This is a genomic window from Hydrogenoanaerobacterium saccharovorans (assembly GCF_016901815.1).
Taxonomy (GTDB): domain Bacteria; phylum Bacillota; class Clostridia; order Oscillospirales; family Ruminococcaceae; genus Avimicrobium; species Avimicrobium caecorum.
This window is the reverse complement of sequence record NZ_JACSNR010000001.1, coordinates 170,446-227,528: the sequence shown is the minus strand read 5'-3', so window position 1 is coordinate 227,528 and position 57,083 is coordinate 170,446. Positions and strand designations below refer to the sequence as shown.

Genomic DNA, 57,083 nt, shown 5'->3' with positions numbered 1-57,083 from the left:
CAGAAGGGCAGCTCGCCGACCTTGATGTAATCCTCTTCGGCCTTGCGCTCCTCCTCAGTCATATCCTCAGGGTAGTTGGTGTCGATGTCAGCGTTCACCAGATAGAGGTCGCCGCAGAGCTTTTCCAGCTTGTTCACCGCCCAGGGCAGGGTGAAGGCCGGTTCAGTCTTGCCGGTGTCCATCTCCAGGTACTCATAGTCGGTGGTGCCGAGCTTTTTGCCGGGCTTCTGACAGAGCAGAGTGCCTGCCTTTTCAAAGAGGAAGGCGCCGGCCTTGCCATGGCTGGTGAGCTTTTCGGTCTTGCCGGTGAAGGGGTCCACCTGCCACAGATTCTTCTTATAGCCGTTGGAGCGGGCGTCCTGGACCGCAACCGTAAAGACAGCCCGGTTTTCAAACGGGGAAACAGTGATTCCCGACAGGAACCGGTACCCCAGCAGATCTTCCATAAGGATCGGATTCATACTTTTCCCTCCATTGTATATTCATTAGGTTTATACATTCGCCTATGCATACTGTGAAAATCCGCAGGATTTTTTGCATAATCCATACACATATGCACAGGCGGCTGCTCCAGCCGGTCTTTTACGGGAAAATACCGGCACTTACAGCGGTTTACAATGGGGATTGTACCACGAAGCCCAAAAAAAAGCAAGCAGAAAGTACATGATTTGTTGAATATTTATTCAAAAAATTCTTGACAAACCGCCCTTGCCGGTATATTATATATAACATACATTCCAAACCGATTTGCATAATTATTCAAACTGGAGGTAGTTCAGTGCTTCGTTATACACTCAAGCGCTTGGCGGTGGGAATTCTCACCCTGGCGGCACTCGCAACCATTACATTCTTCCTGATGAAGATCATACCCGGTTCCCCCTTCGGCGGTGAACTGGCCCAGCTCTCCCCGGAGGTGCGGGAGATGCTCTATGCCCAGTACAATCTGGATAAGTCCATCCCGGAGCAGTTCCTGATCTACCTGCAGAACGCCGTCACCGGTGACTTCGGCGATTCCATGACCCGGAAGGGCACAGCCGTTACCACCATCATCGCCCGGTGCCTGCCGGCAACCATGAAGCTGGGTCTGGTGGCCTTCATCATCGCCATCACCGTCGGCGTCACCCTGGGCATTGTCGCTGCCTTCACCAAGCGCAAGTGGGTGGAAAACCTGGTGATGTTCGTTGCCACCATCGGCATCAGCGTTCCCAGCTTCCTGTACGCCATGCTTCTGATGATCGTCTTCGGCGTCATCCTTGGCTGGCTGCCCATCATCGGCCTCAAGACTCCGCTGCACTACATCATGCCGGCCTTCTCGCTGGCGCTCTATCCCATCTCGATGATCACCCGTCTGGTGCGCAGCAGCATGAAGGAAGTCATGAAGCAGGATTACATCGTCCTGGCCCGGTCCAAGGGTACCCCGATGATCAAGGTGATCCTGGGCCACGCCCTCAAGAACTGCCTGATCCCGGTTGTAACCTATGCTGGTCCGCTGCTGGCCTTCCTGATCACCGGTTCCTTCGTGATCGAGAGCCTGTTCTCCATTCCCGGTATCGGTTCGGAGTTTGTCAACAGTGTTACCAACCGTGACTACACCATGATCATGGCACTGACCATCCTGTTTGGTTCATTCATTATTATTGTCAATATCCTCACTGACCTTCTGGTGGCCTTTATCGACCCGAGAGTCAAGCTGGAAAAGAAAGCCTCGTAAGAAGGGAGCCTGGAGAGAAAAATGGAAACTATGGAAACAATGGAACTCACTCCCGACCTGTTCGAACCACTGGACAGTGCGGAAAAGAACAGCGAATTCATCGCGGCAGAACCCCGTACCTATCTCAGTGATGCCTGGCACCGGTTCCGGAAGAACAAACTCGCCCTGTGCGGTCTGGTCTTTCTGGTGATTATGGTGATCCTGGCCATCGTGGTACCGATGGTTTCGCCCTATACATACGACGGCATGGATTACAGCTCGGTGAACCTGCTGCCCTGCCTGGAACACCCCATGGGTACCGACAAGTTCGGGCGTGACATTCTGGTGCGTGTCATGTACGGCGCCCGGATCTCGCTGATGATCGGTTTCTCCTCGGCGCTGATCTGTCTGGTGATCGGCGTGGTGTACGGCGGATTCTCCGGCTACATCGGCGGCAAGACCGATATGATCCTCATGCGGATCGTGGATATCCTCTATGCCATTCCCAACCTGCTGCTGGTAATCCTCATCATGCTGGTGTTCGGCTCGAATGTCACCTCCATTATGATCGGTATCTGCCTGACCTCCTGGATCGGCATGGCGCGTATGGTCCGGGCCCAGGTCATGAGCCTCAAGGAACAGGAATTCGCCCTGGCTGCCTATGTGCTGGGCGCTTCCAAGAGCCGGATTCTCTTCAAGCATCTGGTAATCAACTGCATGGGTTCCATCATCGTCAATGTCACCCTGCTGGTACCGTCCGCCATCTTCACCGAGGCTTTCCTGAGCTTCGTGGGTATCGGTATTTCGGCACCGGCTGCCAGCTGGGGCACCCTGGCAAATGAAGCCCGCAGCCTCATCGAAAGTTCCAATCCCATTCAGATCATCTGGCCGATCCTGGCGATCTGTCTGACCATGCTGTCGCTCAACTTCATCGGCGACGGTGTCAGCGATGCCTTTGACCCCAAGAAGAAGTAGGAGTAGCGTGTTATGAGTTTGTTGGAAATCAAAAATCTCACCACCAGCTTTGCCACTGAACAGGGCAAGGTCCAGGCGGTACGGGGCATCAGCCTGTCGGTGGAACAGGGAGAGATCGTCGGAATCGTCGGCGAATCCGGCTCGGGCAAGAGCCAGTCGATGTACTCGGTGATGGGTCTCCTGAGTGAAAACGGCACCATCGAGAGCGGCTCCATTCTATTCGACGGACAGGAGATCAGCCCGGTGCAGTTTGACGGAAATGCCGCTGCCTATGAAAAGCTCATGGAGGGCATCCGCGGCAACAGCATGTCGATGATCTTCCAGGACCCCATGTCCTTCCTGAACCCGGTGCTCACCATTGAAAAGCAGCTGGTGGAACCGCTCAAGAACCACAAGAAGATGTCGGCGGCGGAACTGCACCAGAAGGCAGTGGAACTGCTCACCCAGGTGGGCATTCCCTCTCCGGAGGAACGTCTCAAGCAGTATCCGCATCAGCTGTCCGGCGGTATGCGCCAGCGTGTGATCATCGCCATCGCCCTGGCCTGCAACCCCAAGCTCATCATTGCCGATGAGCCCACCACCGCTCTGGACGTGACCATCCAGGCCAAGATCATCGAGCTCATCAAGGAGCTCAAGGAAAAGACCGGTTCGGGTGTTATCCTGATCACCCATGACCTGGGCGTTGTAGCCAGCGCCTGCAGCCGGGTGTACATCATGTACGGCGGCAAGATCGTGGAAACCGGCCTGGCAGATGAGATCTACTACCAGCCCCAGCACCCCTATACCAGCGGTCTGCTGGCCTGTGTGAACAACCCCGAAGAGGATACCGAGCTGCGGCCCATTCCCGGTTCGCCGCCGGACCTCATCAAGCCGCCGGCTGGCTGTCCGTTTGTGGACCGCTGCGACAAGGCGATGAAGATCTGCAAGATGAAGATGCCGCCCGAGCGGAAGCTGAGCGATACCCATGCGGTATGCTGCTGGCTCACCGAGAAGCCGGCATCCGGAAAGGAGGGGGAGTAAATGGAAGAAACACCGATTCTGAAAGTGGAAGGCCTCAAGACCTACTTTCCGGTAGGCGGCGGTCTGTTTGGCAAGAAGCAGGTCGTCAAGGCGGTCAACGATGTATCCTTCGAAGTGATGGAGCATGAGACCTTCGGCCTGGTAGGCGAGTCGGGCTGCGGCAAGAGTACCCTGGGCCGGACCCTGGTGAAGATCTATGAGCCCACTGAGGGCAAGATCGAATTCATGGGCAAGGACATCACCAAGCTAAGCGGCAGCGAGATGCAGGACTTCCGACGAAATGTGCAGATGATCTTCCAGGACCCCTACGCCTCCCTGAACCCCCGTATGACGGTGGGTGAGATCATCCGGGAGCCCATGGAGATCCACAACATCGGTACCCCAAAGGAGCGGGACGAGAAGGTGGCCTCCCTGCTGGAGACCGTCGGCCTGAAGCCCGATCATGTACGCCGGTATCCTCACGAGTTCTCCGGCGGACAGCGCCAGCGTATCTCCATTGCCCGTACCCTGGCCCTTGACCCCAAGTTCATCGTCTGCGATGAGCCGATCTCAGCGCTGGATGTATCCATCCAGGCACAGATCATCAACCTGCTGGAGCGCATCCAGCGGGAACGGGGCATCTCCTATCTGTTCATCGCCCATGACCTGGGTGCTGTCAAGCACATTTCCAACCGCATCGGCGCCATGTATCTGGGCAGTCTGGTGGAGATCGGCAGCAGTGATGACCTCTATCATCATCCGCTGCACCCCTACACCCAGGCACTGCTGGCCTCCATTCCGATCCCCGATCCCAAGCGGATGCGGGAGCGCAAGAAAGAGGAGATCAACGGCGAGATCCCTTCACCGCTGGATATTCCGTCCGGCTGTCCGTTCCGGACCCGATGCCCCTATGCCACCGAACGGTGCGCACAGGAAAAACCCCAGTTAAGGCAGGTGGGCAATTCCAAGGTTGCCTGTCACCTTTATGATAAGTAAGTCCATTCACCCTGATAACCGATCTATAAGGAGAGTTTAACGATGAAAAAGTTTGCATCACTGCTCCTGGCCTTCGCGATGACAGTCGGCATGCTGACCGGCTGCGGCGGAGATAGCGGGACAAGCAGCACCGGTGAAGCACCGGCTCAGGAAGTAACTGTGGCGATTTCGTCCACCTTTGCCACTCTGGACCCGGCACTGATTTCCACCACTCACATGGCACATGTCTATGGCAATATGGGTTCCAACTTCTACCGCACCGACGCGAATGGCGTCCTGCAGTATGATCTGGGCGAGAGCATGGAAAAGAGTGAGGACGGTCTGACCTACACCTTCACCATCAAGGAAGGCCTCAAGTGGTCGGATGGGGAACCGCTCACTGCTGAACACTTTGTATATGGTATCAAGCGTGCCATCGGCTACGGCCCGGATAACGCCTATACCAAGAAGAACCTGGTGAACTTCATCGCCGGCGCTGAGGAAGCTGCCAATGCGGCCATGGATGTTGCGGACATGACCAATGTAGGCGTTACAGCTCTGGACGACACCACCTTCCAGGTAACTCTGAGCACTCCCTGCCCGTACTTTGAGCGCATCTTCTCGGGCAATGTGACTTCTCCCATGCGTCCCGACTTCGCTCTGGAGCATGACAGCTCCTGGTCGGTAAACGGCACCTATCCTTCCAGCGGCCCGATGGCACTGGAATCCATCAGCCCCGAAGAGGAAGCTGTTCTGGTCAAGAACGAGAACTACTGGGATGCTGAGAATGTAACCCTGGAGAAGGCTACCTTCGTAGTTATGACCGACTCCACTGCTCAGGTGAACGCATTCCGCACCGGTGACATCGACATCGCTATGAGCGTTCCGTCGGAAGTTGCCACCAATGCTGAGTATGAATCCAACATTGTAATGCCTGAAAAGTATGTATCCAACTACTTTGTTCTGATCAACTCCGGCCCGAAGGCTCAGGTTGAGGCTCTCAAGGACGAAAATGTCCGCAAGGCTCTGGCTCTGGCAATCGATAAGGACACCATGCTGAACATTCTGGGCGGCAAGGCCAATGTACGGCTGGATGGCTATATCCCCTACGGCTTCGAGGGTGTTGACGGCAACGACTTCCGTGATGAAAAGAGCTACGGCGAATTCAACCTGGAAGAGGCCAAGTCCCTGATGGAAGCTGCCGGCTACAATGAGAACAACCACCTGAAGTTCGAGTATCTCTACTCCAACAGCCAGTTCCATGCAGATGTAGCACAGATCCTGCAGCAGATGTGGTCGCAGATCTATGTGGATGTGGAACTGAAGTCCATTGAAATGGGCGTATTCTACGACTATATAGACAACGGCGACTTCACCACCTGCCGGTACGCCAACAACGATTCCACCGACCCGCTGAGCTACTTCCAGCTGTTCACCACCGATTCCCAGATCGATGGCTGCCAGGCTATCACCGATCCGGTTCTGGATCAGATGGTAGAAGAGGCTTATCAGATCATCGATCATGATGAGTACATTGCCAAGCTGCATGAGATCGAGGATTACTTCGTGGAAGAAAAGCAGTATGTAATCCCGCTGCTCACCCAGAACTCGGTTGTACTGGTTCAGGATGGCATCGAGGGCCTGTGGCTGACCGTCGGCGGTTCGCCCATCGTTTACAACATTTCTGTTAAGTAAACCACCGATTTCCCCTTTCCAAAAAACACCCGGAGCATCTGCCCCGGGTGTTTTTGCGTCAGAAGATCTGCCGGCAAAAGAAAAATCCCTGCCCATATCATACGGGCAGGGATTTTTTTATGTATGGGAGAAACGAGGATTATTCACCCAGGAACTTGACAGCACAGCCGGTCAGGAACTCTACGCCCAGACGGAAGGCCTTCTCGTCCAGAGTGAATCTGGGATGGTGGTTGGGCAGGCTGCCGTCAGGGCCGTCAAAGCCAGCGCCCATGAAGCAGTAGAAGCCGGGGAAGGCATGGACAAAGTCAGCGAAGTTGTCCGAACCCATCAGCTTGGGAGCCTGGATGGCAGTCAGGCCATCGATGTTCTCAACCACTTCCCGGGCAGCTGCGATGCTGGCAGCATCATTGTCCACCGGAATGGTCTTGCCGCGGGAGTAGGTCAGGGTTGCGGTGGCATCATAGGAAGCCGCAATATCCCGGGAGATCTGCTCTACCAGCTCCAGGGTACGGTCCAGAGCCTCTTCCTTGAAGTACCGGATGGTACCGCGCATCTCAGCTGTTTCGGGAATGATGTTGTCCGCGGTGCCGGCATGGAAGTAGCAGGGGCTTACCACGATGGGCTCAAGGGTATCCATGCGGTTGACCATCAGAGAGGTAACACGCAGCAGGATCTCAGCCAGCGGCTTGATGGGATCAATGGAGGCATAGGGCATGGAACCATGACCGCCCTTGCCCTTGACTACAACCTGCCAGTTGCAGGCGCCAGCCATAGACGGGCCTTCGGTCAGGCTGATGAAGCCGGTGGGAAGGTTGGCAGCGATGTGCAGGCCGAATGCCTTATCCACGCCGCCCTGTTCCTTCAGGTACTCCACGATGTCCCGGGCGCCGATGCCCACTTCCTCACCCTTCTGGAAGCAGACATAGATCTTGCCGGACAGCTCATCCTTGTGGTCGTTGAGGATGCGGGCAGCACCCAGTACCATGGCAGCATGGGAGTCATGACCGCAGGCGTGCATCAGACCGTCGATCTCCGACTTGAAGGGAACATTGGCTTCCTCATGGACCGGCAGGGCATCGATATCACCACGGAAGGCGATGGTCTTGCCGGGACGGCCGGTGTCGATCAGGCCAACCACATTGGTGCCAGCCACACGGGTATAGGGAATGCCCATCTTATCCAGCTCTTCGCAGATGCGTCCGCTGGTCCAGACTTCCTGGTCGGACAGTTCCGGATGCCGGTGGAATTCCTGGCGCAGGCCGATGACATATTCCTCATATTTCTTTGCGTCCTCATGGATATTGAACATATTTCGATCCATCCTTTGCGGTAAATTAAAGTGGTGACAAGAAACCCTGCTCCGCTTTGGTTATATTCTACAACGGAAACAGTTGTATGTCAATCACTGACACCTGCTTCCCGGAATGCCAGCTTCAGCTTGGAAATCGCCTTCTTCTCAATGCGGGATACATAGCTCCGGGAGATCCCCAGCCGGTCTGCCACCTCCTTCTGGGTATGGGGGCGCTGTCCGCCCAGCCCATACCGCAGGCTGAGCAGTTCCCGTTCCCGCTGGTTCAGCCGCTTGGCAATCATCTCCCGCAGCTGTTCCGACCGGATGGACAGGTCGATCTCATCGAGGATATTGTGCTCATCCGCCATGATGTCCACGATGGTCAGGGCATTTCCGTCCTTATCGGTATCAATGGGGTCGTAGAGGTAGACATCCTGGGCTGTCTTTTTCCGGGCCCGGAAGTACATCAGGATCTCGTTCTCAATGCACCGGGACGCATAGGTGGCAAACCGGGCGCCCTTTTCCGCGTTGAAGGTGGTGACCGCCTTGATGAGTCCGATGGTGCCGATGGAGATCAGGTCGTCCTGGTCACTGGAAACCGCGTAATACTTTTTTATAATGTGGGCCACCAGGCGCAGGTTGTGTTCGATGAGTTTGTTTTTGGCAGCGGTATCGCCCTGCTGGATCTTTTGCAGGCATTCCTGTTCTTCCCGGGCTGAGAGCGGACGGGGAAAGGAACCGCTTCCGGTTATATGCAGCGCCAGAAACAGCAGATTGCCCAGTGCGGGCAGCAGCAGTGTGTACATACAGATCACCTCTGGCAATCTATATGTTTTTTAGCGGGCTTTACTGCCTGACCACAGGGAATTTTTTCAAAGGGCACAGCTGGTAAAAATTCCTTTTTTCAAAGTTTTTCCTGTCCGGCTGCTTTTCTTTATTGGGATGGTGCCGATAAATAAGGTAGAATTCTTGTAAAGATTGTTGTAACCCACACGCAAATAGGGTATGATAAATCTGCTCGTGCAGGTCAGAACGGAGGCAAAACAATAAATGGATAGACAGTCTGACATTCTCCTGGAATCAGGTACCAATGAACTGGGTGTCATGGAATTTACCATTGGCGGTGAAGTATTCGGCATCAATGTGGCAAAGGTACTGGAAATTATGATGGCATGTCCGGTTGTTCCGATGCAGAAGGCTCAGAAGGACATTGAAGGTATCTTCAAATCCCGGGATATGCTGCTGACCGTCATTGATCTGGCCAGTTATCTGGGACTTCCACCATCCCAGAATCCCGGGCGGGATATCTTTATCATCACCCGGTTCAATAACGCGAACTTTGCATTCCATGTCCATACAGTTGTGGGAATCGACCGCATCTCCTGGACGGAAATCAAAAAGCCTGACCGTATCATCTATGGCGGTCAGGATGGCGTAGCCACTGGTATCGCAGAATACAATGGCCGTCTGATCACCATCCTGGACTTTGAAAAAATCGTATCGGAGATCAGCCCTGAAATGGGCATCCGGTATGAAGATCTGGATCAGCTGGGTGTCCGTCACCGGTCGGATAAACCACTGCTCATTGCGGAGGATTCGATGCTTCTCTCCAAGATGATCGTGGAATCCCTCCGGCGTGCCGGCTATGAAAACCTGACCAAAGTGGACAATGGTCAGGAGGCATGGGATTTCCTGCAGGAAGTGAAGAATTCTCAGGACCCGCTGGAAAACCATGTATGCTGCGTGGTAACCGACATTGAAATGCCGCAGATGGATGGACACCATCTCACCAAACTGATCAAGGAGGACCCGGTTCTGAAAAAACTGCCGGTGATCCTGTTCTCCTCGCTGATCACCGAGGAGATGAAGATCAAGGGCCGGCAGCTGGGTGCGGATGCCCAGATCTCCAAGCCGGAAATTGCCAGTCTGGTATCCATTATTGATGGTTTTGTTCTCGGACAAAAATGACATACTAATAGTAAAACAGATAAGCGGCGGCCAAACAGGGGCAAACTGTTTTCCGTCGTTTTTTATTGGGAGTTGAAACAATGGAAAACAGAAACCGTGTGATCAAGGATTATATCGCAGATATTCTGGAGCAGGTGAGCTCTCTCATGGAGAAGTGGGAGCCCTATGAAAAGACCCGGGAAAGTCTATGGGAAATGCTGGAAGACAGCAGCCGGCATAGCGGGACCCCGGAGGAAAAACAGACCCTGCTGATGGATTATGAGATGTCGCTGATTCTGGCGTCTTATCTCATGGGAATGCATGAGAGCCGGGTCACGGACTGCTATATCAAGAATCCGGAGAAGATCCTGGAGATCCTCGATGATTTTTCTCCGCTGGCAGAACAGAAGCAGACCCGCTAAACTGCGATAAACAATAAAAAAACAGGCTCTCGTGCTGTGTGAGAGCCTGTTTTTTATTGCTTGGCAGACCATGGTTTCTTTAGAACTTGTATTTTTCCCGCAGATATTTTACAAAGCTCTGCAGCTCCTTGTAGGCATCCGGCGGGAGGTTTTCATATAAGAGCAGAGAAGGCCTGGGCTGAGTCTTGTGCAAAGGGGTCTCCTGACTGCTGGTTCCCATGAGATAGTCCATCGATACATCAAAAAGTTCCGCAATTTTGATTTTTGTATCATCATCCGGGGTACTCAGGTTCCGTTCGTACAGGGAAACAGAATTAAGTGACACCGAAAGATAGTCCGCAAGCTGTCTTTGTGTCATTTTCCGTCTTCTGCGCAGTTCACTGATGCGTTCACCTAACATACAGTTCCTCCTTTCAACATAAAGCGCTTACAAACTTTTATACCATATTTCTACAAGCAGTTTGAAAAACTGACAATAAAATATTAAAAATAGTTTTCGCTAACACAAAATATCTGTGAATTTTAACAAATGTTCGAATCGTACCAAAGACACAAGGAAATTAGTGGTTGATTTAGGCTTTGTAACGATTTTGTGTCGAAACTCATAATAAACCTGTATTTTACGCCTTTACAACCATAATCATATTGTGTATAATCTTTACGTTAAAACGGGTCTGTATATATTGGATAAAATTGAATGTTAAAACTTTACCAGCATAGCAGAACCGTAAAATATTACAAAGAAGTTGAATAAAAGAATGCATATCTTTTTATTTAACTTGCCATACTTGAATCTCACATGATAGGGGTAATCGAAATGTATATTGTACCGCTCAGCAATTTGCCGACTGTCCAGAGTGGTTCGGCGGGAGAAACTTCCGCTCAGTCCGGCGGACTTCCGTTTCGGGAAGTCATGCAGCAGGCTGTACAGTCTCTGCAGGAGAGCCAGCAGGCTGCCGCTCAGGATACATACGACCTGGCCTATGGCAATTCGGCTGACCTTCATACTATTATGATCCACTCTGCTATGGAAACCACAGCAGTAGAAACCGTTGTCCAGCTCACCTCCCGGGCCGTCAGTGCCTATAAGGAAATTATGCAGATGCAGATCTGACGCGTAAGGCAATGAAATTCGGGATTAAGTTGGGGTTGTTTGATGAAATTCGATAAATTTGGCAAACTCGGGCAGTTGAAGATGCCGGATCTGAAAAATTCCGTCGGTAAATTGAAGGAGCGATGGAAGAGTCAGCCCGGCAAGACAAAGAAACTGGTAGCTGCCATTGGCGGAGGTATTCTGTGTACCGCTGTACTGATGGCAGTAGTAGTGGGAAATTCCACAGGAAAATACAAGGTTCTGTTCCCGGGTATGAGCGATACAGAAAGTGTAGAGGTTTACGCGGCCCTGCAGGATATGGGCGTGGATTCCAGGATCGATTCCGGCGGACAGGTGCTGGTTCCCACTGATCAATGGGAACAGCTGGTCTTTGAACTGAATGGACAGGGATACCCGCAGACAGCGCCCAGTTATGATACGTTTACAAGTCTATCGGGATTCACTTCCACAGAATTTGAAAAGAAGGCTGGCCTGATCTTCCAGGCTCAGGACCGGATGCAGGAAACACTGGTGCGCCAAGAGGGAATCAAGGCTGCAACGGTGACTTTTTCTGTGCCCGAAAGCAGCAGCTATATCTGGGACGAATCCAATCAGCAGAAGAGTACCGGCAATGTAACCGTCCAGATGAAGCCTGGTTATGAACTCACTCCCGAGCGTGTATCGGCGATCAAGCACCTGGCGTCCACTTCCATTCCCAAGCTGGACCCGGAAGATGTCGTGGTCATCGATGCTGCCACTGGCGTGGAGATGCCCGGTGTGGACGATGCCGGCAGTGAGGGCTATTACAGCGTCCGCCGGCTGGAATATGAGCGTGCCATCAGCAAGCAGATCGAGGACAATGTCAAGCGGCTGCTCTCCGGCAAGTATGGTGCCGATGGCGTCACTGCCGTGGCAACCGTCAGCCTGAACTACGATAAGATGGTATCCGAAACCAAGCAGTTCCAGGCCCAGGACGGCACCAACAGCGGTGTGATCAGCCATTTCGACGAGAGCTATACATTAAATGGTGAAGTGGCGTCAGAAGGGATTGTAGGCGAGGAGAACAACACTGATACTCCGCCGACCTATCCCACTGTGGATGGCACCGGCGATGCCACTGCCACCGATTACCAGAAGAATATTGATTATGAAGTAGGCTATATCCTGACGCAGATCGAGAAGGGCGAACCGATCATTGATGAGGCTTCGGTAGCAGTTGTAGTCAATGACCCCGCCTTTGATGCACAGGTGGAGGAAACACTGGTGCAGCTCATATCCAAAGCAGTCAATATCAGTCCGGACAATATTTCCGTTTCCAATCTCCAGTATACCACACAGGAAGTTTCGTCGCCGCTCGGCACCTTTGGTCTGAGCCAGCGTCAGCTGCTGCTGATCGGAATCGGCGCCGTAATCCTGATCCTGCTGATCGTCCTGATCATTGTGCTGTCGGCGCGCTCCCGCAAGCGCAAGAAGCTCGCCGCGGAAGCCCAGGCTGCCGCAGAGGCCCAGGCCGCTGCTGAAGCAGAACGCCAGAAGGAGCTGGATGCCCAGCGTGAGATCGAAGAGCATAAGAAGATGCTCCGGGACGAGGCGGAAGCCAATGTCAATGCCAAGGAGAATGCCATTACCAATGAGATCCGGGAATTCGCCAAGGAGAATCCGGAGATCACTGCGGCTCTGCTCCGTTCGCTGATGAGGGAGGAGAAGTAATCAATGGCTGCTGCAACAACCAAACAGAAACAGCTGACCCCGGTTCAGCGGGCCGCGGCTGTGGTGATTGCCCTGGGAGCGGACCGGGCCTCGGAGGTCTACCGCTATCTCAAGGACGACGAGGTGGAACAGATCTCCCTGGAGATCGCCAAGCTCAACCGGCTCTCGCCGGAGGATATGCAGAGCACCATCGAGGATTTCTATGGACTCTGCGTCACCCAGAAGGTCATCACCGAAGGCGGTGTCCTCTATGCCAAGGACGTCCTGGAAAAGGCTTTTGGCCCGGAACAGGCCTCCTCGTATATGGACCGCCTGTCCAAATCCCTGCGTACCCGTTCCTTTGAATCCATCCGCAAGGCGGATTACAAGAACCTCTGGATGATCCTCCAGAATGAGCATCCCCAGACCATTGCCCTGGTGCTCAGCTATGCCCGTTCGGATCAGGCGGCACAGATCATTGCCGAACTGCCCCGGGCTGTCCAGCTGGACGTGGTGGAGCGCATCGCCGGTCTGGACCGGGTATCCCCTGAGATGATCAAACTGGTGGAGGATTCCCTGGAAGCCCGCTTCACCAATATCACCTCTGCCGATCAGGTGGAAGTGGGCGGTGTACCGTATGTGGCAGAGATCATGAACCGTGTGGACCGTTCCACCGAGAAATACATCTTCGACGAACTGGGCGGACGCAATGCCGCTCTCGCCGACGAGATCCACAAGCTCATGTTCACCTTCGAGGACATTGTCAATCTGGACAGCATGGCTATCCAGCGGTTTATCCGGGAAGTGGATACCAAGGATCTGGCTGTGGCCCTCAAGAGCGCAAACGAAGAAGTCAAGCGTGTTATCTTCCAGAACATGTCCTCCCGTATGCGGGAGAATATCGAGCAGGATATCCAGTTCCTGCACAACATCCGGATGCGCGATGTGGAAGAGGCCCAGCAGAAGATTGTCGGCGTAATCCGGCAGCTTGAGGAGGCCGGAGAGATCGTCATCGCCAAGGGAGAGGAGGACGAGATCCTTGCCTAAGGTGATCCGCACCCGGAATCTGATCTCCGCCGGTGAAGTGGAGATCCCGGATCAGGTTCTGCCGGTGCCGATGGAGATCCCTGCCGACCCGGAAGAGGGAGCAGAGGCTCCGGAAGCCCAGGCAGCACCCCAGCCCGATCCGGAACAGACCCGCCGTGCAGCGGAAGAACTGTTCCGCAGCCGGCTGGAACAGATGCAGACCCAGGCGGAGGAAACCTCCGGCAAAATTCTCCGGCATGCCGGGGAAGAGCGGGAGCGCATCCTGCAGGAGGCCAGAACCGAAGCGGAGGAGATCCGCCGGCAGGCCCGGGAGGAAGCATACCAGGCCGCCGTGGAGGAAAAACGCCAGCGGATTGAAAATCTGCTGGGAGCCACCGAAGGGCTGCTCAACCAGCTGGCACAGCAGCAGCGGCAATATTTTATACGATATGAAAAAGCACTTCCCGACCTGGCGCTGGAAATCGCCGGCAAGGTGATGGAACATGCCATCCAGACCGATCCCCTGGTTCTGGAACCGCTGGTACAGCGGGCGGTGGCACAGGTCAAGAATGCAGAGTGGCTGGAAGTTCAGGTTTCCCAGCAGCTGCCGGAACTGGCACAGGAACTCCGCAAGGAGCTGCAGGAATGGACCGATGCCCGGCATGTGGAAGTGACAACTGATCAGAATGAACTGGGCGCCTGTGTCGTCCATACACCGCAGGGGATTATAGACGCGTCGGTTTCCACCCAGCTGGACAATCTGAACAAACGGCTGCATACACCCGCACGGAACTGACGGAAAGGACCATCCATCATGGCAGAACGCGAACTGCTTGACATCACATCATTACAGCGGACAATCCGGCTGGGGGATCTCTACACCCGCAAGGGCAAGATCAGCAAGATCATGGGGCTGATGGTAGAGGCCACCGGCCTGGAATGCAATATGGGAGATATCTGCCGTATCCAGCTGAGCGAGGAGCGCTACGCCCTGGCAGAGGTGGTGGGAATCCTGGAGGATACCGTTCAGCTGATGCCCTATCAGGAACTGGACGGCATCGGTTCCGGCAGCGTGGTGATCAACACCGGACGGAAGCTGGAAGTGGGAATCATCCCCAAGATGCTGGGCCGTGCGGTGGATGCCCTGGGCAGTCCCATTGACGGCCGGGACCCGTTCCCCGAGGAGGAGAAGGTCTGGTACCCCATCAACGGACAGCCCTCCAACCCCATGGAGCGCCCTCCCATCACTGAGGTAATGGAGCTGGGTGTCCGGGCCATCGATGGCCTGCTCACCATGGGCAAGGGCCAGAGAATGGGTATCTTCGCCGGCAGCGGCGTGGGCAAGAGTACGCTTATGGGTATGATTGCCCGGAATGTCAAAGCCGATGTGAATGTGATCGCCCTGGTGGGTGAACGAGGCCGTGAGGTGGTGGAGTTCATCGACCGGGACCTGGGACCCGAGGGCATGGCCCGGACCGTCCTGGTGGTCGCCACTTCGGACCAGCCGGCGATGATGCGTTCCAAATGCGCCCTCACCGCCACCGCGATTGCCGAGTATTTCCGGGATCAGGGCATGGATGTGCTGCTGATGATGGACTCCCTCACCCGATTCTGTATGGCACAGCGGGAGATCGGCCTGGCGGCAGGAGAGCCGCCGGTGGCCCGTGGTTATACCCCGTCCATCTATGCCGCCCTCCCCAAGCTGCTCGAGCGTTCGGGCAACTTCGGGCATGGCTCCATCACCGGAATCTACACCGTCCTGGTGGAAGGTGATGATACCAATGAACCCATTTCCGATACAGTGCGCGGTATCGTGGACGGACACATCGTCCTCTCCCGTAAGGTGGCGATGCGAAACCACTATCCCGCCATTGATATTCTGGCAAGCATCAGCCGTCTGATGAGCAGTATTGTGGAACCGGCCCACCGGCTGGCGGCAGGCAAGGTCCGCAATATGATGTCGGTGTACCAGCAGAACCAGGACCTGCTGCTCATCGGTGCTTACAAGAGCGGCAGCAACCCCGAGCTGGATCAGGCGATCCGGCACATGGACGCCATCAACCGCCTGCTTCAGCAGAGTGTGGATACCAAGGTAAGTTTCCAGGAAACCGTAGAACAGCTTGAAAAAATTGTAGAATAGACCCGATGAAAAATTTGGAGGATTTTGATGAAAAAGTTTCAGTTTTCGTTGGATCATGTACGCGATTACCGGGATCGGCTGTTGGATGAGGAAACCGGAAAGCTCCAGCGTCTTCAGGCGGAGCGGGACCGGCTGGAACAGCAGATCAACCAGCTGAAAACCGATTTCGCGCAGGTTTCGGAAGAGATGCGGAAGGCTCAGGCTGAGGGGATCACCGCCCTGGAACTGCGGGGATTCAGTATGCAGCTGGAGAGCATCCGCATGCAGGTCCGGGAGCTGACCGAACAGCTGGAAGCTGCCAAAGCCCGGGTGGAACAGCAGACCCGGGTGGTTGTGGCAGCCAATCAGGAGGTCTCCAAGCTGGATAAGCTCCGGGACCGCCAGTATGAGGACTGGCAGGCCGGTGTGCGGAAAGCCGAGGAGGAACGGATCGAGGAACTGGTTTCCCAGAGCCATATCCGCAAGACCGCCGGCTGATCCGGAACCGGCAGGGATTCCACTTGAAAGGAGGTGATAACAATGCAGCAGATCGCAGTCAATCAGATGAACGGCACTTCCGGCGGGAGCCTGCGGCAGAAACTGGATCTATCCGATGCCTGTCAGGCCACCGACGCTTTTGCCATGCTCTTCATGCAGCTGATGGGACAGACCATCCAGCCGGAGGCACTGCTCCAGATGCAGGGGGAACAGCCGCTTGCACAGACTGATGCAGTGCTTCCGGCAGCCGCCGGGACAGTGGGTTCGATGGCATCGGGCAATGAGATGCAGGCCATGCTTGCAGACCTGATCCAGAACGCCGGCAGCACTCCGGCAGAGGGCGCGTTCCTGCAGACCTTTGCCATGCAGTCGATGGACACTGTTCCCGGCACCGCAGCCGCTGAGGGCGCCGTCCAGGGCGCTGAGCTCCTGGATGGAGAGGCAGAGGACATGCAGCAGCTCTACACAGTGCTGAAGGCAGCCTGGGGCGGCGAGGAGAGCAGCAGCCTGATGGAGAACGGATTTTCCACTCTCCAGGCAGGAAACGCCTTCCGTACCGCCCGGCAGCTCCTGGAACAGCAGGAGAAGGAAACCGTCGTTCCGGTGGATGTGGAAAGCCTTCAGGCCGATGTGAACGCCGGACGCTTCCTCACAGCCCAGCCGGAAGCCGCACAGCTCCCGCTCCCCTCGGCAGAGGAGATCGGCAAGCAGCTCAAAACCGGCATCCTGCACCAGACAGCCCAGGGCAAGAGCGAATTCATCGTCCGGCTGGAGCCCGAGGGAATCGGTGAGATCGTTGTGAAGATCTCGGACGACCGGGAACACATGGCGCTGAGCATCTTTACAGCCAGCACTCAGGCAGCCCGGCTGATCTCCAATGAGGTCGCCACCCTGCAGGAAGCCCTGCGGCCCCTTCAGGTCCAGGTGCAGCAGGTGACTCTGCTCCCCACTGAACAGGCGGTGTCCTACGCTTCCCAGAGCGCACTCACCGACCAGGGACAGCAGCAGTCCTTTGCCCAGCAGTATTTTGAACAGCGTCAGCAGCACCGCGGCGGACACTGGCAGCAGGAGGACGACAGCTTTGAAGCTGTTATCGGACAGACCCAGGCACCGGACAGTGAACTGGATGCCTATATTTAAGGAAAGGAGGAACAGAAGATGATAAGCGGAGTAGATGGCGTACGAGTTCACATCGGAGCTTGAAACCGGAAACGAGCTGATCGACAGCGAACACAAAGAGCTGATTGACGCAATCAACAATCTGCTGCTGGCCTGTGGAGAAGGCAAGGGCCGTGGAGAGATCCGCAAGACTCTGGAATTCCTCAACGACTACATTGCCTATCACTTCAGTGATGAGGAAAAGATCCAGCGTCAGTATGGCTATCCGGATTATGAGAATCATAAGCGGTACCATGAGGAATACAAGCGGATCGTTGCTGGTATCCTCAATGAGTTCGAGCAGGGCGGTGCGACAGTGGCTCTGGTTTCCAAGACCAATCAGGCCATTGCCGGCTGGCTGCTCAACCACATCAAAAAAGAAGATGTCAAGGTCGCTGCGCATATCCGTTCCAAGCGCCAAGACTGATACTATGCTGAAAACAGGAGGAGACCGTCCGATACTGACGGACCTCCTGTTTTTTATGAAAGGGGGAGAGGGGAATATGAAAGGATGGATCGCCTTGCTGCTGACAGCGGCGCTGCTCTGTCAGCTGGAGCCGGTTTATGCCGTGCTGCACCAGAACCTCCCCTGGCTCCCCGAAACCCCGCCCATCGAACTGCCCCGGTTCTATCTGACCTGGGAGGACGCAGTCCGGTCCCGGGAGGAAAACGATGGCAATTCCGGGCCGGAGGAGGATCAGCCGGTGATGGCAGAGCCCTCTCCGGAGGACGAATGGGCCCTGCTGCTGGTCAATGCGGACCATCCCATTGAACGGGAGTTCTGTCCGGAACTGGAGGTGATCCAGCCGGGTGAACCCTATCAGGCCGATGCCCGGATTGTGGACGACCTCCGGGCCATGATGGAAGCGGCCCGGCAGGACGGTGTCGATCTGCTGATCTGCTCGGCCTATCGTTCCTATGACCAGCAGGCGTACAATCTGCAGCGGAGCAAGGAGGGCTATCTGCAGGCCGGATACAGCCCGGAACAGGCAGCTGTGATTGCCGGACGCTACATTGCCTCCGCCGGCGGAAGCGAACACCAGACCGGTCTGGCTGTGGACATCGTCACGCCGTCCTATCAGATTCTGGACGATGGCTATGCCAACACCGCAGCGGCACAGTGGCTGCTGGAAAACGCCGCGGACTATGGCTTTATCCTGCGGTATCCCCGGGATAAGGCTGAGATCACCGGGATCTGGTTCGAGCCCTGGCATTACCGGTATGTGGGCAGGGAAGCCGCCGGGACAATCATGGAGCGGGGCCTCTGCCTGGAGGAATACCTTGAGGAAACCGGAGCTCCGGCGGCGGATCTCACCTGAGGTGAAGGGATTCACAGCGGGAAATCGTTGCGGAACCAGCCCCGGGTGTAGTATAATGTCATTCGGTAGAAATTGATTCAGTGCATAGGAGAGGAGTTGTTCCAGTGACTAAGACAATCAAGGCCCGGTATGGGATTCTGGCAGTTTCCCTGCTGCTGATCCTCGGCTTCGGATTCCTGCCCGCTCCGGCTGGCATGACCCAGTCCGCCATGCGGGTGATCGGCATTTTCCTGGGAACTTTGCTGCTGTGGCTCACAGTTTCCATCGACTGGCCCAGCCTGCTCTGTATGGCGGCTCTGGCAGCGGTCCCGGAACTGGGAGTAAACGCAGTGCTGTCTGCCTCCTTTGGCAATTCCACCTTTGCATTCCTTATGTTCACCTTCCTGTGTACCTATGCGCTCTCCCAGACCCCCTTTGTACGGCGCTGCGCAGTCTGGTTCGTATCCAGCCGCATGGCACAGAAAGGCCCCTGGCAGCTCACCTGGCTGTTCTTCCTCTCGGTGATCTTCCTGGGACTGTTCATCTCGCCCACAGTGCTGTTTGTGATCTATCTCCCCATCATTGAGGAGATCTATGCGGTGCTGGGCATCCAGAAGGGGGACAAGGCTGCCTCCATGCTGATGATGGGCCTGGTCTTCTGCTGCGGCATCTCCTCCGGCATGACCCCCATTGCCCATGTGTTCCCGCTGATGGCGATGGAATTCTATCACACCGCCACCGGCCTTGCCATTGACTATGCCGGTTATATGGCCTTCGCTGTGCCGGTGGGAATCCTCTCTGTGCTGGCGATGATGCTCCTGTTCCGCTTTGTACTGCGCCCGGATCTGACATCGCTGGATACCTCCCGGGCCGGGGAACTCCGGGCCGGATTGGAGAAAATGCAGTCCAGAGAGTTGTATACACTTGGAATATTCCTGTTTGTAGTGGCTCTGTGGGTGGTTCCCAGCATGATCGAGCCCTGGGCACCGGAGGTCTATGCCTATATCAACAGCTTCGGCACGGCCTATCCGCCGCTGCTGGGTGCGGTAGCTCTCTCGCTGATTGCGCCGGAGGGCAAGCCTCTGCTGCCCTTCGGAGAGGCCATGTCCAAGGGCGTGCCGTGGGGCAGCCTGATCATGTGCGCCGGTACGCTGGCGGTGGGCTCTGCCATGACCAACGGCTCCATCGGCCTGACTGGCTGGATCTCCGAGCGGATCGCTCCGGTGGCGTCCTCGCTGGCACCGCTGGCTGTGGTGGCACTGTTCTGCTTCTGGGCTGCCGTCCAGACCAACCTCTCCTCCAACATGGTGACCGTGTCGGTGGTGACCGCCATTGCGGTGCCGGTCTGCCTGGGTACCGGCGGCAGTGTCAATGCGGCGGCAGTCTGCTCGCTCATCGGCCTGCTGGCCTCCTATGCCTTTGCCACCCCGCCTGCCATGCCCTGTGTAGCCATCGCGGGCAGCAGCGGCTGGACCACTGCCGGCGCTCTGGTGCGGTATGGTTTCCTGCTGATGCTCGCCTCGGTGCTGATCTGTGTGTTCCTGGGGTATCCGGCGGCCTGCATGGTGCTCTGATACGACAATACAAAAAACAGCGATGAGATCCGAAAATCCCATCGCTGTTTTTTTATTGGTATTGCGTTTGCTGTTACTTCAGGTCAACAGTGATGTAGGTCAGGCCGTTGGCGGTCTCGGACTTTACATCGCAAACCTTCTCCAGGAAGGTATCAGACAGCGGAATATCGAAGTCAACGCTGTAAGTCATACCGTTGTACTTGGAAGTACCCTCAACACGGATAACATTGTTCTCCAGCGCAACATGCATGTCCTCAGGATTGATGCCGATGGTCTTTACCATAGTGGCATAGGTATTGCCATTCTTGATCCACGGAGCGTAACCAGGAGCATTCAGCTTCAGATTGGAAAATCCGTCAAAGTTGTCCATGATTTCTTCAAAAACCTTAAACATGATAGAACACCTCTCCTTAATTTTGTGCATGATATGTGTAGGAATCTTCTTCCTGCTACAACTATAATTTAATACAACGCTGTGGATTTGTCAAGAAACAGAATGTGAAAAATGATGTGACTTTGTCACAAAATATCGAACATCAACCTGTTAAAAACACACAAAACACAGCGGGAACGCTTTTCAGTGTGAAAGGGGAGGGATCAGACGCCTGTCCAGCCGACGCTTCCCAGGAAGTACAGAATAATCCAGGAAACGACCAGCATGAGCAGAGTGATGGGAAGGGCCCATTTCAGCCACTTGCTCAGCGGGACACCGGCGATTGCCAGCGAACCGGCAGTAGCGCCCAGGGCGGGGGTTACCAGGTTGGTGAAGCCGTCGCCGAACTGGAATGCGGAAACAGCCAGGTTGCCGGACATGCCCAGGCTTTCTGCCATCGGCTTGATGATGGGGATCAGGATTGCCATCTTTGCCGAAGCGGACGGAACGAACAGGTTCAGGAAGGCGACGATTGCCGACATACCCACCGAGGCCAGACCGAGGGAGAGTTCCCGCAGGGGCAGGCAGGCGTAGTAAACGATGGTGTGCAGGATATTGCCGTTTTCCATAACGAGCGACATGGTGCCGGCCAGACCGATCACAGCCGCAACGAAGGCCATGCCGGAGGTGCCCTTGGCAAAGGCAGCGCCGATCTTATCCAGGTTCTGTCCGTAGATCAGGCCGCAGAGGATTGCCACGGGGATCTGGACAGCGGGCATGATGGTATTTGCCATGCCCAGTACGGTCATCATGTAGACGATCACGAAGTACTGCGCGAAGAACAGGACAGTTACCAGGGCGGCCCGGGGATTGAAGGCTACAACTTCCATCTCATCGCCGGTTTCCGCATGGTAAGTTTCCATCCAGTCGGTATTTCCCATGGCCGACTTGGTGGGGTCCTTGGCAATTTTGCGGGCATAGTGCAGGGTATAGAGCATACCGATTGTAATAATAACGAGCAATATTACGGTTCGTTCTACAAAACCGGAATACATGGGGACATCCATCATCAGCTGTGCGGTGGAGATCCGGCGGGGACCCACTGCAAAGCCGGTAAAGGAGGCAAAGAAAGTGAGGGCAACCGCCATGATGGGGTCCAGGCGGAGCTTTTTCGCCATCATCACGCCCAGCGGAACCAGAGCGATCATCGAGTCACCGCCGCCGAAGCCGCCATGGATGGCAATTACCATGAACACGATGGGAACCAGGACCGATACGCCCTTGTCCTGGAGCTTGTAGAGGGCCCAGTTGACCATCTCGTCGAAGGCGCCGGTACCCATGATGACACCCACACAGCCGCCGCTGATCAGCAGCAGGGAGATGACATAGCTGGAGTTCATGAAGCCGGGCAGGATGTAGTTGAGGGCCTGCCAGATGTTGACGGGGGTCTGGTGACCCAGCAGGTGGAACTCATCGCCGATGAGGGCGCCGGTTTCCGGATCGGTGGCAAACTGACCAGCGGGAACAATGTAGGTCAGCAGGCTCATCAGCAGGATCAGACCCAGCATCAGGAAGAGCAGATGGGGCATTTTCAGCTTTGACTTTTTCTTGGCAGGGGCAGCAGTCGGTGCAGACATAGTAGTCGCCTCCTTCAGGTTCAGACTGAGGCCTATTCCGCCGCAGCAGTTGCAGGCGGAAGCGTAAGTGCAAAATATATAATTATTTTTAACAATTTGTAAAATAATTATATACTTTACTGATTTAAGCGTATCTTAATTTGCCGCGAATGTCAATTGAAAAGTTGTTGTGATTATATACATAAATAGTAGTAAAAATCGACAGATTCATACAATTCACCCCAAGTGCATTGCGGTGATACCGAAAGTGTGCTACTATTATACCAGAACGGTAGAGTGATAAAGCGTTTTTGGATTTTTGATTGAACCGGTGCGCTTTCGTCCCTGCTGCCGAGTTTTTATGCTGAAGCATTACTGTAAGGAGGAATGTATGATGAAGGTTTATGAGCTGGCAAAGGCCGTAGATCCTTATGTAGTATCCATGCGCCGGTATTTCCACGAAAATCCCGAGCTGTCCAACCAGGAGGACAAGACCATCGAGCGGATCGGTCAGGAACTGGATGCCATGGGCATTCGGTATGAAGTTGTTCCCAAGGGTGGTATCATTGGTTATATTGAGGGCACCAAGCCCGGCAAGGGCAAGACTGTCCTGCTGCGTGCCGACTGCGATGCGCTGCCTGTTCTGGAAAAGAAGGACAACCTGGCAGGTCCCCGTGTCTGCTGCTCCAAGGTAGACGGTGTAATGCATGCCTGCGGTCATGACGGTCATACAGCCATCCTGCTGGGCGCTGCCAAGATCCTCAATGAGCACAAGGACGAGATCGCTGGTAAGATCATCCTGTTCTTCGAGCGTGCTGAGGAAAACGGCGGCGGTATGCCCCAGATGCTCGCCTACATGGACAAGCACGGCATCACTGCTGATACCTGCTATGGTACTCACCTGTTCGCTATGCTGGAGTCCGGCAAGATTGGTCTGATCACCGGCGGTACCATGTCCACCGCTATGGGCTTCAATATCACCATCCATGGCAAGGGCGGTCACGGTTCCCGTCCCGACCAGGCCAACAGCCCCATCGACTGCTTCGTAGCCATCTACAATGCGCTGCAGGCAGCCCGTCTGACCAAGATCACCCCCTTCAAGCCTCTGACTCTGTCGGTAGGTCTGCTGCAGGCCGGTGCAGTCAGCAATGTTATCCCCAACGACCTGACCTTCGCTGGTACAGCCCGTCTGTTCGACCGTGAAGAGGTTGGTTATCCCTTCAAGGAAACCCTCATCAAGATCGTTGACGGTATCTGCGCTGCCTATGGCTGCACTGCTACTTACAACCAGCTCAGCGATCCCGCTTACCCGGTTTACAACGATCCGGAGTGCGTAGAGTTCGCCCGCAAGGTTGTAGGCGCTGAGCTGGGTGAAGATGTAATTGCTCAGCCCGAGCCCTGGATGGCTTCCGAGAGCTTCTCCAGACTGCAGAAGCTGATGCCCGGCGTATTCGCTCTGGTAGGCGTGAACAACCCCGAAAAGGGTACTGGCGCTGCTCACCACAACGAGTACTTCGACATCGATGAGGATACCTTCAAGCTCGCTGTTACCGGTACAGTCAGCTATGCGCTGAACTTCCTGGAGAGCGATATTGATACCTCCGCCCGCAAGTGGAAGGGCACCATGCATGACTTCTTCAAGGATATGGGCTACACCGATGAAATGATCGAGGCAGTCTACAAGAAGATCGAGGCATAACTCTCAGAAATAAGGATCATTCCTGAAAAAGAGCCGGTTTTTATACCGGCTCTTTTTTGCGGCATAAAATTGTGATATGACGGGGAATAGTTATAAAGTATAAATATTCTTGTTGCAATATTGTTAAAAGTATAATTTATCGCTTGCATTTTTTCGTCAATAATAGTAAGATACTGGTTAGTGAAATGTCAAAATCTCCACTTTGTGCAGATCACGGAATGTTTTGCCTGTTTTGTTCCTTTGGGACGGAATGGGTACGGAGGTGTTTCAAATTGAAAATTTATGAACTCGCAAAGGAAGTCAATCCCTATGTGGTAGAAATGCGCCGGTATTTCCATGAGCATCCGGAGCTGTCCAACCAGGAGGACAAGACCATTGAACGCATTGGTCAGGAACTGGCTGGCATGGGCATTGAGTATGAAGTTGTGCCCCATGGCGGTATTGTAGCCATTCTGGAAGGCAAGACTCCCGGCAAGGGTAAGACTGTCCTGCTGCGTGCCGACTGCGATGCGCTGCCGGTTCAGGAGACCAAGGAGAACCTGGCTGGTCCCCGTGTCTGCTGCTCCAAGGTGGATGGCGTGATGCACGCCTGCGGTCATGATGGTCATACTGCTATGCTGCTGGGCGCTGCCAAGATCCTCAAGGAACATCTGGACGAAGTACATGGACGGATTATCCTGTTCTTCGAGCGTGCTGAGGAAAACGGCGGCGGTATCCCGCAGATGCTGGCTTATATGGACGAGAAGGGCCTCAAGCCGGACACTGTCTGGGGCATCCATCTGTATGCCGGTCTGGAATCGGGCAAGATGGGTCTGCTGGATGGCGGTACCATGGCTTCGGTATTCGGCTTCAATGTCACCATCCATGGCAAGGGCGGTCATGGTTCCCGTCCTGACCAGGCCAACAGCCCCATCGACTGCTTCGTTGCCATCTACAATGCTCTGGAAGCAGCCCGTCTGACCAAGATCACTCCCTTCCAGCCTCTGACTGTATCGGTAGGTCTGCTGCAGGCCGGTGCTGTGGGCAATGTAATCCCCAACGACCTGACCTTCGCCGGTACTGCCCGGTTCTATGACCGGGATCTGGTGGGCATGCCCTTCCGCAACTACTTCTTCCAGATGGTAGAGGGCATTGCTGCTGCCTATGGCTGCACTGTTTCCTACAACAGCATCACCGAGCCGGCCTTCGCCGTTTCCAATGACCCCGAGTGCGCAGCCTTCGCGCGCAAGGTCATCGGTGAGGAGCTGGGCAATGATGTCATTGCCTTCCCCGAGCCCTGGATGGCTTCCGAGAGCTTCTCGCAGCTGCAGAAGCTGTGGCCCGGCGTTTTTGCTCTGCTGGGTATCAACAACCCCGAAAAGGGTACCGGTGCTGCTCACCACAATGAGTACTTCGACCTGGATGAAGATGTATTCAAGCTGGGCGTAGCGGGTGCTGTTACATACGCACTGCGCTTCCTGGACGGCGATGTGGACACCTCTTCCCGTCAGTGGAAGGGCAGTGTCCGCGATCTGTTCACCGAGCTTGGCGTCAAGCCCGAAGTGATCGACAGTTACTACAAGGCAATCCACGAATAAGAGTTCTGTCCCGAAAACAGCAGGCAGTTTTGCCTGCTGTTTTTGTATTTTGTGCAGAGTGCTTAAAAACTGTCCCGAAGATTTCCAGGGCAGTTGTGCGGCTTTGATTGAATCATCCGGCAGATTATGGTATCCTGTAACTAACAGAATTTCGAAATCCTGCAGATGATCCGGGGGTAACGGCTCACCTGCCTGTCCAGAAAAGGAGTTGTGTTTCATGTCTTACAGTCCCAAGCTCGGTTCCGCTTTCAATAAGACCCGTCTGCGTGACCCGGAGCATCCCACCACCTGTTCGGGTATGTGTTCGGTCTGCGGCGAATGCCCCGGCCTGTGTGAGATCGGTCTGGCTGCGGTGCGCGGCGCGGATACGGTCTATCCCACTGCCGGCGGTATCTATCAGTATGGCTCGGAAAAGGATTATCCGGTGGATCTGTCCCACTTCAACATCAACGGACGGGTATTCGGCGCTGTGGGCGCGCCTGAGTGCTCGGCGGAGGCCACTGTGTTCCATGTGAAGATGGAAACCGAGATCGGTCGCCGCAATCCCATCAAGCTCAAGCTGCCGGTGGTACTGCCCGCAATGGCAAAGCTGGCCTGGCCGGAGTACTTCGGCGGCGCTGCCATGGCAGGTGTGCTGGCTGTGATCGGTGAGGGCGCCATTGACAAGGACCCGAATCTGGTATGCGAAAATGCCAGGGTCAAGGAGTGCCAGCTGCTCAAGGATATGATCGGCGCCTTCCGCAAGTACGACCACGGCTATGGTCAGATCATCCTGCAGGTGAACTGCGATGACGATATCCGCGGTGTGGCAGAATACGGCCTGACCGAGTGCGGCGCCACCGCCATCGAGTTCAAGTTCGGACAGTCCGCCAAGGGCATCCAGGCCATGGGCATTGTGGAGGGTCTGGACAAGGCGCTCAAGATGAAGAAGAACGGCAACCTGATCCTGCCCGATCCCGAGGACCCCGAGGTGCAGAAGGAATACCTGGCAGGCCGCGGCCCGCACTTCCGGGATTACAACCGTCTGCCCATGTGGACCGAGGAATATCTCTGCGGACGCATTGAGGAGCTGCGCAAGCTGGGCGCCAAGAATATCTTCTTCAAGATGGCGGGCTATGATCCCCAGGATATGGAGAAGGTACTGCGCATTGCCTGCAAGGCCGAAGTGGACATGGTCACCTTTGACGGCGCCGGCGGCGGCAGCGGCAACAGCCCGGTGAAGATGATGAACGAGTGGTGCTATCCCACCATCCAGATGGAGAGCGAGCTCTACACCATCTGCCAGCGGCTGGAGAAGGAAGGCCTGGAACTGCCGGATATCGCCATCACCGGCGGCATTGCTAGTGAGGATCAGGTGTTCAAGACCCTGGCCTTCGGCGCTCCCTATGTGACTATGGTGGGCATCGGGCGGGCAGCCATGGCAGCAGCCATGAGTGCCAAGAAGGTGGGCGAGCTCATCGCAGAGGGCAATGTGCCCAAGGAATATGCCAAGTTCGGCAGCACGGTTCCGGAGATCTTCGCCGACCTGCGGGAGCTGCGGAGCATCTACGGCGATGAGGCGGACAGCTTCCCCACCGGCGCCATCGGTGTATTCTCCTACCTCAACAAGATCCATCTGGGCGTGCGTCAGTTCCTGGCACTCAACCGGAAGTTTGATGTGGCCTATACCGACCGCACCGACCTGATCCCGCTGACCTATGAGGCACTGGATCTTCTGAACGGCACCTATCTGAAGTAAATCTGTATTCCCGAAGTCCCCCTTTGGAATGTGTAGCCAGAGGGGGGCTTTTTGTGCGCCAGGGGAGGAATCTCCAGGGGAAATTTGGGGACAGAATAGGACGAAAATTTTACGAAAATTTGATGGTGAGCAGTCCCAAAAACTGATACAATGGCAAAGTAGGCAGAATTGGCGTTGTCATGCGGATTTTTTGTTAAATTGATAACGATATTCGAATTTATTCGTTGGTTTTTTGCACAGAAACAGATATAAAGTTTTGTGAAATACCAATAAAAAATTCGTCGAAAATAGCGATGGAAACGCTTGATTCTTGACTTTGGATACAAGACCTATTAAAATAGTAGATTGACATGGCGCGGGTATTTGTTCACAATTTGTTCGCTTTGCGGAAACAATGCAAACCCATGTCATTCAGGGATTCCCCAAGGGAGAGGAACGGTATTTTGAGCAGAAAAGTTGTCTGGATCGGCTGCGCTGTCATTGCGCTGAGCATCGTACTGTATCTGGCGGGCTTCGCCCCGGAAAGCCGGGAAGAACCCGAGGATTACGGCGGGTTCCGGTCGGGCATCACCTATGCCATGAATACGGTCATTGAACAGAAATGGTACGGGGAATCGGCGGATACCGTCTACACCGGCATGGAAACCAAGATCCGGGAGATTGAATCGGTGCTTTCCATGCACCTGTCCCAGTCGGAGACCGCCGCGATCAACGAAAATGCCGGCGTTCAGCCCGTTGAGGTTTCCCAGCCCACCTTTGACCTGCTCCAGCGGGCCAAGGAGCTGTCCGAGCAGTCGGACGGCGCATTCGACATCACCATCGCACCGGTGGTGGAGCTCTGGGGCATCACTTCGGATCACCCCCATGTGCCCACCGATGAGGAACTGGCCCAGGCCATGGCCCTCATGGGGCTGGAGGATCTGGTGCTGGACGAGGAAGCCTGTACGGCCTACCTCACCCGGCCCGGCATGGCAATCGACCTGGGCGGCATCGCCAAGGGCTGGACTGCCGATCAGCTCCGGGAGTATGCCCGGGAGCTGGGAGCGGAGCGGGGGTATGTATCTCTGGGCGGCAACCTGATGATCATCGGGGAGCGTCCGGACGGCGACCCGTTCAAGTTCGGACTGCGGGACCCGCAGGGAGATGCCAGCACCTACCTTGGCACTGTAACGCTGGAGGACGGCTGCACCATGGCGACCACCGGCGGATATGAGCGCTACTTTGAGGAGGACGGCATCCGGTACCATCATGTACTGGACCCCAGGACCGGTTATCCGGCGGACAGCGATCTTCTGAGCGTGGCGGTCATCAGCAAGGACGGCACCCTGGCGGACTATCTTTCCACCACGCTGTTTGTCCAGGGGCTGGAGGCAGCCAAGGCGGCAGCGGGTTCGGAGGATTACGCCCTGGTAATGGTGGATCAGGAGAACAATGTCTGGATCTCCGGTTCACTGCGTGGGAATTTTGAACCCCACGAAACAGACGCGGATTACACCTATATTTATATAGACTGACAATAACAGGAAAACCGGGAGAGAAAACGATGGGATATGGCACGACAAACCGCAGCGCCCGTGTGCGGCAGACCGTCCTGATGGGACTGATGTTCGCACTGGCAATGGTGCTGAGCTATGTGGAGTCGATGATCACCGTCCCGGGACTCCCGCCCGGCGTCAAGCTGGGGCTTTCCAATATTGTCACCATGTACTGTGTATTCTTCCTGGGATGGCGGCAGGCCTATACACTGGCTGTGCTCAAGGGCAGTTTTGCCCTGCTCACCCGGGGATTTACCGCTGCCTGCATGAGTACCGCAGGCGGTCTTGTATCGGTTACGGTGATGCTTCTGCTGATCCTGCCGAAAAAACTCAACCTCAGCTATACACTCATCAGTGTGCTGGGTTCCCTGGGCCATAATTTCGGACAGCTGCTTATGGCGTCTGTGATTATGAAATCCGGGTTTGTCATTTATTATCTGCCTATAATGGCAGTATCAGGCGTGGGAATGGGCGTTGCCACCGGCGTTCTCCTGCGTGTGATGCTCCCTTATATGAATAAACTGCAGCTGGTCAAGCACTGACTGCAGGCCGTAAGGCTATCACTATGACGAAGTAAAACCCCCGGGTAATTTATTTGGGGGTTCTGGTTCGTTTTTTAGGGGTAAATATGGTAAAAAACTTCTTTAACAGGAGGAAACTATCGTGTCAAAGCTTTTTTCAAAATCTTTGAATGGCGTCAAGGTCCCGCACAGCAAGAATACTGCTGAGATGGAAACCGTCAAGATGCCTGTGCCCGACAAGGTAGTGATCCCGATGAAGCAGCACATGGGCCGGGAGTGTACTCCCACCGTGAAGCTGACCGACCTGGTCAAAGTAGGTCAGATCATCGGCGATACTGACGCCTTTATCGGCGCGCCGATCCATTCCAGTGTTTCCGGTAAGGTCACCAAGATCGACGAGATCATCGGCACAGACGGCAATCCCATCAAGGCCGTGGAGATCACCACCGACAAACTGCAGGAGATCGATGAATCGGTCAAGGTTCCGGAGGTTACTGACCTTCAGAGCTTTGCCGCGGCAATCCGTGCTTCCGGGCTGGTGGGCCTGGGCGGTGCCGGCTTCCCGACCCATGTCAAGCTGATGCCCAAGAATCTGGATGAGGTCACCACTCTGCTGGTAAATGGCGCTGAGTGTGAGCCCTACATCACCGCTGACAACCGTGCCATGCTGGAAGATACCGACGACATCGTCGAGGGTATCAAGCTGGTGAAAAAGTACATGAACCTGTCCACTGTCATCATCGGCATTGAGGACAACAAGCCCCAGGCTATTGCCAAGCTCCAGGCAGCTGTTGCTGACATCGAAGGCGCTTCGGTCAAGGCTCTGAAGGCTCAGTATCCCCAGGGCGGTGAGAAGGTGCTGATCTACGAGTGCACCGGCAAGATCGTTCCTGAGGGCAAGCTCCCCAGCGATGTGGGCTGCGTTGTCATGAATGTTTCCTCCATTGCATTTGTAGCCAAGTACATGCGTACCGGCATGCCGCTGATCACCAAGCGTCTGACTGTGGACGGCGATGCCATTGCTGAGCCCAAGAATGTGGAAGTTGCCATTGGTACTTCCTTCAGCGATGTGATCGACTTCTGCGGCGGTTTCAAGACCGAGCCCAAGAAGATCATCATGGGCGGACCGATGATGGGCTTTGCAGTTCCCACCATCAACTATCCTGTTCTCAAGAACAACAATGCAATCCTGGCATTCAGCGCTGCCAAGACTGCTGAGGCTGAAAAGCCGGAAACCCCCTGCATCCGCTGCGCCCGCTGCGTGAATGCATGTCCCTTCAGCCTGATGCCTGCTGCCATTGAAAAGGCTTACAAGGCCGGCAATGTGGATGCCCTGAAGGCTCTGAAGGTAAACCTGTGCATGGAATGCGGCTGCTGTGCCTATGTCTGCCCGGCCAAGAGAAATCTTGTATCGGTCAACCGGCTGGCCAAGAAAATGATTGTTGAAAGGAGCAAGTAAGGGTGAGTACCATTACAAATAAGCTGACTGTGTCTCCTTCTCCTCATATCAAGGATAAGGTGACAACTTCCTCTCTGATGCTCAATGTGATCATTGCTCTGGTTCCCGCTGCGGTGGCTTCGGTTGTGATCTTCGGCATCAGCTCGCTGATCCTCATTGCCACCTGTGTAATTACCTGCGTGGTTGGTGAGTACCTGTTCAATGTCGTATGCAAGAAGCCCCAGACCATCGGGGATCTGAGTGCGGTTGTGACCGGCATCCTGCTGGCCTTCAACCTGCCCTCCACCTTCCCGATCTGGATGGCTGTGGTTGGTTCTCTGTTTGCCATCGTGATGGTCAAGAACCTGTTCGGCGGTATCGGTCAGAACTTTGCCAACCCCGCCATTGCCGGTCGTGTAATCCTGCTGATCTCCTTCTCCGGTCCCATGACCAGCTGGATGATTCCTGAAAAGGCTGTGGGCGGCTTCCGTCTGGTATCGGGTGCTACCCCCCTGGCTGTAAATGCTCTGGGCAATACCGCAGACCTTCCTTCCTATGCCGATATGTTCCTGGGTCTGCGCGGCGGTTCTCTGGGTGAGACCTGCATCCTGGCTCTGCTCATCGGCGGTATCTTCCTGATTGTCCGCGGTGTCATCAAGCCCATTATCCCGGTTGCCTTCCTGGGCACCATCGCAGTATTCGCTCTGCTGGTTGGTCAGGACCCGCTGTTCCATCTGATGGCTGGCGGTGCTGTTCTGGGTGCCTTCTTCATGGCTACTGACTATGTTACTTCTCCGGTTACCGATATGGGCAAGCTCATCTTTGGTATCGGCTGTGGTCTGATCACCATGGTGATCCGTGTATACGGCAACTATCCCGAGGGTGTATCCTTCGCGATCCTGCTGATGAATGTAATTGCTCCGCATATTGATAGCCTTACAAAGTCCAAGCCCTTTGGAGGTGTAGTTGCAAAATGAGTATGTTCAAGGAATTTGCCATGCCGCCTCTGGTCCTGACAGTCATTGCAGCTGTTGTGACCGGCGCGCTGGTTGCCACTGAAAGTGTTACAACTCCTATTATTGAGCAGCAGGCTGCTGCGGCTGCGGATGCAGCCCGTGCAGTAGTGCTTCCGTCGGCAGATAGCTTCACCCAGGTTACTGTGGATGAAATGCCTGAAGGCGGCGTAGATATCTACGAAGCCAACAACGGTACAGGTTATGTAGTAACCGCTCAGGCAAAGGGCTATGGCGGTATGCTCAAGGTTATGGTCGGCATCGATTCCAATGGCCTGATTTCTGGTACCGAGGTACTGGAGAACAACGAAACCCAGGGTCTGGGTTCCAAGGTATCGGAACATGCCTTCATGGACCAGTATATCGGCAAGGATTCCACTCTGGAGGGAATTGAAACCATCAGCGGTACCACCATTTCTTCCAATGCCTTCAGCAAGGCAGTACAGAATGCTTACCAGGTATACGGTGTAGCTGCTGGCGTCGAAGTAGCCGGTACCCAGCGTGATCCGATTACAGATGAAGTAAAGGCTGAGCTGTTCCCGAATGTGACCAGCTTCCAGAAGTACGCTGTGGAAGGCGAGGCTTACAAGGCTGGCGATGAGGGTTACATCGTTGTAACCAGCAACGCCGGATTTGCCGGAGATGTAACCACTGCCATTGGTTTCGATCTGAACGGCGCCATTACCGGCGTGGTATTCACCGAGACCAGCGAAACCCAGGATTACGGCGAACAGTATACCCGTGCTTCCTGGAAGGATGCTCAGGTGGGCAAGACTTCGGCAGATGAACTGGATCTGATTTCCGGCGCGACTGTCACCTATGACGCCCTGAAGCTGAACTTCACTGAGGCCTTTGAGATGCTGCCCACACTGGCAGATGCTTCTCTGGAATATGAGGGTACTGCTGAGGGCTACAACGGCACCATGACTGTTGCCGTAGGCATTGATTCCACCGGTGCCATTACCAGTGTCCGTCTGGTGGACAGCGCAGATGATTTTGCCAGCAAGGTAAGTGATGAAGCCTTCACTTCCCAGTTTGTAGGCAAGACTTCCACCGATGGTATTTCCACCATTTCGGGCGCAACGGTTTCTTCCACAGCCTTCATTGAGGCCGTAAACAATGCACTGGCTGCACAGAAGGGAGCATAAGAGATCGTGAAAAAGAATAAGCTTTCGATACTCACAAATGGTATCATCAAAGAAAACCCTGTCCTGGTTCTGGTGCTGGGTACCTGTCCCACACTGGCAACCACTACCTCGGCGATCAATGGTCTGGGTATGGGTGTTGCCGCTACTGCTGTACTGGTATTCTCCAACCTGCTCATTTCGCTGCTCAAGTCGGTTATTCCGGACAAGGTGCGTATTCCCTGCTATATCGTAGTAATCGCCGGTCTGGTAACTGTTGTACAGATGCTGGTTCAGGCTTATGCCATTGACCTGTATAACGCTCTGGGTGTATTCCTGCCCCTGATCGTTGTAAACTGCATCATTCTCGGCCGTGCTGAGATGTTCGCCAGTAAGAACAGCCCTCTCGACTCGGCCCTGGACGGCTTGGGCATGGGTATGGGCTTCACACTGACCCTGTTCATGATGGGTTCGATCCGTGAACTGCTTGGTTCCGGCTCCATCTTTGGCGTATCGGTTCTGTCCACTCCCATTGCCATCTTTGGCGTGGCTCCCGGCGGCTTTATTGTATTTGGCTGCCTGGTTGCCCTGGTTAACAAGATTACCGAGGGCAAGGCCATCAAGAAGAAGGAATTCAGCTGCGCTGACTGCCCGGTTGCTTCGGTATGCGGTCAGTCCAAGCTGGCTTGCGAGAAGGGAGAGTGCTAACTGATGAAAGAACTGATGATTATTCTGTTCAGCGCGATCCTGGTTAACAACTATCCGCTGTCCAAGTTCCTGGGTATCTGCCCCTTCCTGGGCGTATCCAAGAAACTGGATTCCGCGGTGGGCATGAGCGCTGCTGTTATCTTTGTAATGCTGATGGCAACCGCCGCTACCTGGCCCATCTATGATATGCTGCTGGAGCCCAATGGTCTGGCCTACCTGCAGACTATCGTATTCATTCTGGTTATCGCCGCGCTGGTACAGCTGGTAGAGACCATCCTCAAGAAGTATGTTCCTGCTCTGTACAAGGCACTGGGCGTATATCTGCCGCTGATCACCACCAACTGTGCTGTTCTGGGTGTAACCGTACTGAACATCACTGAGAACTACAACTTCGTAGAGTCGATGGTGAACTCTCTGGGTGCTGGTCTGGGCTTCATGCTGGCAATGGTACTGTTTGCCGGTGTCCGTACCCGTCTGGAGAACATCGACGCTCCCAAGTATTTCCAGGGCCTGCCCATCACTCTGCTTGCCGCTTCGCTGGTATCTGCTTCGTTCATCGGATTTTCCGGTGTAGTTGACGGCCTGTTCATGTGATTTTGGTAGAGAGGAGTTTGGAACCATGGGTATTTATACATTTCCTGTAATGCTGGTAGGCGGTATTGGTCTGCTGGCTGGTGTGATCCTGGCTGCTGCTTCCAAGTTCTTTGCGGTGGAAGTAGATGAGCGGGCCACCAAGATCCGTGAGTGCCTGCCCGGTGCAAACTGCGGCGGCTGCGGCTTTGCCGGTTGTGACGACTATGCCGCAAACCTGATCGCCAATCCGGATCTTCCCACCAACCTCTGCCCGGTCGGCGGTGCAGCGGTTGCCCAGAAGATCAGTGAGATCATGGGTGTATCCTTTGAAGCTGCTACTCCCAAGCATGCGGTAGTACACTGCAATGGTACCTGCCAGAACACCAAGTATGCCATTGATTACGAAGGACCCCAGACCTGCGCTGCCTGCAACACCATGTTCGGCGGCCGCGGTACCTGCAACTTCGGCTGCATCGGTTTTGGTGACTGTGTAGCTGCCTGTCAGTATGACGCCATCCACATTGTGGACGGTGTGGCTGTGGTAGATCCTGAGAACTGCATCGCCTGCGGTGCATGTGCCAGAGCCTGCCCCAAGGGTCTGATCACCATGATCCCCGAGACCAGCCAGATCTATGTAAGCTGCTCTTCCAAGGCCAAGGGTGCTGTAACCCGTCAGGCCTGCAGCGTAGGCTGTATTGCCTGCCGCAAGTGTGAGAAGAGCTGCCCTTCCGGCGCGATCACTGTCAACAACAATGTTGCCTCCATCGATCCGGAGAAGTGCACCAACTGCGGCCTGTGCATGAGCCAGTGCCCCACCGGTGCAATCCGCAATGTAATGTACTGCGACGGCAATCCTGCCAACACCGCAGCACACGACTAATTGCATATCTGTCTGAAAAAGCACACGGCTTGTCCGTGTGCTTTTTTTGTTTGATGCGGCATTCTCAGCCGGGGCAGAGGCGGGAAAAGGGCGTTATCCGGCGGCGCACGGCTGACAGGCGCTGATATGGACTGTGCAGAATGCCAGGAGTAATTTTGACAAAAAGCCGGGGCAGGGTTTTGGCATTCGGACGATGCCCCATGGGAGAGGACAGCACAGCCGGAAAAATCCAGCGGGATTTCGACAAATTTTTCAGATGGTTTATTGTGGGAATTAAATGAAAATTTTTTATTACTAATATAAATCTTTATTATTGCATAGACCTGTATTATAATAAAGGCAGGTAAATGAAACAGAAATTCTCATCGCAATAAAAATTTATTACAGGAGGCAGGCATGGAACCTATCATGAAAGAATATTGTGAATTGGTCGGGTTCCTTGGAAAGGTGCTGGGCCAGGATTATGAGATCATCCTGCATGATCTGAGCAACATGGATCACTCGGTGATTGCGGTGGCAAACGGACATGTCAGCGGGCGCAGGATCGGTTCTCCCATGAATGAGAACGGACTGCGGCTGATCCGCTCCGGGGCATGGAAGGATAATCCGGAGATGATCCGCTACCGGGGATACTCCAAGAAGAGCAATCAGCTGCTCTGCTTTGCCCGGTTCATCAAGAACCAGGAGGGGGAGCCCATCGGAATGCTCTGCATCAACTACGACTACACCAACAGCCAGAAGCTGGTGGACAGCCTGACCGAACAGCTGGGCATTGCTTCCCTGCCGGATCAGGCGGAAAGTGAAAAATACTTCAAAAGCGACACCGAAAAATTCCCGGACAATATGGAAGAGGTGGTCTATGGCATCTGCAATCAGGTGCTGTCCGAGGCCACCGTGCCGGTGGACCGCCTTTCCCAGGACGAGAAGATCGCCATTGTGGAAAAGCTGGACGGCAAGGGAGTTTTTCTGTTCAAAGGCGCGGTAGCATTGGTAGCCGGACGGCTCCAGACCTCCGAGGCGACCATCTACCGGTATCTCTCCAAAATCAACCGGGCCGGCGGGAAAAACGGCCTGCAGTAAATCCATGGTTTCAGCCCGGAACGGATCCGCCGGGTGAAATAGACAGAATTTTTACCAAAGCAGAAAGTAGGGGAGTTTATGACACAAGAATACAGCAGCATGGCCAACAGTATTATCATGTGGCTGGCCTGTGCACCGGGAGTATTGATCGTGTTGTTCCAGGCATATCTCTTCTTCCGGCGCAGTAAAAAAGATGCTCTGCGGGTAGGCCTCACCGAGAAACAGGTCAAGGCTGCCATCCGCAGTGCGACTGTAACCTCCGTTGGTCCGTGTTTTGTAATGCTGACCGCTATGCTTTCCCTGATGCTCTATGTGGGCGCGCCGCTGGCGTGGCTGCGTGTGGACTTCATCGGTTCGGTATCCTATGAGCTCCAGGGCGCCAACTTCGCCGCAGAGGGTATGGGCATTGAACTGGGTACCGCTGCCATGGATGCCAGCTATCTGTCCACCGCCTCCATTGTTATGACTGCCGGCTGTATCGGCTGGGTTGTCTTTGCGGCACTCTTCTCTGATAAGATGGAGAAGGTCAATGCAGTCATGAGCGGCGGCAATGAGCTGCTGGTTCCCATCCTGGGCACCGGCGCTCTGATCGGTGTATATGCCTCGCTCACCATGGACCGTCTGTATCCCTTCAAGAACCAGGGCTTTGCGGTACTGTCCTCGGCAGCACTGATGTTCCTGATCCAGAGCTACAACAAAAAAGCCAACAAACAGTGGCTCAAGGAATGGGGACTGACCATCTGCATGATCTTCGGTATGATCTGCGCCACTGTATCGGAACAGTTCATCATGCTGTAAGCCATACAGCTCATTCAATGAAAAAACCGATCCCGGCACCGCTGTTGTGCCGCATTCAGGGGGTAATCAAGTATGACTGACATGGAACGTGATGTATTCCATAAGGAATATATGCCTTACATCATCAAATGGGGAAAGCTCACCTGCTGGCTTTCCATTCCGCTGATCTTTATCCCGGCAATTGCCCTGTATATCTTCTATCAGGCTGTGCCGTCGGTGGGCGGTGTGATTACTGGTTTTATCGCACTGTTCTCCTCGATGGTAGCCTGGTATGTGGTGGACCCCATCACACTCTATCCCATTCTGCACATCCCCGGCATGTATATGACCTATATCGCCGGTAACTCCAAGGAGATCCGTGCCCCTGCGGCAACTGCGGCTCTCTCCGCCACCGATGTGGAAGCCGGTACTGAACATGGCACCATCATCTCTGCCATCGCCATTTCGGTTTCCATCTTCATCAGCCTGGCTGTCATGACCCTGGTTGCCCTGGCTGGCAACTTTATCCTCAGCCTGCTGCCCGATTCCATTGTCGCGGCACTCAACTACCTGCTGCCCGCCCTGTTCGGTGCGATGTGCATGCAGCGTATCATGATGGACTATAAATCGGCCTTCGTCCTGCTGCCCTGCGCCCTGATCATCCGTTATCTCAGCACCCTGGGCGTCTTCAAGGTTCTGCCTTTCGGCGGCGGCTATGCTCCGATCCTGTCCTGCGTTATCATTGGTGTGGTTGTGGCAAAGGCTCTGCATGGAAAAGCAGCTGCCAAGCCCAAAGCATAAACGAACTGTCTGACAAAACTATCAAAAGAGAGGTATGTTACTATGGGATTCAATGAAAAGGTTCATGCGTTTATTGCTGCCAAGTTCTATGTCTATCTCACCGAAGCCTTTGGCGAGCGCGGCGAGCGTGCCTTTATCCACGGCACTCAGTACTATGCCGAGCAGCGTGGACGCCGTATGGCCCAGCGTGCCATCCGGGACGGCAAGGAACTGACCTATGCCAACTATCTGGAGTACGGCGAGTGGGTGAATACACAGGAAATCATTGACGAGGGCTGTGCCAACAAGTCCACCATCGAATCCTGGGCCCCGGATTACCGCATCCATATCACCATGTGCCCGTGGTACACCCAGTTCAAGGAGATGGGCCTGCCCGATGCCGGTCATGTATACTGTGCTCATCTGGATAACTCCATCTGCCGCGGCTTCAATCCCTATCTGACCTACCTGGTGCCGGACACTCTGCACAAGAGCGGCTTCTGCACCCATATCATCAAGGATGTCAACTTTGAGGTAGGCGAGAAGCATCCCAAGAAGACCGAATACCTCAAGGGCTTCGACTATCACTGCGGACATTCCTACTGGGCATACAGCGAAGTGGTAGCTGCGATCTTCGGCGCCGAGGGCGAGCAGATCAACGCCAAGGTGATGAAGGACTTTGAGGAGACCTACGGCAAGGAAATGGCTGACAAGCTGGCTTCCTACAAGTACACCAACTTCAATGTAGCAGACTGATGCCTGCCTGAATCTATGAGGTAAAAACGCATTCATTCCGGTTATGGATATGAATGCGTTTTTTATCTGCCTTGGGCAGGTATGTGCGAAAAATGGCTTGTTCATGCGGAAAACTGGAGACTTTGCGGCTGGCAGGAGTGTCAGAGACGGTGGATTTTGGATCAGATCCATGATAGAATAACACTATTCTGCAAAGAGAAAGAGTGATATGTATATGGAAAAGATCGCAAGCTTTACTGTGGACCACAACAAACTCGACCGGGGCATCTATACCTCCCGGGTGGACGGGGACTGCTATACCTTTGACCTGCGCATGAAGAAGCCCAATACCGGCGATGTGCTGGCAACCGATGCCATGCACGCCATTGAGCACATCGGCGCCACCTGGCTGCGCAGCAGCCGCTTCAAGGACCAGATCATCTACTTCGGGCCCATGGGCTGCCGCACCGGATTCTATCTCATCACCCGGGACCTCACCGGTCAGCCGCTGGTGGATCTGGTGATCGATGCCTTCCGGTTCATCGCCGCCTGTGAAGGGGAGATCCCCGGTGCCAGCGCCAAGGAGTGCGGCAACTACCGGGATCTGAGCCTGGAGGGCGCCAAGCAGCAGGCCGCAGAGTACCTCACCACCATTGAGGGATATCCGGCAGCCTGGCTGGATTACGACCACGAATGAAAAAAGCGCCTGTCCCCTCGGGGACAGGCGCTTTTGTTATGCCAGGCGGATTTCCAGTTCCAGCCGGACCGAGGTTTCCGCCAGCTCGATCTGAGCCGAGGAGACCATCATGCCGATGAGCATCAGCTCCGATCCGGAACCGGGCTGGTCGCCGATCAGTTCCCAGTATTCCTCCGCCGCGCCGTATTGTCCGGTGCGCCCGAAGTATTCCGAGAGTTCTTCCAGTTCTCCCCGTTTGTCGGTGAAAAAGTCCGACTCGATGGTGAGCAGATACCGCTCCGGTTCCCGCCGGATGCGGGTACGGACATCGGTGGCTCCGGCTGTAAAGAGAAAGTTCACCAGTTCTTCGGTGATCCGCAGTATACGCTTTTTATCCTGACGCATGAAATCATGCCTCCTTTTTGAAACTCTGGATCAGCGGCACCAGGGTCAGTGCCACCAGTCCGGCAGTAAATCCGTTGTTGTAGAGGTTGAGCCCGCCATATACCGACCCCACGGTGGTGACAATGGCACAGTGGAGCATTCCGGCGATGATTCCCCACACCACGCCGAACTGTCCGGCGATGGGAGCCAGTCCCATGCCGAAGAGGGCTGCCAGCTGGATGGAGGGGTCAGCGGGCTGGTAGCGGAGCAGCAGGGTAGCGGCCCAGATTCCGGCAACAATAGGGGCGCAGTTTTTCGGGTGCATACCAAAGGCGGCAAAGCCCATGATGGTGATGACGCCGCCCAGGGTAGGGCCGTTGAGGTCGCCGCCCACCAGCCAGAGCCAGCCGATTGCCAGCAGTCCCATGACTGCCATGTTCATAAAGGTCGGGCCGACGCCGTCCATAAAGACGAAGTCTGCCACAGCCCGGCCCGAGTGGCGGGTGATGCGTCCGAGCCGGCGCAGTTCCCGGTCGGAGAGGAGCCAGCCCCAGACAAACAGCAGCACCAGGGCGCCCAGGCAGAGCCCGGTGAGCAGCGGCGGGAAGCCCTTCTGCCAGATCATCACGCTGCCGCTGTCCAGCTGGAAGCCCCGGAGCACCGACATCAGCGCAATGGCCACAAATCCGGCGGCAAAGCCCACATTGAAGAGGTTGTAACCCATGTGGAAGGAGGCGGTATGCGGCGCCAGCGCAGGCACCACAAAGCCGATGACCACGCCGATTCCAGCCGCAGCAGCAACCCGCAGCCACAGGGCGGTACTCAGGGCATTATAGAGGAAGGACACAAAGGGCGCCAGACAGGTGGAGAACAGCCCGATGACGATATACTTGTTCCACTTTTCCTCCTGATAGCGGGCGAAGAGCCAGTTGCCGAACAGGATGGGCAGGCAGTTCACCAGATTTTTGCCGAACAGCGCAAATCCGCCCATGATGAGAATGGCAGCCACGCTCAGACCGCTGTAAGTGAGTCCCAGCCGGCGGGTGAGCAGCAGGGAAGCCAGGGTCACCAGTCCGGCATTGAGCATGGTAGCGCCCATGCCGCCGATGACAAAGTAGTCGGAGATGAGCACATCCGGCGAGCGGTGGATCGCCGCCAGACCGGGCAGCAGGGTGTCCCAGGGGGAGAGCACCAGTCCGCAGACGAACAAAAAGACAGAAAATGCCAGCATCATGCGCCAGAGCAGCTCTGAGGGTTTGTGTTTGAGGGGGTGTTCAAAATGTTTCATGCGGGCTCCTTTGGTGTGGGGTGAACCGGCGGACGGAGCATCGCCTGCCGGCGGGGATAGTCGGGGAGAAGGCGTTCTGTCGCCGCATAGAAGGCGGCGGAGTGGTTGGGCACTGCCAGATGGGCCAGTTCATGGGCTGCCACACCCTCGATGGCTTCGGGCGGCAGATGCGCCAGCCGGGTGCTGAAATGCAGTTCCCCGGTGCGGGGATTGCAGCTTCCCCAGCGGGAGGTCATCAGCCGCAGCCGGAGCTCACCCGGACGGTGGGGACAGAATTCCGTCAGCCGGGGCACAAGACCGGCGATCATCTCCCGGAGCACCGGTTCCAGCTGACGGTTCAGCCATCGGGTGAGCCGGGGGTCCCGGGAGGAGAGGGGTGCCGGAAAGGGCAGAGAGAGTTCCCCGTCCCGGAGTGTGATCTCCCCGGTCGCTCCCAGCCGCAGCCGGTACGGAACGCCGAACAGCCAGAACCGGTCGCCGTCCTGGTACTCCGCGGGGATCTGCAGGTATTCCGGACGGCAGTCCAGCCGCTGCCGGGCCTGACGGATGCGGTCGGCATTCTGCTCCACAAAGCGGTCGGCCTCCGCCAGCGTGACCCGCTTGGGAATGGACACCGTCACGCTGCCGTCGGGACGCAGCCGCAGGTTGAGTTTTTTCACAGCCTTGCGGGTCAGCTCATATTCAATTCCGCCGGCACAGCGCTTCATGCTCCCGCTCCTTCCGCTGATGATATACCATTTCAGTATACCAGAAAGTCTGCCCTTTGTCCTCAGGTTTTAACAAAAAATCCGGGGAGAAATTTTGGTTTTTCCCGGCACGGCCTAAAATAAAAAGGACAGACGCCGGTGCTGGGCATCTGTCCTTTGCTGTATTGTACGGGTTACTGCAGGTCGCCGAATTCTGCCAGGGTGATCTCCAGCGCACGCTCCTGCAGGCTGAGATCCAGCCCGGAGCAGTCCTCCCCGGTGATGCGATGGAGTACCTCCCGCAGCAGGGCGGGATTGCGCACCAGTACCGGGCCCATCTGCCAGGTGCCGAAGAAGTTCCGGTAGAGGGTGCCTTCGGTGCCGTTCGGGGTTTCGCCGTCGCCGGGGCCGCGCAGCACCTTGAAGAGCGGATACGGATTTTCCCCGGTGAGGTGGGAAGTGCGGTTGACAAAGCCATAGCAGCGCACCGACTCATCAAATACCGGACGGGATACCACATCGCCGGTAAACACCTTGCCGGTTTCAGTGCCGTGGTAGGGGAAAAGCCCGATGCCGGTTTCCTCACCGTCCGGGGTCTGGAAGCTGCCGCCGAACAGGAACCGGGCATTGCCGGTGACCAGGAACACGGTGCCGTTTTCCACCGCCGCAGTGATGGCATCCGCGTACTGCCGGAAGTGGGGAGCTGCCGCCGCCAGATTCCTGGCCTTGCCGTGCCCGATGTAGATGAAATCATAGCCCGCCGGGTCGATGGGTTCGCCCAGCTGCACCTCGGTGACAGCCGACTCATAGCCCAGCTGTGCCGCAGCCCGGCGCACCGCTGTCACATTGGTATAGTCGCCGTACAGATCCAGCAGATCGCTGTACAGATGCAGGATTTTCAGTTCCTTCATTACCGCAGCACCTCCAGAATACCGTCCTCATCGCCGAAGGCCGAAGCAGCCAGCACCCAGATGGTGCCCTCACTGCGCTTCATGGCCTCCCGGAGCTTGGAGTTGTCGTCCTCAATGATCATGTGGTCCCGGTCAAAGCCAGCCAGTTCCAGCCGGACTGCCAGATCATAGGCCCGGCTGCCCGAGCAGACCACCCAGTCCACCTGACCCACCAGCCGTTCGAAGGCCACATCATAGAGCCAGGAAATATCCTTGTCATCGGTGTAGATGACATTGTTGACATAGAGTGCCACAGTCTTGGGGTTCTCCTTGGTGAGCACATAGGCGATGTTCTGATCCAGCGAAACAGGGTTCTGCTTGGTGAGCATCAGAATGGCCTTGCGTCCGTCCACATTGAACTCATCATACCGTTCCCGGCTGACCTCAAAGGTACCGGCAGCGGCAATGGCCTTTTCCAGCGGCAGGCCGGCTGTACAGCAGACTGCCACGGCGGCGGTGGTGTTCATAAAGTGGAAGGGAGTGGGGTAGTTCACATGGGCAGGCAGGCCGTTGATGGTGAAGTCCCCGGTTTCAAAGTCCACCTGATCGGACAGATAGTCCGGAGTGGGGGTATGATAGCCGCAGGTGGGGCAGTGGAAGCTGCCGATGTGGTTGTAGTGAAAGAAATCATATTCCATCTTGCCGAAGCACCGGGGGCAGACCTTGGCGTCATGGGTGAGGTGCAGGCAGGTATCGGTGGAACGGGAAGTGCGTGCCATGCCGAAGGTGACATTGTCGCTGCGTCCGTCGCCCAGCTGCTGGGAGATGGGGTCATCGGCATTGAGCACCAGACGGCGGGCATGGGGCACGGCTTCAGAGATCTTAGCCAGGATAATATCCGGGTTGCCGTTGCGCACCACCTGATCCCGGAGCAGATTGTTCACCAGGAACACATCCAGCGGGATCTGGGAAAAGACAATGGGGGTAAAGCGTTCGTCCACTTCCAGCACCACGAAGTCGCTGCGGACCCGACCGCCCAGGGTACAGTGTTCCAGCAGGGTGGTGGCAACACCGGCAGCCAGATTGGAGCCCTCGGTGTTGTTGATGACGGTATAGCCATTCTCCCGGAGGATATGGGCTACCAGGTTCTGGGTGGTGGTTTTTCCGTTGGAACCGGTCACAGCGATGACCTTTCCATCAAACTTCATCTTCTTCAGGAACGCGTGGTCCAGTCGGAGGGCAATACGCCCGGGCAGGGTGGTGGAGCGTCCGATGAATTTACCGGCAAACCGCACCAGCCGTCCCAAAATTACGGCAAGAGCAAATCTCACGCTGTTTCACTTCCTTTTCAAAACAGTTTTCAGTTGCAGTTTCCAGGGTCAGACAACTTTTTTATTATATCCCCAACCAGAGCGGATTGCAAGCCGAAAGCCCGGTCTTTGCGCACCAAACCGACCGTTTGACAATAGTATGGAATATCCCGCATCCGGAAAGGAGGGACAACGATCCTTTGGAACTTCAATCACTTCTGATCCTGTTTGGGATTTCCGCGGCGGCCTCCATGGACAGCTTTTCGGCTGTGCTGGCATACAGTGCCGCCGGCATCCATATACCGCCCCGGTCGGTCTGGACCCTGGGACTGGTCAGCGGCGGCCTGCTGGGCCTGTCGGTGCTGGCGGGGAGCCGGCTGGGAGCCCTGGGCGCTGCGGCGCAGATCGCCGGTGCTGTGCTGCTGATCCTGCTGGGCGCCGGCAAGCTGGCGGGGAGCTGGCTGCGGAGCCTGGCTGCCCGGCTGGCAGAACAGGGCCCCTATACATTCTCGGCATGGGACCTGCGGTTTATGCTGTCGGTCTATGCCGATCCCACCCGGGCCGACGCGGACCGCTCCGGCGATCTCACCGTCCGGGAGGCAGCTTTGCTGGCAGCGGTGCTGTCGGTGGACGGCATTGCCACCGGTCTGGGGGCGGGTCCGGGTCTGGAAACGGCCTGGGCCGCTGTGCCGGTGGCAGTGCTGTGCAGTCTGCTGGCGGTGGTAGCCGGACAGTGCTCCGGGCATCTGCTGCGGCGGAAGGCCTCCGTAACACCCGATTCCCTCGGGGCGGCACTTCTGGTGCTCATGGGGCTGATCCGGCTGGCAGGTCAGGCAACATAACGGGCGGATTCTGTGTATTTCTGAGTCAATTATCAGGATCATGCCCAAAATCCTATTGATAAAATTGTAAACTTTTATTGAATGAATGTGGATGGGCTTTCTCTGCAAAACCGCATCATCAAGCCAAAATCCCCGGTTCTTCCAAGCGGAAAACCGGGGATTTCTATATTTGTGAACAACTTGTAACCTAAAGCAACACTTTTCGAAAAAGCTGACCCTTGTATTTTTGCTGCCGGACGATTATGATTCCAAGTACAGAGGAGATGACAGGTACAAAAGCTCCCCGATGTGTTCCGCGTTGCGCTGGATCAGTTCTGTGATCACAACCAGGGAATCCTCCCGGGGATTGGCAGCCCATTGCTCCAGCACAGCCATCATGCCGCCGCTGATGAATTCCGCGGCATAGAGGAACTGTTCCCGGTCAAACACCGGCTCGGCCTGGTCCAGGCTCTGAATCAGCAGCTGAATGATGCGGTCTTTGATTTTGATGAGGAGACGGTTATGTTCTCCTGACAGGATCAAAAGCCGCATATTCTGTTGGTTGAGAATCAGCTCATTGCCCAGCATCCGGAAAAAATCCTTCAGGATCTGTGGATTCCGGGCAGGCTGTCCGGTGAGCCACAGGCCGAAGATCTGCCCGACAAAATCGTCCTCCACTTCTGCGAGGACGGCATCCATCCCTTCAAAATGGCTGTAAAAGGTCTTGCGGTTGATGCCGGTTTCCTGTGCCAGTTCAGTGACAGTGATATCCTCAAAGGACTTTTCACTCATCAGCTGAAGCAGGGAACTTTTGATCCGGGCATGGGTCCGTTCCCGGCGCTGCTGCCGGCTGTGGACCGTCAGACTGGTCTGCATGCTGTTGCCTCCCTCTGTATGAGTCTCAATGATCGGAAAGGGGACTGTTCTGTTATGTCCCAAAAGACAGAAAATACCTTTGTAGACCGCATTATTGATGTGGTCATTCACCGGCGCCGTATGGTGGAAAAAGTCTTTGCGGTGCTGGTGCTCCTCTCTATTGTAGCGAATTTCTTTATCCCCATCAACTATGACCTCACCGAATATCTGCCCGACTGGGCGCCCACCATGCAGGGCATCAACCGCATGGAGGAGAGCTTCGGTTATCCGGGTACTGCCCGGGTGATGATCGATGATGTCACCATGGCACAGGCCGGTGCCTATCAGCGCCAGCTTTCGGAGATCGAAGGGGTGGACAGCGTGAGCTGGCTGCCGGGCGGCAATGCCTATCTGCCGGAATCCTTCCTCACTGTGGGGGACATCTCCGACTACTACAAGGACAACAGCGCCATTATGGATGTGATCTTCACCTATGGGGATTCGGACCCCCGCACCTATGAAGCCATCGATTCCATGAAGGAACTGCTGGAGGAGAAGGGCCATTACAGCGGCCCCGCCATCGAAAACAAAACCCTGGAGGAGAGTATCTCCCGGGAGATGCCGATGATCATGGCAGCCGGTGTTGTGGTGATCTTTGCGGTGCTGGCGATCACAACCACCTCCTGGTTTGAGCCGGTGCTGTTCCTGCTCACCATGGGCCTCGCCATTATCCTCAACATGGGCACCAATATCATCTTCGGAAAGATCTCCTTCCTTTCCCATGGTATCGCGGCGGTCATTCAGCTGGCAGTGGCGATGGATTACTCCATCTTCCTGCTGCACAGCTTCACTGCCCAGAAACAGAAGGGGCTCTCCGATGAGGAGGCCATGGCGGCAGCGCTTCATCAGGCGGTGGATTCCATCGTGTCCAGCGGCGTCACCACCATCGTGGGCTTTGTGGCGCTGGCTCTGATGCGCTTTACCATCGGCCGGGACCTGGGCTTTGTGCTCGCCAAGGGCATTGTGTGCAGCCTGGCAACGGTGCTGATCCTCATGCCTGCCCTGATCCTGCGCTTCCAGGACCGCATCCGCAAGACCCAGCACCGCTCCTTTGTGCCGTCCATGGATGGATTCGCCCGGAAGCTGTTCCGGGGGCGCAAGGTGCTGGCAGTGGCAGTGCTGCTGGTGATCGTCCCGGCCTATGTGGCACAGAATATGATTGACTTCAAATACGGCACCTCGGCTGTGGGGTGCAGCGAAGGCACCCAGAGCTATGAGGACCTCCAGCTCATGGAGGAGCGGTTCGGCAAGAGCAATATGCTGCTGGTGCTGGTGCCCCAGTCCGACCCGGCAGTGGAACGGGCCTTTACCGAGGAGCTGGAACAGCAGCCCTTTGTCCGCTCGGTGACCTCCCTGGACGGCATGCTGCCCGAGGGAGTGCCGGAGAGCTTCCTGCCGGAGGATCTCACCAGCCAGCTCCACAACGACGGATACAGCCGGATCATCACCACCCTGCGCACCGAGAGTGAAAGCGACTATGCCTTCCAGTGCACCGATGCGGTCCGGGAAATCGCCGACAAATACTATGACGAGAGCTACTTTGTGGGCACCACACCTGCCACCCAGGATATGAAGGAGATCATCTCCAGCGACTACGGCATTGTCAACGGCATCTCCATTCTGGGCGTGGTACTGGTGGTCTATGTCACCTTCCGGTCGGGCGCCATGGCGCTGACGGTTATTGTCCCCATCGAGATTGCCATCTTCCTCAATATGGCGGTGCCCTATCTCCGGGGCGAGGAACTCACCTTCATGGGCTACCTGATGGTGAGCAGTATGCAGCTGGGCGCCACAGTGGACTACTCCATCCTGCTGACCAACAACTATCTGGAGCTGCGCCGCCGGATCGAGGATAAAAAGGAGGCTGCCATTGCCGCCATTTCCCGAAGCTGTGTTTCGATTCTCACCTCGGGCGGCGTGCTGACTCTGGTGGGCTATGCCCTCTACTTTGTATCGAGTATTTCCGCCATCGGCGATATGGGCCACCTCATCGGACGGGGCGCGATTTTCAGCATGATTCTGGTGCTGGGCTTCCTGCCGCTTCTGCTGACACTGGTGGATAAGCAGATCTTCAAGGATCAGCAGCGGTTTGAGGCACGGAGCGAACGCCTGCAGAAACGCATTGAAGAAGAACGCATCAAACGAAGCAGCCGGCTGCCTGCCGGAAGCGAGGAGTGAACGGATATGAAGAACAAACTGAAAAAAGGGCTGGCAATTCTGCTGGCTGGAACGATCCTGACTTCCTCGGTGACTCCGGCACTGGCTGGGGAACCGGAAGTAACAGTGGACGAAACCGCCTATATCACCCTGGACTACTACGGGAGCCGGAGCGACCTGAGCATTGTAAAGAGTGTGCGCCTCAATGGCAGCACTGAGTTCACCGACTATGGGCGGTACGAAACGGTGTCCAACCTCTCCACCACCGATCAGCCGCAGCTGACCGATGAGGGCGTAACCTGGACCCTGTCCGACCCGGACAGCGGGCGGTTCTATTTTGAGGTACAGCCCAAGGACGACTTTCTGGGCCTGCCATGGGACATTGATGTGAGCTACATGCTGGACGGTGTCCCCTGCAAGGCAGAGGATCTGGCGGGGAAGTCGGGACTGGTGGAGATCGATGTCACTGTGACCCCCGACCCGCTGGCAGATGAGTACTATAAGAACAACTTTGTGCTGTTCTGCGGCACCGGCGTGGATCTGGGCGATGTCAAGAGCTTCCGGGCCGAGGGGGCGCAGCTCCAGACGCTGGGCAGTTATCAGATGGCGGTGTTCATGGCCTTCCCGGGACAGGAGGAGCACTTCCATTTTGAGATCGGCAGTGATGATTTCACCTTCCCGGGACTGATTTTTGCCGGCATGCCGGTGACCCTCAGCCAGGCCGATGATCTGGCGGAGATCGGCAAGGACAAGGACGACATCAAGGCCGCCGGTGACGCCATCGACAGTATGCTCCAGGATACACTGGACATCATGACCTCCATGACAGCGGGAACCGCCCAGGCAGCCGAGGGTCTGCGGGATCTGGAAAAGGCCTGGGACGAAGTGGACCAGCAGCACACCAGCATTGAGGACAGTGTGGACAGCACCCGCTATGCCATGAAGAACCTCAAGAACCATCTCTACGACCTGGCAGAGGCCATGGACGACAGCTCCATTCTGGACGGGGTCGGTCAGCTGGAAGATGCCATAGACGGCATGCTGGGGTCGCTGGAGCAGATCGGACAGCTGCTGGAACAGTTCCATCAGCTCAGTGCCGGAATCAAGGAGTGCCTGGCAATCCTCAATAACCCTAATGCCTCTCCGGAGGAAAAGGCAGCAGCCCAGCAGAAGCTGGGGGAACTGCTGGTAAAGCTCAGTGAACTGCTGAGCCAGCTTCAGGGACTGGATCTGGACGGCCTTTCGGTCCAGACTGACGACCTGCATGCCCTGCTTCAGGAGCTGGATCAGGGTGCGGAAGCCGGCAGCATCGAAACCGAGAGCATCAATGCCCTGATGGGGGCGCTGTCCGACCTGGAGGATCAGATCAACGAGGAGCTGGCTGCCAGCCAGGACAACCTGGACTCCATTGCAGCCTATGCCTCTCCCGCTGACCTGGGAGATCTGGATCTCTCGGGAGATGCCAGCCTCATCGAAAATGAGCTGGTGATGGTGCTGGACAACACCGCCCGGACTGTAAGCAAGCTGGAAGTGACCATGGGCAAGATCGACAATGTGCTTTCGGACAGCTACGAGAATCTTAACAGCGGTATGCGTTCCACACTGTCGGGGACAGCCCACCTGCTGGAAAATCTCACAGCGGCACTGCAGAAGACCCAGAACATCAAGGCCAATGAGCAGGTGATCTCGGATCTTCTGGACAAGAACTGGCAGAAGCTGGACGACGAGCTGGGAATCCTGGATATGGACCCCTCAGCCCGGAAGCCTTCCTTCACCTCCACCCGCAACCCGGAGCCGGAGAGTGTACAGGTGATCCTGCGCACCGAAGCCATCACCAAGCCGGACACGCTGGCAGAGGAGGTAGATGAGAGCGGCGATAACCGCACCTTCCTCCAGCGCCTGGGAGATGTGTTCCAGACCATCTGGGATTCCATCACCGGACTGTTTGATTAAATAAAAAAGAGGACACAAGCCTGTGTCCTCTTTTTTGCTGTATGGGAAAGGTCAGATTTCCTGATAGTAGGCCTTGATGATGCCGCCCAGTACATCATGGCTGAACTTGAAGCCATAGCGAGCGTAAAAGGTGGCGGCATTGTTGCCCTCTGATACATAGACAAACAGGTAGCGGGCGCCGGGGAGAGCGCGCAGCCACTCCATACCTTTGGCGGTCAGGGCCTCCCCCAGGCCAATTCCCCGGTATTCGGGCAGGATATAAAGATTTCCAAGATCGCCGACCCGTACTGGGCTCTTCAGCCAGTCTGGATAAAAACCAGCCCCCTCGCCCCATGGCGGGAGCTGACGCCGGCTTTCTTCAGTTACTTCCTCAGCGGCAGTGAAGATATACCCTACCGGTTTTTCTCCATCAAAAGCCACCAGCAGCTGCTTTTCATCTGCGCTATCAAAGCTGGGCTTGAGGCGGTTTTCATAGCGCATATTGCCCAGGGTCTCCTTGTGCAGCGGGTCTTTTGCCATGGCAGCCTGGTGTTGGTACAGGGCGTCAGCCAGCTCATGACAGATTTCACTGCCCTGGGAAGTACAGTCACGGATCATAAGATTTGTCAGCTTTTTCATAATAAATGCTCCTTTCCATTACTATCAATATTATAGTAACTTAGCATAGCATAGCTGACAAGATGTTTCCGGAAAAGTTGAGCAACTCAAAAATTTTTTAGTCGTTGAAATCACAGCCCAGACAGAGGGGCATTTCACCCCGGGAGAGCCCGGTGGGAATGGACCCATCTGCTCAATCCGCAATCTGACGCAGCAGCCGCACCGCTGCCAGACCATAGGGGTCAGTTCATATTCCACCCGCAGCGGGACTTCGTTGTATTGCTTCCGGTCCACCAGACCATCCCGGATCAGCTCTTTCAGGGCCCCTGATAAGGCGGTGTCGGTCACATTGGTCATCTCCTGCTTGAACTGTCCGTACCGGATGGGGCCGCGCTGGGCCAGGACACACAGAATCCGGCTCTTCCACTTTCCGCCCAGCATATCCAGTCCCTTTTCAATGGGGCACCGCAGCAGGGTCATATTCTTTTTCACATACATGGCATTCAGCCTCCATTCCTCTGGCAGTAGTATTATACCATGAAGCGACAGCGGAATGGTATAATTGACCATTGGGACGGGAGCAGGCAGAGCCTGCGGATCGTCCGGTTATAAAAATAAGTATAATAGCCGCCCTGCGGCTATTATACCATGAAGCGACAGCGGAATGGTATAATTGACCATTGGGACGGGAGCAGGCAGAGCCTGCGCATCGTCCGGCCAGAAAAATAAAACATAATAGCCGCCCTGCGGCTATTATACCATGAAGCAAGGAAGAATGGTAGGATTGACTGTCTGTTCCGTCTGCTGTGCGGGCGATGGGGAAGAGGGCAATAAGCTATTATGCCCCACAGGATTCCGGTGCGGGAAGGGGCGATTCAGGGATCTGCCGCTTTGCAGTGGTTTGAAAGATATGGTATAATAAACTTCATAGCCTTATCCAGGCTCTGCCGCATGCCGGCGGGCCGCAGATTCATAAGAAACGATTCCGGTCCGCCGGAGAGAAAGGAAGCAGATTCCATGTATCGGATCGCATATAAAAAAGATCTCAACGAGCAGGTGACCCTGATGAAGATCGAGGCCCCGCTCATTGCCAAGAAAGCCAGACCGGGACAGTTCATCATTTTCCGCATTGACGAGTATGGCGAGCGGGTGCCGCTCACCATTGCCGATACTGACCCCGAAGCCGGCACAGTCACCATCATCTTTCAGAAAGTGGGCCTTTCCACCAACCTGCTGGGCAGCATGAATGCCGGGGACAGCATCCTGGACTTTGTGGGTCCGCTGGGTGCCGCCACCGATCTGGACGGCATCAAGAAGGCCGCAGTCATCGGCGGCGGCGTGGGCTGTGCCATTGCCTATCCCACTGCCAAGGCGCTGTATCAGGCCGGGGCAGAAGTGGATATGATCGCCGGATTCCGCAGCGAGGATCTGGTTATCATCCGGGAGGAGATGGAGGCGGCTTCCAGCCGGTTCTTCCTCTGCACCGATGATGGCTCCGCTGGTCGGAAGGGCTTTGTCACCGATCAGCTCCGGGAGCTCCTGGAACAGGGCGAACAGTATGACGCCGTCTTTGCCATCGGCCCGGTGCCGATGATGAAGTTTGTCTCCCTCCTCACCAAGGAATGGGGCGTGCGCACCATTGTCAGCCTCAATCCCATTATGATCGATGGCACTGGTATGTGCGGCGGCTGTCGGGTCACAGTGGGCGGTCAGGTGAAGTTTGCCTGCGTGGATGGCCCCGATTTCGACGGGCATCAGGTGGATTTCGATGAGCTGATGAAGCGCAACGGCATCTATCGGGAGCAGGAACAGGAGGAGAACCGCTGTCTGGACTGCCGGATGCAGCGTCTGGCAGATGAGCTGATCCGCCGCTGACCGCAACAGGAGGGAAGAGAAGATGAAGAATATGTCGCAGTACAAGGTGGAAATGCCGGTACAGGACCCCCTTGTAAGAAATAAGAACTTTGAGGAAGTGGCACTGGGCTATACCCCGGAGATGGCAATGGAAGAAGCTGCCCGCTGCCTGGGCTGCAAACACCGTCCCTGTGTGGAGGGCTGTCCGGTATCGGTGCAGATCCCGGACTTCATCGCCCGGGTGGCAGAGGGGGACTTTGCCGGCGCCTATCGGGTGATCCGCCAGACCAACGCCCTGCCGGCTGTGTGCGGTCGTGTCTGCCCCCAGGAAAGCCAGTGCGAGAGCCGGTGTGTCCGGGGCATCAAGGGAGAACCGGTGGCAATCGGACGGCTGGAGCGGTTCGTGGCGGACTGGGCCCGGGAAAACCTCACCGGTGAGGAAGTGCCTCCGGTCTTCAACGGGCATCGTGTGGCGGTGATTGGCGCTGGTCCGGCGGGACTTACCTGTGCCGGAGAGCTTGCCAAGCTGGGCTATGGCGTCACCATCTTTGAGGCACTGCATACTCCCGGCGGCGTACTGAGCTATGGTATTCCGGAATTCCGTCTGCCCAAGTACATTGTCGCCAAGGAGGTGGAAGGCCTTCAGAAGCTGGGTGTGGAGATCCGCACCAATATGGTCATCGGTCGGGTGGAATCGGTGGATGAACTCATGGACGAGGGCTATGAGGCGGTGTTCATCGGCTCCGGCGCCGGTCTGCCCTCCTTTATGGGCATTGAGGGCGAGGCGCTCAGCGGAGTCTACTCCGCCAATGAGTACCTCACCCGGGTGAACCTGATGAAGGCGTACCGGGAGGGCTATGATACTCCCATCCGCCGCAGCCGCAGCACCATTGTAGTGGGCGGCGGCAATGTAGCCATGGACGCCGCCCGGTGTGCCAAGCGTCTGGGCGCCGAGGTGACCGTGGTCTACCGCCGGTCGGAGGAGGAGATGCCTGCCCGCCGGGAGGAGATCCACCACGCGAAGGAAGAGAAAGTACAGTTCCGGCTGCTCTGCAACCCGGTGCGCATTCTGGATGACGGCAATGGCAATGTGCGGGCTGTGGAGTGCATCGAGATGCAGCTGGGAGAGCCTGATGCCAGCGGACGCCGCCGTCCTGAGCCGGTAGCGGGCAGTGAGTTCCTCATTGAAGCGGATACTGTCATCATGGCGCTGGGAACTTCGCCCAATCCGCTGCTGCACCGCACCACTCCGGGCATTACTGTGAACCGCCGGGGCTGCATCATTGCCAATGAGGCCACCATGGCGACAGAGAAGGCCGGAGTCTATGCCGGCGGAGATGCAGTGACCGGTGCGGCCACTGTAATCCTTGCCATGGGGGCAGGCAAAACAGCGGCAGCTTCCATTCACGAGTACCTCTCGCAGAAGTAAAAATAAAAATGCGAATTTTTCCGGGAAATTGTAAATTGATGCTTGACATTTTGGAAATGTTCCGGTATAATTATGACTTGTCGGACAGAGGTTCGCTATGGAAAGATGGCTGAGCTGGTCTAAAGCGCACGATTGGAAATCGTGTGTGGACTTAAACTCCACCGGGGGTTCGAATCCCCCTCTTTCCGCCAGAAAAAGACACCCAATCGGGTGTCTTTTTTGTTTTATCCGGAACTGGTTACACAGAGGTGTTGACAGTTTCTTCATAAAAGTACAACAGAATGGTTTTGGATTTTTCGCAACATCCATACAAATTTCTGCTACACTGATAGAGAAATCGGAAATGGAAGGAGGGGTAATATGCCAGGACCAGGAAGACCGGGCGGTCCGATGAGAGGCCCAGGCAGAGGTCCGGGATTCGGGCCAGGCAGACCGGGGTTCGGACCGGGCCGTCCCATGGGAATGGGATTTCGCAGACCGCCTCCGCCTCCGCCGCGCAGAATGGTCGGGCCATATCGGGGCGGATGTCTGCCGGGGTGTCTGTTCTATGTTTTGGGGACAGCCGGAATCTTTGCCGCTCTGCTGGCAGTCCTGCTGTGACCGGGAAACCGGAGCAAGCCTCCCATAAATAGAAAAAACGCGGATGGATCAGACTGCCATCCGCGTTTTTTTGTTATGGTAGGGGAATCTGGATCAGTCCTTGACCGGTTCCAGCCATTCGTTGGAGGTGTTCACGCCGGGAACTTCCACTGCCAGGTGGGAGAACCAGCTGTCCGGCGCGGCGCCGTGCCAGTGCTTGACGCCGGTGGGAATATTGATGACATCTCCGGGCAGGATTTCCACCGGCTCCTTGCCCCACTCCTGATAGAAGCCGCGTCCGGCGACTCCGATGAGGATCTGACCGCCGCCCTGATCGGCATGATGGATATGCCAGTTGTTGCGGCAGCCGGGTTCAAAGGTGACATTGGCAATGCTCACCTGGCTGGAGGAAATGGGCGCCAGATAGCTCTGACCGCTGAAATACTGCGCATAGGCGTCATTGGGAGCGCCAATGGGGAAGATCATTTCCTTCTGATGGGCTTCCCGTCCGGTTTCAGCGGCGGGAGCATCGTCCTTCCAGACCTCCAGAGCCATGCGGAAAGCAGCCCAGGCCTTGGGCCAGCCGGCATAGAAGGCGGCATGGGTGAGGATCTCGGCGATCTCAGTGCGGGTGATGCCGTTCTTGCGGGCGGTTTCCAGATGGTAGCGGAAGGAGGAGTCCACCAGGCCCTGGGCCATCAGGGAGACCACCGTTACCAGCGAGCGGTCCCGCAGCGAGAGCAGGGATTCCCGGCTCCATACCTCACCGAACAGAATATCGTCATTGAGCCGGGCAAATTCCGGGGCAAAGGTGCCCAGTGTATCCCGACCAGCAGTTTGTTTTACAGCCATTGCGATCATCGCTTCCTTTCACACGCATGGGTTGGTTCGAAAAGACAGAGCATCTCAGTGCAAAACGGGTCACAGGCCCGATTTTTGTTCCAGCCAGTCAGACAGATAATCCAACCGGTCGATCCGCAGTTTATCCGCATGGAGATTTTCCAGCAGCTGCTGCCGGTGCGCCTGGAGGAACTGCCGCCAGGCAGCCGGATCGCCATTCTGCCAGTATCGCAGGAATTCCTCTGCGGCCTGATCGGTGCAGCCGGAATCGAGCAGGATCACCCGGATCTGCTGCAGGGGATCGGGACAGGATCTCATCTCAGATGCTCCTTTCAATGTGTTCGTCTTTATTATAAAAAAGAGGTTCATCTTTTACAAATACTTATATATTTGCGTAAATTATGCTTGACAGGCATAGAATAAAGCCGGTAAACTGAAACACAGAAGGAGGCGGCAGAAATGGAACTTCGTGTACTGGAATATTTTCTGGCGGTGGCGAGGGAACAGAGTATCTCCGGGGCGGCGGAATATCTGCATCTCACCCAGCCCACCCTGTCCCGGCAGCTCCGGGAGCTTGAGGAGGAGCTGGGCTGTACCCTGTTGGTGCGGGGAAAACGAGGGCAGCGCACTGCCCTGACCCCGGAGGGGCGGCTGTTCCGGCAGCGGGCCCAGGAGATCCTGGACCTGGCCTCCAAGGCGGAACAGGAGGTGCGGCAGTCGGGGAAGGGGATCACCGGTGATGTGATGATCGGCGCCGGCGAAACCGATTCCATGCGGGTGATCGCCCGGCTGACCGAGCGCATCCGCCGGGAGAACCCCGGAATCCGCATCCATGTGGTGAGCGGCGATACCCAGGATCTCACCGACCGGCTGGAACGGGGTCTGTTTGACTTTGCGCTGCTGTTCGGAGCCACTGATCCGAAGAAGTTCGTGCGGCTGCCGCTGCACCTGCGGGATCGCTGGGGTGTGCTGATGCGTAAGGACAGTCCTCTGTCCCAGCGGGAGACCATCTGTCCGGCGGATCTCTGGGACAAGCCCCTGATCCTCTCCCGGCAGATCGGCATCCAGGACGGGTTCCTGCGCTGGATTCAGCGCCCATTGGAAGAGCTGCAGGTGGCTGCCACCTACAATCTGGCGTTCAATGCCTCACTGATGGCGGAGGAGGGGCTGGGCTATGTGCTGGTGCTGGATAAGCTGATTCGCACCGATGGCGACAGTCCGCTCTGTTTCCGTCCGCTGGAGCCCGCTTTGGAGGCGGAATTTGCTCTGGTGTGGAAGCGCTATGCGGTCTTTTCCCGGGCGTCGGAGTATTTTCTGCGTCAGCTGCGGGAGGAACTGGGTCTGCCGCCTGACTGGTTCGAAGCATAATAAAAAGAAGCCTGCGCCGCAGGCTTCTTTGCTTTCATCATAGCACTTCCCGCCCCGAAAGGAAAGCACAGGCCGCACCGGCGGTTGAGCAGCCGGGAGAGGCATGCTATAATAGGTCACAAATGAGAACCGGACAGGGAGGGAACGAAGATGGAGTACCGCTTTGATGACAGAGCACTGCATGCGGAGGAATTTCTGAGGTTTGTGAATCATGTCTGGCCCGGGGACTATGACCCCGCCAGAACCGAAGAGGCGCTGGGGAGAACCATCCACCTCACCGCCCGGGACAATGGGACGCTGGTGGGGTGTCTGCGCATCCTGACTGATGGGTATTTCTTCGGGACCATCACCGAACTGCTGGTGCTTCCGGAATACCAGCGCCAGGGGATCGGCAGTGCGCTTTTGGCGCTGGCAAAACAGCATACCCCGACCCTGCTCTATTTTGGAGCCCAGCCCGAAGCAGAACGGTTCTATGAGCGGAACGGCTGCCGGAAGAGCCTGCAGTCCTACCAGATCGATCAGCCGGAAACCCGCTGACTTTCAGAACAGCTAAGCCGGGCGCTGCGATTACAGTGCCCGGCTTTTTGTGACCGGGGAAGGCCAGCGGTCCATTTCCGGGCAGCCAGCTGCCAGACCAGCGGTGCTTTTGGAATGATCCGGCTGGGCCTGGTAAAAATTTTTTCGGAAAGCTGTAACGAATCCGACTTCCGGGAGTCTTAT

56 protein-coding genes and 1 tRNA gene (1 of these 57 running past the window's edge) are annotated in these 57,083 nt (G+C 55.9%); 41 read left to right on the top strand and 16 right to left on the bottom strand.

The features are described from left to right. A protein-coding gene (locus tag H9X81_RS01140) for an alpha/beta hydrolase family protein (protein WP_204719281.1) crosses the window boundary here: on the bottom strand, nt 1–461 show its start. 1,477 nt of this gene lie to the left of the window's left edge; 461 of the gene's 1,938 nt are visible here — the first part of the coding sequence; its start codon is at nt 459–461; the stop codon falls past the left edge of the window. 317 nt (nt 462–778) lie between these two features. On the opposite strand from H9X81_RS01140, the gene H9X81_RS11720 reads away from it, so the two are divergent. The 5 genes from H9X81_RS11720 to H9X81_RS01115 are packed head-to-tail and all read left to right on the top strand — an operon-like array spanning nt 779 to nt 6,334. After that, complete coding sequence (locus tag H9X81_RS11720) at nt 779–1,711, top strand: ABC transporter permease subunit (protein ID WP_191392247.1); 933 nt, start codon at nt 779–781, stop codon at nt 1,709–1,711. Nucleotides 1,712–1,741: 30 nt separating this feature from the next. Next, complete coding sequence (locus H9X81_RS01130) at nt 1,742–2,665, top strand: ABC transporter permease (RefSeq protein ID WP_204719280.1); 924 nt, start codon at nt 1,742–1,744, stop codon at nt 2,663–2,665. A gap of 12 nt (nt 2,666–2,677) precedes the next feature. Beyond that, nucleotides 2,678–3,685, top strand: a complete 1,008-nt coding sequence (locus tag H9X81_RS01125) for an ABC transporter ATP-binding protein (protein ID WP_191392248.1) — start codon at nt 2,678–2,680, stop codon at nt 3,683–3,685. Then, entirely contained in the window at nt 3,686–4,660 is a 975-nt protein-coding gene (locus H9X81_RS01120; protein WP_191392249.1) for an ABC transporter ATP-binding protein, read from the top strand. A 42-nt stretch (nt 4,661–4,702) separates the two neighbouring features. Next, nucleotides 4,703–6,334, top strand: a complete 1,632-nt coding sequence (locus tag H9X81_RS01115; RefSeq protein WP_204719279.1) for a peptide ABC transporter substrate-binding protein — start codon at nt 4,703–4,705, stop codon at nt 6,332–6,334. A 139-nt stretch (nt 6,335–6,473) separates the two neighbouring features. On the opposite strand, the gene H9X81_RS01110 is transcribed toward H9X81_RS01115, so the two are convergent. Further along, nucleotides 6,474–7,643, bottom strand: coding sequence for a M20 metallopeptidase family protein (locus H9X81_RS01110; RefSeq protein ID WP_204719278.1), 1,170 nt, complete (start codon nt 7,641–7,643; stop codon nt 6,474–6,476). Nucleotides 7,644–7,732: 89 nt separating this feature from the next. Beyond that, a complete protein-coding gene (gene sigK, locus H9X81_RS01105) occupies nt 7,733–8,431 on the bottom strand; it encodes an RNA polymerase sporulation sigma factor SigK (RefSeq protein WP_177502684.1) in 699 nt (232 codons plus the stop codon). A 244-nt stretch (nt 8,432–8,675) separates the two neighbouring features. Here sigK and H9X81_RS01100 point away from each other — a divergent pair, with 244 nt between their 5' ends. Beyond that, the gene (locus tag H9X81_RS01100) at nt 8,676–9,593 is read left to right on the top strand and encodes a chemotaxis protein (RefSeq protein ID WP_191392251.1); all 918 of its coding nucleotides are present in this window, start codon (nt 8,676–8,678) and stop codon (nt 9,591–9,593) included. Nucleotides 9,594–9,673: 80 nt separating this feature from the next. Continuing rightward, on the top strand, nt 9,674–9,994 hold the full coding sequence (locus tag H9X81_RS01095) for a hypothetical protein (protein ID WP_204719277.1): 321 nt from the start codon (nt 9,674–9,676) through the stop codon (nt 9,992–9,994). A 79-nt stretch (nt 9,995–10,073) separates the two neighbouring features. Here the strand turns inward: H9X81_RS01095 and H9X81_RS01090 are convergent, their stop codons facing one another. Next, nucleotides 10,074–10,394, bottom strand: coding sequence for a helix-turn-helix domain-containing protein (locus H9X81_RS01090; RefSeq protein ID WP_177502688.1), 321 nt, complete (start codon nt 10,392–10,394; stop codon nt 10,074–10,076). A 441-nt stretch (nt 10,395–10,835) separates the two neighbouring features. Between H9X81_RS01090 and fliE the strand changes: the two genes are divergently transcribed. From fliE to H9X81_RS01040, 10 genes are all read left to right on the top strand, one after another. Beyond that, nucleotides 10,836–11,108, top strand: coding sequence for a flagellar hook-basal body complex protein FliE (gene fliE / locus H9X81_RS01085; RefSeq protein ID WP_204719276.1), 273 nt, complete (start codon nt 10,836–10,838; stop codon nt 11,106–11,108). Nucleotides 11,109–11,150: 42 nt separating this feature from the next. Further along, entirely contained in the window at nt 11,151–12,797 is a 1,647-nt protein-coding gene (gene fliF, locus H9X81_RS01080) for a flagellar basal-body MS-ring/collar protein FliF (RefSeq protein WP_204719275.1), read from the top strand. A gap of 3 nt (nt 12,798–12,800) precedes the next feature. Next, the gene (gene fliG, locus H9X81_RS01075; RefSeq protein WP_177502691.1) at nt 12,801–13,823 is read left to right on the top strand and encodes a flagellar motor switch protein FliG; all 1,023 of its coding nucleotides are present in this window, start codon (nt 12,801–12,803) and stop codon (nt 13,821–13,823) included. A gap of 1 nt (nt 13,824) precedes the next feature. After that, on the top strand, nt 13,825–14,598 hold the full coding sequence (locus H9X81_RS01070; RefSeq protein ID WP_345941514.1) for a F0F1 ATP synthase subunit delta: 774 nt from the start codon (nt 13,825–13,827) through the stop codon (nt 14,596–14,598). 18 nt (nt 14,599–14,616) lie between these two features. Beyond that, nucleotides 14,617–15,942 (top strand): FliI/YscN family ATPase, encoded by a 1,326-nt coding sequence (locus tag H9X81_RS01065; RefSeq protein WP_204719273.1) that lies wholly within the window; start codon nt 14,617–14,619, stop codon nt 15,940–15,942. A 27-nt stretch (nt 15,943–15,969) separates the two neighbouring features. Further along, a complete protein-coding gene (gene fliJ / locus H9X81_RS01060; RefSeq protein ID WP_204719272.1) occupies nt 15,970–16,419 on the top strand; it encodes a flagellar export protein FliJ in 450 nt (149 codons plus the stop codon). A gap of 42 nt (nt 16,420–16,461) precedes the next feature. After that, a complete protein-coding gene (locus H9X81_RS01055; protein ID WP_204719271.1) occupies nt 16,462–17,559 on the top strand; it encodes a flagellar hook-length control protein FliK in 1,098 nt (365 codons plus the stop codon). 34 nt (nt 17,560–17,593) lie between these two features. Next, nucleotides 17,594–18,004, top strand: a complete 411-nt coding sequence (locus H9X81_RS01050; protein ID WP_204719270.1) for a bacteriohemerythrin — start codon at nt 17,594–17,596, stop codon at nt 18,002–18,004. A 76-nt stretch (nt 18,005–18,080) separates the two neighbouring features. Next, the gene (locus H9X81_RS01045; protein WP_204719269.1) at nt 18,081–18,896 is read left to right on the top strand and encodes a M15 family metallopeptidase; all 816 of its coding nucleotides are present in this window, start codon (nt 18,081–18,083) and stop codon (nt 18,894–18,896) included. A 104-nt stretch (nt 18,897–19,000) separates the two neighbouring features. Further along, nucleotides 19,001–20,449, top strand: a complete 1,449-nt coding sequence (locus tag H9X81_RS01040) for an SLC13 family permease (protein WP_177502698.1) — start codon at nt 19,001–19,003, stop codon at nt 20,447–20,449. Nucleotides 20,450–20,522: 73 nt separating this feature from the next. Here H9X81_RS01040 and H9X81_RS01035 read toward each other — a convergent pair whose 3' ends face one another. Together H9X81_RS01035 and H9X81_RS01030 are read right to left on the bottom strand one after the other, a co-directional pair. Next, complete coding sequence (locus H9X81_RS01035; protein ID WP_177502699.1) at nt 20,523–20,843, bottom strand: hypothetical protein; 321 nt, start codon at nt 20,841–20,843, stop codon at nt 20,523–20,525. Nucleotides 20,844–21,046: 203 nt separating this feature from the next. Continuing rightward, nucleotides 21,047–22,459, bottom strand: a complete 1,413-nt coding sequence (locus tag H9X81_RS01030) for an AbgT family transporter (protein ID WP_177502700.1) — start codon at nt 22,457–22,459, stop codon at nt 21,047–21,049. A gap of 370 nt (nt 22,460–22,829) precedes the next feature. Here H9X81_RS01030 and H9X81_RS01025 point away from each other — a divergent pair, with 370 nt between their 5' ends. The 16 genes from H9X81_RS01025 to H9X81_RS00950 all read left to right on the top strand — a co-directional run bounded on the left by H9X81_RS01025 (nt 22,830) and on the right by H9X81_RS00950 (nt 39,313). Next, nucleotides 22,830–24,137, top strand: a complete 1,308-nt coding sequence (locus H9X81_RS01025; protein ID WP_204719268.1) for a M20 metallopeptidase family protein — start codon at nt 22,830–22,832, stop codon at nt 24,135–24,137. A gap of 272 nt (nt 24,138–24,409) precedes the next feature. Next, nucleotides 24,410–25,714, top strand: a complete 1,305-nt coding sequence (locus tag H9X81_RS01020) for an amidohydrolase (protein WP_204719267.1) — start codon at nt 24,410–24,412, stop codon at nt 25,712–25,714. 217 nt (nt 25,715–25,931) lie between these two features. Next, on the top strand, nt 25,932–27,452 hold the full coding sequence (locus tag H9X81_RS01015; RefSeq protein ID WP_243423878.1) for a glutamate synthase-related protein: 1,521 nt from the start codon (nt 25,932–25,934) through the stop codon (nt 27,450–27,452). Nucleotides 27,453–27,895: 443 nt separating this feature from the next. Continuing rightward, nucleotides 27,896–28,966, top strand: coding sequence for an FAD:protein FMN transferase (locus tag H9X81_RS01010; RefSeq protein ID WP_204719266.1), 1,071 nt, complete (start codon nt 27,896–27,898; stop codon nt 28,964–28,966). A gap of 29 nt (nt 28,967–28,995) precedes the next feature. Then, complete coding sequence (locus H9X81_RS01005) at nt 28,996–29,529, top strand: Gx transporter family protein (protein ID WP_204719265.1); 534 nt, start codon at nt 28,996–28,998, stop codon at nt 29,527–29,529. A gap of 121 nt (nt 29,530–29,650) precedes the next feature. Continuing rightward, complete coding sequence (gene rsxC / locus H9X81_RS01000) at nt 29,651–30,967, top strand: electron transport complex subunit RsxC (protein ID WP_345941511.1); 1,317 nt, start codon at nt 29,651–29,653, stop codon at nt 30,965–30,967. A gap of 11 nt (nt 30,968–30,978) precedes the next feature. Further along, complete coding sequence (locus H9X81_RS00995) at nt 30,979–31,923, top strand: RnfABCDGE type electron transport complex subunit D (RefSeq protein ID WP_177503015.1); 945 nt, start codon at nt 30,979–30,981, stop codon at nt 31,921–31,923. Further along, entirely contained in the window at nt 31,920–33,107 is a 1,188-nt protein-coding gene (locus tag H9X81_RS00990) for an FMN-binding protein (protein ID WP_204719264.1), read from the top strand. The genes H9X81_RS00995 and H9X81_RS00990 overlap by 4 nt, the downstream gene beginning before the upstream one ends. A gap of 6 nt (nt 33,108–33,113) precedes the next feature. After that, nucleotides 33,114–33,791, top strand: coding sequence for an electron transport complex subunit RsxE (gene rsxE, locus H9X81_RS00985; protein WP_177503008.1), 678 nt, complete (start codon nt 33,114–33,116; stop codon nt 33,789–33,791). A gap of 3 nt (nt 33,792–33,794) precedes the next feature. Then, nucleotides 33,795–34,385, top strand: a complete 591-nt coding sequence (locus tag H9X81_RS00980; protein ID WP_204719263.1) for an electron transport complex protein RnfA — start codon at nt 33,795–33,797, stop codon at nt 34,383–34,385. Between the two features lie 25 nt (nt 34,386–34,410). Continuing rightward, on the top strand, nt 34,411–35,244 hold the full coding sequence (locus H9X81_RS00975; protein WP_177503006.1) for an RnfABCDGE type electron transport complex subunit B: 834 nt from the start codon (nt 34,411–34,413) through the stop codon (nt 35,242–35,244). A gap of 396 nt (nt 35,245–35,640) precedes the next feature. Beyond that, complete coding sequence (locus H9X81_RS00970; protein WP_177503005.1) at nt 35,641–36,324, top strand: helix-turn-helix transcriptional regulator; 684 nt, start codon at nt 35,641–35,643, stop codon at nt 36,322–36,324. Nucleotides 36,325–36,423: 99 nt separating this feature from the next. After that, complete coding sequence (locus H9X81_RS00965; RefSeq protein ID WP_204719262.1) at nt 36,424–37,122, top strand: DUF5058 family protein; 699 nt, start codon at nt 36,424–36,426, stop codon at nt 37,120–37,122. Nucleotides 37,123–37,194: 72 nt separating this feature from the next. Beyond that, complete coding sequence (locus tag H9X81_RS00960) at nt 37,195–37,902, top strand: hypothetical protein (protein ID WP_204719261.1); 708 nt, start codon at nt 37,195–37,197, stop codon at nt 37,900–37,902. 42 nt (nt 37,903–37,944) lie between these two features. Beyond that, complete coding sequence (locus tag H9X81_RS00955; protein WP_204719260.1) at nt 37,945–38,637, top strand: L-2-amino-thiazoline-4-carboxylic acid hydrolase; 693 nt, start codon at nt 37,945–37,947, stop codon at nt 38,635–38,637. A gap of 214 nt (nt 38,638–38,851) precedes the next feature. Continuing rightward, on the top strand, nt 38,852–39,313 hold the full coding sequence (locus H9X81_RS00950; RefSeq protein ID WP_204719259.1) for an S-ribosylhomocysteine lyase: 462 nt from the start codon (nt 38,852–38,854) through the stop codon (nt 39,311–39,313). 36 nt (nt 39,314–39,349) lie between these two features. Here the strand turns inward: H9X81_RS00950 and H9X81_RS00945 are convergent, their stop codons facing one another. From H9X81_RS00945 to H9X81_RS00925, 5 genes are all read right to left on the bottom strand, one after another. Then, nucleotides 39,350–39,697, bottom strand: a complete 348-nt coding sequence (locus tag H9X81_RS00945; protein WP_204719258.1) for a hypothetical protein — start codon at nt 39,695–39,697, stop codon at nt 39,350–39,352. A gap of 4 nt (nt 39,698–39,701) precedes the next feature. After that, nucleotides 39,702–40,964 (bottom strand): DUF1576 domain-containing protein, encoded by a 1,263-nt coding sequence (locus H9X81_RS00940; protein ID WP_204719257.1) that lies wholly within the window; start codon nt 40,962–40,964, stop codon nt 39,702–39,704. Further along, the gene (locus tag H9X81_RS00935) at nt 40,961–41,671 is read right to left on the bottom strand and encodes a M48 family metallopeptidase (protein WP_204719256.1); all 711 of its coding nucleotides are present in this window, start codon (nt 41,669–41,671) and stop codon (nt 40,961–40,963) included. Before H9X81_RS00935 ends, H9X81_RS00940 begins: the two co-directional genes overlap by 4 nt. Before the next feature lie 173 nt (nt 41,672–41,844). Beyond that, entirely contained in the window at nt 41,845–42,561 is a 717-nt protein-coding gene (locus H9X81_RS00930) for a glutamine amidotransferase (protein WP_204719255.1), read from the bottom strand. Continuing rightward, nucleotides 42,561–43,871 (bottom strand): MurT ligase domain-containing protein, encoded by a 1,311-nt coding sequence (locus H9X81_RS00925; RefSeq protein ID WP_204719254.1) that lies wholly within the window; start codon nt 43,869–43,871, stop codon nt 42,561–42,563. The genes H9X81_RS00930 and H9X81_RS00925 overlap by 1 nt, the downstream gene beginning before the upstream one ends. 179 nt (nt 43,872–44,050) lie before the next feature. Between H9X81_RS00925 and H9X81_RS00920 the strand changes: the two genes are divergently transcribed. Then, entirely contained in the window at nt 44,051–44,692 is a 642-nt protein-coding gene (locus tag H9X81_RS00920) for a hypothetical protein (RefSeq protein WP_204719253.1), read from the top strand. Between the two features lie 240 nt (nt 44,693–44,932). On the opposite strand, the gene H9X81_RS00915 is transcribed toward H9X81_RS00920, so the two are convergent. Next, nucleotides 44,933–45,547: a TetR/AcrR family transcriptional regulator gene (locus H9X81_RS00915; RefSeq protein ID WP_204719252.1), complete on the bottom strand. Its 615-nt coding sequence runs from the start codon at nt 45,545–45,547 to the stop codon at nt 44,933–44,935. Between the two features lie 54 nt (nt 45,548–45,601). Between H9X81_RS00915 and H9X81_RS00910 the strand changes: the two genes are divergently transcribed. Next, on the top strand, nt 45,602–47,764 hold the full coding sequence (locus H9X81_RS00910; RefSeq protein WP_204719251.1) for an efflux RND transporter permease subunit: 2,163 nt from the start codon (nt 45,602–45,604) through the stop codon (nt 47,762–47,764). A gap of 6 nt (nt 47,765–47,770) precedes the next feature. Beyond that, a complete protein-coding gene (locus H9X81_RS00905) occupies nt 47,771–49,696 on the top strand; it encodes a hypothetical protein (RefSeq protein WP_204719250.1) in 1,926 nt (641 codons plus the stop codon). 51 nt (nt 49,697–49,747) lie between these two features. Here the strand turns inward: H9X81_RS00905 and H9X81_RS00900 are convergent, their stop codons facing one another. Together H9X81_RS00900 and H9X81_RS00895 are read right to left on the bottom strand one after the other, a co-directional pair. Further along, nucleotides 49,748–50,314, bottom strand: coding sequence for a GNAT family N-acetyltransferase (locus tag H9X81_RS00900; protein WP_204719249.1), 567 nt, complete (start codon nt 50,312–50,314; stop codon nt 49,748–49,750). 30 nt (nt 50,315–50,344) lie between these two features. Further along, entirely contained in the window at nt 50,345–50,791 is a 447-nt protein-coding gene (locus H9X81_RS00895) for a winged helix-turn-helix transcriptional regulator (RefSeq protein ID WP_204719248.1), read from the bottom strand. Between the two features lie 519 nt (nt 50,792–51,310). On the opposite strand from H9X81_RS00895, the gene H9X81_RS00890 reads away from it, so the two are divergent. The 3 genes from H9X81_RS00890 (at nt 51,311) to H9X81_RS00880 (ending at nt 53,767) form a co-directional block, all read left to right on the top strand. Further along, a complete protein-coding gene (locus H9X81_RS00890; protein ID WP_177502990.1) occupies nt 51,311–52,168 on the top strand; it encodes a sulfide/dihydroorotate dehydrogenase-like FAD/NAD-binding protein in 858 nt (285 codons plus the stop codon). Nucleotides 52,169–52,190: 22 nt separating this feature from the next. Continuing rightward, entirely contained in the window at nt 52,191–53,576 is a 1,386-nt protein-coding gene (gltA, locus tag H9X81_RS00885; RefSeq protein WP_204719247.1) for an NADPH-dependent glutamate synthase, read from the top strand. Nucleotides 53,577–53,675: 99 nt separating this feature from the next. Then, nucleotides 53,676–53,767: transfer RNA gene (locus H9X81_RS00880), tRNA-Ser, on the top strand. A 502-nt stretch (nt 53,768–54,269) separates the two neighbouring features. Here the strand turns inward: H9X81_RS00880 and H9X81_RS00875 are convergent. After that, complete coding sequence (locus H9X81_RS00875; protein ID WP_204719246.1) at nt 54,270–55,007, bottom strand: carboxymuconolactone decarboxylase family protein; 738 nt, start codon at nt 55,005–55,007, stop codon at nt 54,270–54,272. Nucleotides 55,008–55,076: 69 nt separating this feature from the next. Continuing rightward, on the bottom strand, nt 55,077–55,313 hold the full coding sequence (locus H9X81_RS00870) for a hypothetical protein (RefSeq protein ID WP_204719245.1): 237 nt from the start codon (nt 55,311–55,313) through the stop codon (nt 55,077–55,079). Nucleotides 55,314–55,454: 141 nt separating this feature from the next. On the opposite strand from H9X81_RS00870, the gene H9X81_RS00865 reads away from it, so the two are divergent. After that, the gene (locus H9X81_RS00865; protein ID WP_191391752.1) at nt 55,455–56,363 is read left to right on the top strand and encodes a LysR family transcriptional regulator; all 909 of its coding nucleotides are present in this window, start codon (nt 55,455–55,457) and stop codon (nt 56,361–56,363) included. A gap of 150 nt (nt 56,364–56,513) precedes the next feature. Then, nucleotides 56,514–56,900 carry a GNAT family N-acetyltransferase gene (locus H9X81_RS00860; protein WP_204719244.1) on the top strand — a complete coding sequence of 129 codons (387 nt, stop codon included), beginning with the start codon at nt 56,514–56,516 and terminating at the stop codon, nt 56,898–56,900. The last annotated feature ends 183 nt before the right edge of the window (nt 56,901–57,083 follow it).

Excerpts from the sequence above, each read along its gene's own strand:
- H9X81_RS00905 (WP_204719250.1), top strand. The coding sequence starts at position 47,771 with ATGAAGAACAAACTGAAAAAAGGGCTGGCAATTCTGCTGGCTGGAACG.
- H9X81_RS01035 (WP_177502699.1), bottom strand. The coding sequence starts at position 20,843 with ATGTTTAAGGTTTTTGAAGAAATCATGGACAACTTTGACGGATTTTCC.
- H9X81_RS01100 (WP_191392251.1), top strand. The coding sequence starts at position 8,676 with ATGGATAGACAGTCTGACATTCTCCTGGAATCAGGTACCAATGAACTG.
- fliJ (WP_204719272.1), top strand. The coding sequence starts at position 15,970 with ATGAAAAAGTTTCAGTTTTCGTTGGATCATGTACGCGATTACCGGGAT.
- H9X81_RS01025 (WP_204719268.1), top strand. The coding sequence starts at position 22,830 with ATGATGAAGGTTTATGAGCTGGCAAAGGCCGTAGATCCTTATGTAGTA.
- gltA (WP_204719247.1), top strand. The coding sequence starts at position 52,191 with ATGAAGAATATGTCGCAGTACAAGGTGGAAATGCCGGTACAGGACCCC.
- H9X81_RS01095 (WP_204719277.1), top strand. The coding sequence starts at position 9,674 with ATGGAAAACAGAAACCGTGTGATCAAGGATTATATCGCAGATATTCTG.
- fliF (WP_204719275.1), top strand. The coding sequence starts at position 11,151 with ATGAAATTCGATAAATTTGGCAAACTCGGGCAGTTGAAGATGCCGGAT.
- H9X81_RS00900 (WP_204719249.1), bottom strand. The coding sequence starts at position 50,314 with ATGAAAAAGCTGACAAATCTTATGATCCGTGACTGTACTTCCCAGGGC.
- H9X81_RS01115 (WP_204719279.1), top strand. The coding sequence starts at position 4,703 with ATGAAAAAGTTTGCATCACTGCTCCTGGCCTTCGCGATGACAGTCGGC.
- H9X81_RS01125 (WP_191392248.1), top strand. The coding sequence starts at position 2,678 with ATGAGTTTGTTGGAAATCAAAAATCTCACCACCAGCTTTGCCACTGAA.
- H9X81_RS01120 (WP_191392249.1), top strand. The coding sequence starts at position 3,686 with ATGGAAGAAACACCGATTCTGAAAGTGGAAGGCCTCAAGACCTACTTT.
- H9X81_RS00860 (WP_204719244.1), top strand. The coding sequence starts at position 56,514 with ATGGAGTACCGCTTTGATGACAGAGCACTGCATGCGGAGGAATTTCTG.
- H9X81_RS00975 (WP_177503006.1), top strand. The coding sequence starts at position 34,411 with ATGGGTATTTATACATTTCCTGTAATGCTGGTAGGCGGTATTGGTCTG.
- H9X81_RS00965 (WP_204719262.1), top strand. The coding sequence starts at position 36,424 with ATGGCCAACAGTATTATCATGTGGCTGGCCTGTGCACCGGGAGTATTG.
- H9X81_RS00990 (WP_204719264.1), top strand. The coding sequence starts at position 31,920 with ATGAGTATGTTCAAGGAATTTGCCATGCCGCCTCTGGTCCTGACAGTC.
- H9X81_RS01050 (WP_204719270.1), top strand. The coding sequence starts at position 17,594 with ATGGCGTACGAGTTCACATCGGAGCTTGAAACCGGAAACGAGCTGATC.
- H9X81_RS00915 (WP_204719252.1), bottom strand. The coding sequence starts at position 45,547 with ATGCAGACCAGTCTGACGGTCCACAGCCGGCAGCAGCGCCGGGAACGG.
- H9X81_RS01030 (WP_177502700.1), bottom strand. The coding sequence starts at position 22,459 with ATGTCTGCACCGACTGCTGCCCCTGCCAAGAAAAAGTCAAAGCTGAAA.
- H9X81_RS01015 (WP_243423878.1), top strand. The coding sequence starts at position 25,932 with ATGTCTTACAGTCCCAAGCTCGGTTCCGCTTTCAATAAGACCCGTCTG.
- H9X81_RS00950 (WP_204719259.1), top strand. The coding sequence starts at position 38,852 with ATGGAAAAGATCGCAAGCTTTACTGTGGACCACAACAAACTCGACCGG.
- H9X81_RS01130 (WP_204719280.1), top strand. The coding sequence starts at position 1,742 with ATGGAAACAATGGAACTCACTCCCGACCTGTTCGAACCACTGGACAGT.
- H9X81_RS01045 (WP_204719269.1), top strand. The coding sequence starts at position 18,081 with ATGAAAGGATGGATCGCCTTGCTGCTGACAGCGGCGCTGCTCTGTCAG.
- H9X81_RS01090 (WP_177502688.1), bottom strand. The coding sequence starts at position 10,394 with ATGTTAGGTGAACGCATCAGTGAACTGCGCAGAAGACGGAAAATGACA.
- sigK (WP_177502684.1), bottom strand. The coding sequence starts at position 8,431 with ATGTACACACTGCTGCTGCCCGCACTGGGCAATCTGCTGTTTCTGGCG.
- H9X81_RS01110 (WP_204719278.1), bottom strand. The coding sequence starts at position 7,643 with ATGTTCAATATCCATGAGGACGCAAAGAAATATGAGGAATATGTCATC.
- H9X81_RS00940 (WP_204719257.1), bottom strand. The coding sequence starts at position 40,964 with ATGAAACATTTTGAACACCCCCTCAAACACAAACCCTCAGAGCTGCTC.
- H9X81_RS00935 (WP_204719256.1), bottom strand. The coding sequence starts at position 41,671 with ATGAAGCGCTGTGCCGGCGGAATTGAATATGAGCTGACCCGCAAGGCT.
- H9X81_RS00910 (WP_204719251.1), top strand. The coding sequence starts at position 45,602 with ATGTCCCAAAAGACAGAAAATACCTTTGTAGACCGCATTATTGATGTG.
- H9X81_RS01065 (WP_204719273.1), top strand. The coding sequence starts at position 14,617 with ATGGCAGAACGCGAACTGCTTGACATCACATCATTACAGCGGACAATC.
- H9X81_RS00875 (WP_204719246.1), bottom strand. The coding sequence starts at position 55,007 with ATGGCTGTAAAACAAACTGCTGGTCGGGATACACTGGGCACCTTTGCC.
- H9X81_RS00895 (WP_204719248.1), bottom strand. The coding sequence starts at position 50,791 with ATGTATGTGAAAAAGAATATGACCCTGCTGCGGTGCCCCATTGAAAAG.
- H9X81_RS00955 (WP_204719260.1), top strand. The coding sequence starts at position 37,945 with ATGGGATTCAATGAAAAGGTTCATGCGTTTATTGCTGCCAAGTTCTAT.
- H9X81_RS00865 (WP_191391752.1), top strand. The coding sequence starts at position 55,455 with ATGGAACTTCGTGTACTGGAATATTTTCTGGCGGTGGCGAGGGAACAG.
- fliG (WP_177502691.1), top strand. The coding sequence starts at position 12,801 with ATGGCTGCTGCAACAACCAAACAGAAACAGCTGACCCCGGTTCAGCGG.
- H9X81_RS00930 (WP_204719255.1), bottom strand. The coding sequence starts at position 42,561 with ATGAAGGAACTGAAAATCCTGCATCTGTACAGCGATCTGCTGGATCTG.
- H9X81_RS00970 (WP_177503005.1), top strand. The coding sequence starts at position 35,641 with ATGGAACCTATCATGAAAGAATATTGTGAATTGGTCGGGTTCCTTGGA.
- H9X81_RS00945 (WP_204719258.1), bottom strand. The coding sequence starts at position 39,697 with ATGCGTCAGGATAAAAAGCGTATACTGCGGATCACCGAAGAACTGGTG.
- H9X81_RS00960 (WP_204719261.1), top strand. The coding sequence starts at position 37,195 with ATGACTGACATGGAACGTGATGTATTCCATAAGGAATATATGCCTTAC.
- H9X81_RS01055 (WP_204719271.1), top strand. The coding sequence starts at position 16,462 with ATGCAGCAGATCGCAGTCAATCAGATGAACGGCACTTCCGGCGGGAGC.
- H9X81_RS00980 (WP_204719263.1), top strand. The coding sequence starts at position 33,795 with ATGAAAGAACTGATGATTATTCTGTTCAGCGCGATCCTGGTTAACAAC.
- H9X81_RS01005 (WP_204719265.1), top strand. The coding sequence starts at position 28,996 with ATGGGATATGGCACGACAAACCGCAGCGCCCGTGTGCGGCAGACCGTC.
- H9X81_RS00870 (WP_204719245.1), bottom strand. The coding sequence starts at position 55,313 with ATGAGATCCTGTCCCGATCCCCTGCAGCAGATCCGGGTGATCCTGCTC.
- H9X81_RS00890 (WP_177502990.1), top strand. The coding sequence starts at position 51,311 with ATGTATCGGATCGCATATAAAAAAGATCTCAACGAGCAGGTGACCCTG.